At 56.9% G+C, this 57,671-nt stretch carries 52 protein-coding genes and 1 tRNA gene; 25 read left to right on the forward strand and 28 right to left on the reverse strand.

Annotation, left to right across the window (positions count from 1 at the left end; genetic code table 11):
* Positions 1 to 635: 635 nt before the first annotated feature.
* On the forward strand, positions 636 to 1,064 hold the full coding sequence (locus MP439_03715; GenBank protein ID MCI2975168.1) for an SRPBCC domain-containing protein: 429 nt from the start codon (positions 636 to 638) through the stop codon (positions 1,062 to 1,064).
* Positions 1,065 to 1,424: 360 nt separating this feature from the next.
* Here MP439_03715 and MP439_03720 read toward each other — a convergent pair.
* The 3 genes from MP439_03720 to MP439_03730 all read right to left on the reverse strand — a co-directional run bounded on the left by MP439_03720 (position 1,425) and on the right by MP439_03730 (position 3,108).
* Positions 1,425 to 1,501 (reverse strand) — tRNA-Ile (locus MP439_03720).
* An 88-nt stretch (positions 1,502 to 1,589) separates the two neighbouring features.
* A complete protein-coding gene (locus MP439_03725; GenBank protein MCI2975169.1) occupies positions 1,590 to 2,516 on the reverse strand; it encodes a hypothetical protein in 927 nt (308 codons plus the stop codon).
* 52 nt (positions 2,517 to 2,568) lie between these two features.
* Positions 2,569 to 3,108 (reverse strand): RNA polymerase sigma factor, encoded by a 540-nt coding sequence (locus MP439_03730; protein MCI2975170.1) that lies wholly within the window; start codon positions 3,106 to 3,108, stop codon positions 2,569 to 2,571.
* A 339-nt stretch (positions 3,109 to 3,447) separates the two neighbouring features.
* Between MP439_03730 and kdpA the strand changes: the two genes are divergently transcribed.
* The 3 genes from kdpA to MP439_03745 are packed head-to-tail and all read left to right on the forward strand — an operon-like array spanning position 3,448 to position 7,708.
* On the forward strand, positions 3,448 to 5,139 hold the full coding sequence (gene kdpA, locus MP439_03735; protein MCI2975171.1) for a potassium-transporting ATPase subunit KdpA: 1,692 nt from the start codon (positions 3,448 to 3,450) through the stop codon (positions 5,137 to 5,139).
* Positions 5,136 to 7,172 carry a potassium-transporting ATPase subunit KdpB gene (gene kdpB, locus MP439_03740; protein ID MCI2975172.1) on the forward strand — a complete coding sequence of 679 codons (2,037 nt, stop codon included), beginning with the start codon at positions 5,136 to 5,138 and terminating at the stop codon, positions 7,170 to 7,172. The genes kdpA and kdpB overlap by 4 nt, the downstream gene beginning before the upstream one ends.
* Positions 7,172 to 7,708 (forward strand): potassium-transporting ATPase subunit C, encoded by a 537-nt coding sequence (locus tag MP439_03745; GenBank protein MCI2975173.1) that lies wholly within the window; start codon positions 7,172 to 7,174, stop codon positions 7,706 to 7,708. The genes kdpB and MP439_03745 overlap by 1 nt, the downstream gene beginning before the upstream one ends.
* Before the next feature lie 199 nt (positions 7,709 to 7,907).
* Here the strand turns inward: MP439_03745 and MP439_03750 are convergent, their stop codons facing one another.
* Complete coding sequence (locus MP439_03750; GenBank protein MCI2975174.1) at positions 7,908 to 9,089, reverse strand: universal stress protein; 1,182 nt, start codon at positions 9,087 to 9,089, stop codon at positions 7,908 to 7,910.
* A gap of 33 nt (positions 9,090 to 9,122) precedes the next feature.
* Here MP439_03750 and MP439_03755 point away from each other — a divergent pair, with 33 nt between their 5' ends.
* A complete protein-coding gene (locus MP439_03755) occupies positions 9,123 to 10,595 on the forward strand; it encodes an ATP-binding protein (protein MCI2975175.1) in 1,473 nt (490 codons plus the stop codon).
* Positions 10,592 to 11,272, forward strand: coding sequence for a response regulator transcription factor (locus MP439_03760; protein MCI2975176.1), 681 nt, complete (start codon positions 10,592 to 10,594; stop codon positions 11,270 to 11,272). Before MP439_03755 ends, MP439_03760 begins: the two co-directional genes overlap by 4 nt.
* Before the next feature lie 265 nt (positions 11,273 to 11,537).
* On the opposite strand, the gene MP439_03765 is transcribed toward MP439_03760, so the two are convergent.
* The 7 genes from MP439_03765 to dnaA all read right to left on the reverse strand — a co-directional run bounded on the left by MP439_03765 (position 11,538) and on the right by dnaA (position 21,906).
* On the reverse strand, positions 11,538 to 12,335 hold the full coding sequence (locus MP439_03765) for a ferritin-like domain-containing protein (GenBank protein ID MCI2975177.1): 798 nt from the start codon (positions 12,333 to 12,335) through the stop codon (positions 11,538 to 11,540).
* Between the two features lie 198 nt (positions 12,336 to 12,533).
* Positions 12,534 to 13,301: a tyrosine-protein phosphatase gene (locus MP439_03770; GenBank protein MCI2975178.1), complete on the reverse strand. Its 768-nt coding sequence runs from the start codon at positions 13,299 to 13,301 to the stop codon at positions 12,534 to 12,536.
* A 5-nt stretch (positions 13,302 to 13,306) separates the two neighbouring features.
* The gene (gyrA, locus tag MP439_03775; GenBank protein MCI2975179.1) at positions 13,307 to 15,775 is read right to left on the reverse strand and encodes a DNA gyrase subunit A; all 2,469 of its coding nucleotides are present in this window, start codon (positions 15,773 to 15,775) and stop codon (positions 13,307 to 13,309) included.
* 8 nt (positions 15,776 to 15,783) lie between these two features.
* Entirely contained in the window at positions 15,784 to 17,712 is a 1,929-nt protein-coding gene (locus MP439_03780) for a DNA gyrase subunit B (protein ID MCI2975180.1), read from the reverse strand.
* Between the two features lie 388 nt (positions 17,713 to 18,100).
* Positions 18,101 to 19,156, reverse strand: coding sequence for a DNA replication and repair protein RecF (gene recF / locus MP439_03785; protein ID MCI2975181.1), 1,056 nt, complete (start codon positions 19,154 to 19,156; stop codon positions 18,101 to 18,103).
* Positions 19,157 to 19,159: 3 nt separating this feature from the next.
* The gene (dnaN, locus tag MP439_03790; GenBank protein ID MCI2975182.1) at positions 19,160 to 20,266 is read right to left on the reverse strand and encodes a DNA polymerase III subunit beta; all 1,107 of its coding nucleotides are present in this window, start codon (positions 20,264 to 20,266) and stop codon (positions 19,160 to 19,162) included.
* 230 nt (positions 20,267 to 20,496) lie between these two features.
* Positions 20,497 to 21,906 carry a chromosomal replication initiator protein DnaA gene (dnaA, locus tag MP439_03795; GenBank protein ID MCI2975183.1) on the reverse strand — a complete coding sequence of 470 codons (1,410 nt, stop codon included), beginning with the start codon at positions 21,904 to 21,906 and terminating at the stop codon, positions 20,497 to 20,499.
* Between the two features lie 264 nt (positions 21,907 to 22,170).
* Here dnaA and rpmH point away from each other — a divergent pair, with 264 nt between their 5' ends.
* From rpmH to MP439_03830, 7 genes are all read left to right on the forward strand, one after another.
* Complete coding sequence (gene rpmH, locus MP439_03800) at positions 22,171 to 22,305, forward strand: 50S ribosomal protein L34 (protein MCI2975184.1); 135 nt, start codon at positions 22,171 to 22,173, stop codon at positions 22,303 to 22,305.
* A 5-nt stretch (positions 22,306 to 22,310) separates the two neighbouring features.
* Positions 22,311 to 22,676: a ribonuclease P protein component gene (gene rnpA, locus MP439_03805; GenBank protein MCI2975185.1), complete on the forward strand. Its 366-nt coding sequence runs from the start codon at positions 22,311 to 22,313 to the stop codon at positions 22,674 to 22,676.
* A gap of 258 nt (positions 22,677 to 22,934) precedes the next feature.
* Complete coding sequence (locus MP439_03810; GenBank protein ID MCI2975186.1) at positions 22,935 to 23,930, forward strand: YidC/Oxa1 family membrane protein insertase; 996 nt, start codon at positions 22,935 to 22,937, stop codon at positions 23,928 to 23,930.
* A 64-nt stretch (positions 23,931 to 23,994) separates the two neighbouring features.
* The gene (locus tag MP439_03815) at positions 23,995 to 24,858 is read left to right on the forward strand and encodes a Jag N-terminal domain-containing protein (protein ID MCI2975187.1); all 864 of its coding nucleotides are present in this window, start codon (positions 23,995 to 23,997) and stop codon (positions 24,856 to 24,858) included.
* Entirely contained in the window at positions 24,827 to 25,441 is a 615-nt protein-coding gene (locus MP439_03820; protein MCI2975188.1) for a class I SAM-dependent methyltransferase, read from the forward strand. Before MP439_03815 ends, MP439_03820 begins: the two co-directional genes overlap by 32 nt.
* 1,318 nt (positions 25,442 to 26,759) lie before the next feature.
* Entirely contained in the window at positions 26,760 to 27,527 is a 768-nt protein-coding gene (locus MP439_03825) for an AAA family ATPase (protein MCI2975189.1), read from the forward strand.
* Positions 27,520 to 28,413, forward strand: coding sequence for a ParB/RepB/Spo0J family partition protein (locus tag MP439_03830; GenBank protein MCI2975190.1), 894 nt, complete (start codon positions 27,520 to 27,522; stop codon positions 28,411 to 28,413). The genes MP439_03825 and MP439_03830 overlap by 8 nt, the downstream gene beginning before the upstream one ends.
* Before the next feature lie 233 nt (positions 28,414 to 28,646).
* On the opposite strand, the gene MP439_03835 is transcribed toward MP439_03830, so the two are convergent.
* Positions 28,647 to 30,089: a CCA tRNA nucleotidyltransferase gene (locus tag MP439_03835; GenBank protein MCI2975191.1), complete on the reverse strand. Its 1,443-nt coding sequence runs from the start codon at positions 30,087 to 30,089 to the stop codon at positions 28,647 to 28,649.
* A 111-nt stretch (positions 30,090 to 30,200) separates the two neighbouring features.
* Positions 30,201 to 31,238, reverse strand: a complete 1,038-nt coding sequence (locus MP439_03840; protein ID MCI2975192.1) for a histone deacetylase — start codon at positions 31,236 to 31,238, stop codon at positions 30,201 to 30,203.
* A gap of 164 nt (positions 31,239 to 31,402) precedes the next feature.
* Here MP439_03840 and MP439_03845 point away from each other — a divergent pair, with 164 nt between their 5' ends.
* From MP439_03845 to MP439_03880, 8 genes are all read left to right on the forward strand, one after another.
* Positions 31,403 to 32,122, forward strand: a complete 720-nt coding sequence (locus tag MP439_03845) for a GNAT family N-acetyltransferase (protein ID MCI2975193.1) — start codon at positions 31,403 to 31,405, stop codon at positions 32,120 to 32,122.
* A 49-nt stretch (positions 32,123 to 32,171) separates the two neighbouring features.
* On the forward strand, positions 32,172 to 33,947 hold the full coding sequence (locus tag MP439_03850; protein ID MCI2975194.1) for a DUF6049 family protein: 1,776 nt from the start codon (positions 32,172 to 32,174) through the stop codon (positions 33,945 to 33,947).
* Entirely contained in the window at positions 33,944 to 35,545 is a 1,602-nt protein-coding gene (gene murJ, locus MP439_03855) for a murein biosynthesis integral membrane protein MurJ (protein MCI2975195.1), read from the forward strand. The genes MP439_03850 and murJ overlap by 4 nt, the downstream gene beginning before the upstream one ends.
* The gene (locus MP439_03860; GenBank protein ID MCI2975196.1) at positions 35,542 to 36,381 is read left to right on the forward strand and encodes a DegV family protein; all 840 of its coding nucleotides are present in this window, start codon (positions 35,542 to 35,544) and stop codon (positions 36,379 to 36,381) included. The genes murJ and MP439_03860 overlap by 4 nt, the downstream gene beginning before the upstream one ends.
* A 21-nt stretch (positions 36,382 to 36,402) precedes the next feature.
* On the forward strand, positions 36,403 to 36,741 hold the full coding sequence (locus tag MP439_03865) for a hypothetical protein (GenBank protein ID MCI2975197.1): 339 nt from the start codon (positions 36,403 to 36,405) through the stop codon (positions 36,739 to 36,741).
* A 249-nt stretch (positions 36,742 to 36,990) separates the two neighbouring features.
* Positions 36,991 to 37,962 (forward strand): thioredoxin-disulfide reductase, encoded by a 972-nt coding sequence (gene trxB / locus MP439_03870; GenBank protein MCI2975198.1) that lies wholly within the window; start codon positions 36,991 to 36,993, stop codon positions 37,960 to 37,962.
* A 249-nt stretch (positions 37,963 to 38,211) separates the two neighbouring features.
* Positions 38,212 to 38,544, forward strand: a complete 333-nt coding sequence (gene trxA, locus MP439_03875) for a thioredoxin (protein MCI2975199.1) — start codon at positions 38,212 to 38,214, stop codon at positions 38,542 to 38,544.
* A gap of 53 nt (positions 38,545 to 38,597) precedes the next feature.
* Positions 38,598 to 39,515, forward strand: a complete 918-nt coding sequence (locus tag MP439_03880) for a peptidoglycan-binding protein (protein MCI2975200.1) — start codon at positions 38,598 to 38,600, stop codon at positions 39,513 to 39,515.
* A 16-nt stretch (positions 39,516 to 39,531) separates the two neighbouring features.
* On the opposite strand, the gene MP439_03885 is transcribed toward MP439_03880, so the two are convergent.
* Together MP439_03885 and MP439_03890 are read right to left on the reverse strand one after the other, a co-directional pair.
* Positions 39,532 to 40,605 carry an inositol-3-phosphate synthase gene (locus tag MP439_03885; GenBank protein MCI2975201.1) on the reverse strand — a complete coding sequence of 358 codons (1,074 nt, stop codon included), beginning with the start codon at positions 40,603 to 40,605 and terminating at the stop codon, positions 39,532 to 39,534.
* Positions 40,606 to 40,633: 28 nt separating this feature from the next.
* Positions 40,634 to 41,257, reverse strand: a complete 624-nt coding sequence (locus MP439_03890; GenBank protein MCI2975202.1) for a PadR family transcriptional regulator — start codon at positions 41,255 to 41,257, stop codon at positions 40,634 to 40,636.
* A 391-nt stretch (positions 41,258 to 41,648) separates the two neighbouring features.
* Between MP439_03890 and MP439_03895 the strand changes: the two genes are divergently transcribed.
* Positions 41,649 to 43,076, forward strand: a complete 1,428-nt coding sequence (locus MP439_03895; GenBank protein MCI2975203.1) for an amidase — start codon at positions 41,649 to 41,651, stop codon at positions 43,074 to 43,076.
* Between the two features lie 63 nt (positions 43,077 to 43,139).
* Here the strand turns inward: MP439_03895 and MP439_03900 are convergent, their stop codons facing one another.
* A complete protein-coding gene (locus tag MP439_03900) occupies positions 43,140 to 44,783 on the reverse strand; it encodes an amino acid permease (GenBank protein MCI2975204.1) in 1,644 nt (547 codons plus the stop codon).
* Between the two features lie 246 nt (positions 44,784 to 45,029).
* Between MP439_03900 and MP439_03905 the strand changes: the two genes are divergently transcribed.
* Entirely contained in the window at positions 45,030 to 45,896 is an 867-nt protein-coding gene (locus tag MP439_03905; protein MCI2975205.1) for a GNAT family N-acetyltransferase, read from the forward strand.
* Between the two features lie 176 nt (positions 45,897 to 46,072).
* On the opposite strand, the gene MP439_03910 is transcribed toward MP439_03905, so the two are convergent.
* The 9 genes from MP439_03910 to MP439_03950 form a co-directional block, all read right to left on the reverse strand.
* The gene (locus tag MP439_03910) at positions 46,073 to 46,459 is read right to left on the reverse strand and encodes a hypothetical protein (GenBank protein MCI2975206.1); all 387 of its coding nucleotides are present in this window, start codon (positions 46,457 to 46,459) and stop codon (positions 46,073 to 46,075) included.
* A 291-nt stretch (positions 46,460 to 46,750) separates the two neighbouring features.
* A complete protein-coding gene (locus MP439_03915; protein ID MCI2975207.1) occupies positions 46,751 to 47,278 on the reverse strand; it encodes a DinB family protein in 528 nt (175 codons plus the stop codon).
* A gap of 120 nt (positions 47,279 to 47,398) precedes the next feature.
* Entirely contained in the window at positions 47,399 to 48,049 is a 651-nt protein-coding gene (locus MP439_03920; protein ID MCI2975208.1) for a hypothetical protein, read from the reverse strand.
* Between the two features lie 2 nt (positions 48,050 to 48,051).
* On the reverse strand, positions 48,052 to 48,717 hold the full coding sequence (locus tag MP439_03925; GenBank protein MCI2975209.1) for a redoxin domain-containing protein: 666 nt from the start codon (positions 48,715 to 48,717) through the stop codon (positions 48,052 to 48,054).
* Positions 48,714 to 49,289: a hypothetical protein gene (locus MP439_03930; protein ID MCI2975210.1), complete on the reverse strand. Its 576-nt coding sequence runs from the start codon at positions 49,287 to 49,289 to the stop codon at positions 48,714 to 48,716. The genes MP439_03925 and MP439_03930 overlap by 4 nt, the downstream gene beginning before the upstream one ends.
* A 2-nt stretch (positions 49,290 to 49,291) precedes the next feature.
* Entirely contained in the window at positions 49,292 to 49,603 is a 312-nt protein-coding gene (locus tag MP439_03935; protein MCI2975211.1) for a hypothetical protein, read from the reverse strand.
* Between the two features lie 64 nt (positions 49,604 to 49,667).
* Positions 49,668 to 50,678 (reverse strand): M56 family metallopeptidase, encoded by a 1,011-nt coding sequence (locus MP439_03940; GenBank protein MCI2975212.1) that lies wholly within the window; start codon positions 50,676 to 50,678, stop codon positions 49,668 to 49,670.
* On the reverse strand, positions 50,675 to 51,055 hold the full coding sequence (locus tag MP439_03945) for a BlaI/MecI/CopY family transcriptional regulator (protein ID MCI2975213.1): 381 nt from the start codon (positions 51,053 to 51,055) through the stop codon (positions 50,675 to 50,677). Before MP439_03945 ends, MP439_03940 begins: the two co-directional genes overlap by 4 nt.
* A gap of 375 nt (positions 51,056 to 51,430) precedes the next feature.
* Positions 51,431 to 51,904 (reverse strand): MerR family transcriptional regulator, encoded by a 474-nt coding sequence (locus tag MP439_03950; protein ID MCI2975214.1) that lies wholly within the window; start codon positions 51,902 to 51,904, stop codon positions 51,431 to 51,433.
* Positions 51,905 to 52,013: 109 nt separating this feature from the next.
* On the opposite strand from MP439_03950, the gene merA reads away from it, so the two are divergent.
* The gene (merA, locus tag MP439_03955) at positions 52,014 to 53,456 is read left to right on the forward strand and encodes a mercury(II) reductase (GenBank protein ID MCI2975215.1); all 1,443 of its coding nucleotides are present in this window, start codon (positions 52,014 to 52,016) and stop codon (positions 53,454 to 53,456) included.
* 82 nt (positions 53,457 to 53,538) lie between these two features.
* Here the strand turns inward: merA and MP439_03960 are convergent, their stop codons facing one another.
* Entirely contained in the window at positions 53,539 to 54,906 is a 1,368-nt protein-coding gene (locus MP439_03960) for a HAMP domain-containing histidine kinase (protein ID MCI2975216.1), read from the reverse strand.
* Entirely contained in the window at positions 54,903 to 55,604 is a 702-nt protein-coding gene (locus MP439_03965; GenBank protein MCI2975217.1) for a response regulator transcription factor, read from the reverse strand. Before MP439_03965 ends, MP439_03960 begins: the two co-directional genes overlap by 4 nt.
* A gap of 336 nt (positions 55,605 to 55,940) precedes the next feature.
* Between MP439_03965 and MP439_03970 the strand changes: the two genes are divergently transcribed.
* Positions 55,941 to 56,861 (forward strand): DUF5666 domain-containing protein, encoded by a 921-nt coding sequence (locus MP439_03970; protein MCI2975218.1) that lies wholly within the window; start codon positions 55,941 to 55,943, stop codon positions 56,859 to 56,861.
* 166 nt (positions 56,862 to 57,027) lie between these two features.
* Here MP439_03970 and MP439_03975 read toward each other — a convergent pair whose 3' ends face one another.
* Positions 57,028 to 57,537: a methylated-DNA--[protein]-cysteine S-methyltransferase gene (locus MP439_03975; protein ID MCI2975219.1), complete on the reverse strand. Its 510-nt coding sequence runs from the start codon at positions 57,535 to 57,537 to the stop codon at positions 57,028 to 57,030.
* Positions 57,538 to 57,671: the final 134 nt, after the last annotated feature.

A 57,671-nucleotide genomic window follows, 5' to 3' on the forward strand; every position in this document is an offset into this window, starting at 1 on the left:
CAACGCAAGTTGGACCTAGGAGGTGGTCAAGCATCGACTTGGGCTCGTTCTGTCCCTGTGGAGAGGGCAGAACACTCACAGGCGGCTGGAGAGCGACAACACAAGAGGTGCAGGTAAATGTAGATGTATTTTGGAGCGGGTGCCCCAAAAGCGGCGACACCTGCGCCGACGGCGAGTCCGCCGGAGCTGAGGAGGCAGCAGCGTGAACCCCGTGCGCGCCGATACCGCGACGACCTACCCGGTGTGTCGGAACCCGTTCGGGCGTCTCGGGCGCCAGCGCTCCTGCTCGAGCGTGTGCCGGCAGACAGCTCGGCGATCCAAGCGAGTCGCCCCAGCCGAGCCGGTCGTCTCGCGCTCCGAGGTCGTCTACGCCTGCCCGAGCTGCGAGGCCTGCTACCTCGGAGAGCAAAGATGCGAGGCCTGCAACACGTGGTGTCGCAGGTTCGGGCCGGGCGCGGAGTGCCCGTGCTGCGGGAAGCCGGTCTCGATTGTCGACCTGTTGAGCCCCGACCAACTCGCCCCGACCATGCCTGCCACGACAAAGCTGAGGAGGTGACCAGCCGAAGTTGATGCCGCCTCAAAAATCTCATCCACAACTCTTGACCATTTCTCCCGCTCAGAGTACTCTGGCACCTGTGCGTGTCTCCAAATCCAGCATCCATATCGAGGCATCTCGCGAGACGGTGTGGTCAGTCGTCACCGAGCCCACCTACGTTAAGCAGTGGCAGTACGGCAGCCACCTGCAGACCGACTGGAGCGTCGGCTCCCAGATCCGCTTCATCAGCGAGTGGCAGGGCCAGACTTTCGAGCAGTGGGGTACCGTCCTCCACGTCGACGCCCCGAACCGCCTCGCCTATTCGCTGTTCGCTCCCCGGCCCGATCTGGAGGACAAGCCGGAGAACTACTTCACGATGACCTACATCCTCGATGGCGACGAAGGTGCCACCACCACCTTGACGATCCTCCAAGAGGATCCACGGCCCGGAGCGGACGACACCGGTGAGGAGGAGGACAACCCGGTGTTGGCGGCACTGAAGACCCTCGCCGAATCAGTCGGGAAGTAGACAACACTTGAGTCGGGCGTCCTCTTCTCGATCATCTGCAGCGGCAACCTTCGTAACCAGAAAGAGAGGCGACGTGCCTCCAAGGACAACTACACCGTGGAGTACGCGTAGCTCATCGCCACGGATCGGGCCACGTCAGCTTCAAACAACCATGGAGTTCTGGGCACCAGCCTCATGCTCCGCCGATCAGATAGCGTTCCTCTACTCCAGGAGTACTGCACCCGAGTTTTCAAGGAGAGTGGCTGAACCAGCCTGGGGTGGGAACCACCGTTGAACCGACAAGCAGGCAAACCGAGTCATAGATACGCACGAACGATCAACCGCGATAACCCAGAACACCACGCCTGCACTGGATTCATCTGGTGGGGCTACCTGGACTCGAACCAGGGACCTCAGCATTATCAGTGCTGCGCTCTAACCAACTGAGCTATAGCCCCAGAGACATCCACTTTAACAGCCCCATGACCGTTAGCGAGCCGATCTCGCGGCTCGGGTACAACTTTGTTGATTCGATAGCCGTTGGGGCTACTTGGCGGGGATGCCTGCGGAGACGATACCTCCGCCACCGCCATCTCCACCCGTCCCAGACGAGCCGCCACCGGTCTGATCCCCAGAGTTCGATGGCAGACTTGTGGTTGAGGTGGAACCACTGTTCGTACTCGGATTCGTGGTTGAATTCAGCCCAAATCCTGGAACGCTCGGACTAACGGTTGAGGTGCCGAGGATCTTCGAACAGAACTGTGGCACCGTCAACCCCTGATTTAGCGCACTTTCGGCTAGGCGCATAAATTTTGTCGACTTCTGCAGCTTACGGAGCGCTTCCGTGGAGCTCTTTGACACCGCCTGCGCTTGGCTGGAGGCGTCTTGGTAGGAGACGCACAGTCCACGGTAACTTGCGGGTACCGCGGAACCCGTCAAACCTGGGGCTATCGTGGCTCCCTGTCCTTGGTTGTTGCCGTCACGGTTACCATTGCCTTGTTTGCTTGTTCCACCCCCACTGACAGCCGTAGAAGTCTGGCCCGACGCTGGGGTATTCGAGCCGGTAGTCGAGGAGCTGGAGGCCTTTGATCCTGTACCTGTCGACCTGGCACTCTTTGAATCTCTTGACCCGCTTGTTGGTTGCGCTTTTGTCGGCGTGGCGGCTTGTCTTCGCACCACGTGGGTGGTCGGGTGCTCCAAGGTATGCGTTAAGGCGACCGTAAACCCACCACCGACCACGACAAAGGCTGCAGCTGCCGCCACAATTTTCAGTGGAGTGAATCGAGACAGTACCCGTTGCCGTTGTGCCTGGCGGCCCAGAATCTCCCGCCTAAACGCCGCAACGTCGACATCCTCTCTGGCGAGCTCTGCGGCGGTCGGTGCGGACCGAGCGGTGCGAATGACTTTAGCGAGTCGACCTGTTCCCAAGGGGTCGCCACCCCCCAAAATGCTCTCGATTTCGTCTGGGTCCACCAGTCTTACACTCCTTGCTCCAACAGGTATAACGCAAGTCCTACCCTGTATGTTACGCTTTATCCTCGAGACTTTCGGCTATTTTGACCAGTGCCCGATGTTGAATGACACGTACCGAGGCTTCTGTCTTACCGACAAGTATCCCGACCTCCTTCGCACTCAGTCCACCGAGGACTCGCAACAGCACAATCTCCGCCTGTTCCTCAGTAAGTCCCTCCACCAGAGCAGCGACCGCCTCATCAATCTCGAGTTGGGCCGACGAGGTTGCCAAAGTCTGATCCTCGACGTCTAACTCGGTGGTTACCTGTGGTCGCACCGCCTGCCGCCGGTAGAGATCAATCATTCGACGCCGGGCTGTTGCGAATATCCATGCACGGAAGGCGACTTCATCACCGACAAACGTCGGTAGGCCTTTCACAATGGTTACCCACACCTCTGACGCAACGTCCTCCGCGTCCCCAGCGAGCCGGGTACGCAAGAATCGCAGGAGGTTGGAGTGGTAGGCACGGTACAAAGCACGGAAGGCGATCTCGTCACCACGTTGGGCCCGATGAAGAATCTCTGGAAAGTCTTCAACTCCAAACTGACTCACTGGACTCCTCGACACCATCGCGGGCACAAAGCCTCTGCTTCGCATCCTGGAACGACTCTACCGGGCTACTCCACGGCACGCGCCCGCTTTGTGTAATCATGCGTCCTCGGCCTCTAGCGACCCCAAACATACGCAATGCCTGCAAGGACGAGCCAAGGTCGCGATCTCACTCATCGGTGATGGAGGGATGAAGATACCGATCTGCCATGCCGCGATATCAATATTCGTTGACGTCTCTGGGCGCGGGCATCAACAACGCCTCAATATCCCATGGATGGTTGGTTGGTCCAAAACAAGCATTTCTAGGCTGGGCTCGCTTCAAAGTAAATGGGAGTTGCCGTGGCGTTTGTTATCGAAATTGTCCTCCTTGTGGTAGTCCTTGGCCTCATCTGGAGATACCTTGGTTCCTACCTCACCGCCGTTTTCGAGGGGAGGGTTCACTTCCTCGACTGGATCGAGAAGCCTTTACTCTGTCTACTCGGTATTAAACCTGGAGCGGAGCAGAGTTGGCGCCGTTACCTGAGGTCATTGCTGACCTTCTCCTTCGTCTCACTCATCATCACGTATCTTCTGTTAGTACTCCAGGGACATTTACCATTGAATCCCCAGCATCTCGCCGATGTCACACCTGCCCTAGCTTTTAACACAGCAGTCTCATTCCTCACCAACACCAACTGGCAAAACTATGCCGGCGGTACGACGATGTCCTACCTTTCACAGATGGTGGCACTTGCGACCCAGAACTTCGTATCGGCCGCGGTGGGTCTCGCTGTGGCAATCGCGGTGATTCGCGGCTTCGCTCGCAAGCGCTCGAACACCCTCGGAAACTTCTGGATCGATACAATACGGGGTATTTTCTACGTACTTCTGCCTATCTCGATTGTGATGACACTCGTCTTTGTCTGGCAGGGTTCCCCGCAGACGCTCCTTGGCCCCATCCACATCCACGACGCCTTAAACAGCTTCCACCAAACGATCCTACGCGGACCGGTTGCATCCCAGGAGGTAATCAAGCAGCTCGGCACCAACGGTGGTGGCTTCTTCAATGCCAACGCGGCACACCCATATGAGAACCCGACCGGCTTAACTAATTTCCTTGAGATCGTCCTCATTCTCTGCATCCCAGTCGCGCTGACCTATACCTTCGGCAAAATGGTTGGCAACATCAAGGAAGGAGTCGCCGTCCTTATGGTGATGGTTATCCTCTTTGCCGGAACCTTTGCCTTCACCCTAGCTGCAGAAAAGGGTGGCAATCCTGCGATACGAGCAGCGGGTATCACTGGCACCCGTGGGAACATGGTTGGCAAGGAGTCACGCTTTGGCGTCGACAACTCTGTGCTCTTCAACGTAACCTCTACCCAAACCTCGACCGGCTCGGTTGATTCGTCCAATGACTCCTATACCCCGATCGGTGGACTCGGAATGATGGCAGGCATGATGTACGGAGAGGTCTCACCAGGCGGTATTGGAAGTGGGATGTACACCATACTCATCTTCGCAATCCTCACGGTCTTTATCGCTGGATTGATGGTGGGAAGAACCCCTGAGTATGTTCGAAAGAAAATCCAACGAACGGAGATAATTTGGGCTTCCATTGGAGTACTCGTCATGCCCATAACCGTTTTGGTTCTTACCGCCATTACGGTCGCTATTCCAGACGGACGAGCCGCTGTACTCAACCATGGACCTCATGGCTTCTCTGAGATCCTCTACGCCTTTACTTCGCAAGCTAATAACAATGGGTCAGCTTTCGCAGGACTCTCAACCAATACAGCCTATTTCAACATTACCGGGGCTATCGCCATGCTCATCGGCCGCTTTGGCGTCATTGTGCCGGTCATGGCGCTGGCGGGATCGCTTGGCGCCAAGGAGGAGGTGCCAGTTACTGCCGGCACCTTCTTAACCGCTACACCGATGTTCACTGGTCTACTCGTTGGTATCATCCTGCTGGTTGGAGCCCTCAACTTCTTCCCAGCGGTAGCTCTTGGTCCAGTCGCCGAAGCAGTTCTTCACGGGAGGTTCTTCTCATGACCGCAGGTACTCGCACAAAGGGGGTCGCAGGGTCTAAGTCGCTCTTTGACACCGAAATTCTCTCTACCGCCATCAAGGCCTCTTTTGTGAAACTTGACCCGCGGGTGCAGGTTCGCAATCCAGTGATGTTCGTCGTCTACATTGGCACCATCGTCACGCTTGTGGCCTCGATCATCCACTCGTCACTGTTCTCATGGATGGTTACTGTTGTGCTCGCCTTCACCGTTTTGTTCGCCAACTTTGCCGAGGCGATGGCCGAAGGGCGAGGGAAGGCTCAGGCTGACACCCTGCGAAGAACCCGTACCGAGACCGAGGCCCGTCGACTCAAGAACGACGGGGACGAAGAGCTTGTGGCGGCGAATCAACTCTTAGCCGGCGACCTTGTCGTCTGCGAGGCAAGCGACATCATCCCCTCCGATGGCGAAATCGTAGAGGGTGTTGCGTCGGTGGATGAGTCGGCGATCACCGGCGAATCCGCGCCGGTGATTCGCGAAGCAGGCGGTGATCGCTCCTCTGTCACCGGTGGAACTCAGGTGCTATCCGACCGGATTGTGATCAAGATCACCGCGACGCCGGGAAACTCGTTTCTCGATCGAATGATATCCCTTGTTGAGGGGGCCGACCGAAAGAAGACTCCGAACGAAGTCGCGCTCTCGATTCTGCTGATCGCCTTGACAGTGATCTTCGTCCCGGTCGTGGTGAGCCTCGAGTATTTTGCCCACTTTGCCCACACAGGAATTGCTATCGTCACACTCGTCGCACTACTGGTCTGCCTGATCCCGACCACCATCGGCGCACTCCTCTCCGCCATCGGCATCGCTGGAATGGATCGCATGGTTCAAAAGAATGTGCTCGCCATGTCAGGCAGAGCGGTCGAAGCAGCTGGCGATGTGTCGACGCTGCTACTCGACAAGACGGGAACCATCACTTTTGGCAACCGGATGGCGTCTCGGTTCCTCCCTGTTGGAGGCACCACTGCCGAGGAGATGGCACGAGTTGCTCGTCTTGCATCATTGGCAGATGAGACGCCAGAGGGTCGCTCGATCGTCGTCCTTGCCAAGAACGAGTACGGAATTCGCGACAACGACGCCACTGGCTACGAGTTTGTACCGTTTTCAGCCACGACCAGGATGTCAGGCGTCGACATCGGTGACAGCCAAATCCGAAAGGGGGCGACCGAGGCCGTCAAACGGTGGGTTCTCGAGCAAGGCGGTGAGGTGCCCATAGAGATCGACAACATCACCAAAGAGGTCGCGAATGCAGGCTCTACGCCACTCGTGGTTGCCAAAGACAAACAGGTGCTAGGGGTTGTTGAACTCAAAGACGTCGTCAAGCCCGGCATCAAGGAGCGATTTGCGGAGTTACGCCGAATGGGTATTCGTACCGTGATGATCACCGGTGATAACCCGCTGACCGCTGCTGCCATCGCCTCTGAGGCTGGGGTTGACGACTATCTCGCCGAGGCTACGCCGGAGCGAAAACTCGAGCTCATCAAAGAGGAACAGGAGGGTGGCAAGCTCGTTGCCATGACGGGAGACGGGACCAACGACGCCCCAGCGCTTGCCCAAGCCGATGTTGGTGTCGCGATGAACTCAGGTACCGTCGCCGCCAAGGAGGCTGGCAACATGGTGGATCTCGACTCCAGTCCAACCAAGCTGATCGAGATCGTCGAGGTAGGCAAACAGCTTCTCATCACCCGAGGGGCTCTCACCACCTTCTCGATCGCCAACGACCTGGCCAAGTACTTTGCGATCATTCCCGCACTTTTCATTACCGCCTATCCGCAACTCAAGGTGCTCAATGTCATGGGTCTCCACTCCCCCATCACCGCAATTCTCTCGGCGGTCATCTTCAACGCACTCATCATTATCGTCTTAATTCCTCTGGCATTGCGTGGGGTCAAATTCAGACCAGCCGCTGCCGGGGAGATTATCAGACGCAACGTATTCATCTATGGGGTTGGCGGGGTGATCCTACCCTTCATCGGGATCAAACTCATCGACATCATCTTGACCGTAACGAGGTTGTACTAATGCTGACGCAGATTCGCCGCTCGATTGTCTTGGCCATCTTCTTTGCCGTCGTCCTTGGACTCGGCTACCCATTGCTAGAGACTGGCCTCGCCAATGTCTTCTTTCCAAGCCAGGCTCAGGGTTCGATCACCGCCTATGGCTCGACTGAGATCGGCCAGCATTGGACCGGAACACGGTGGTTTCATGGTCGTCCCGACACCGACAACGACACCGTCACCGGAGGCACCAATCTCGGTCCACGATCGAAGCAACTCCTGGACAATACCAAATCGCTCGTGGCCTTTTGGCACACACACGGTGTCGACCCCACCCAGGAGCTCGTCACCACCTCAGGCAGCGAAGTGGACCCAGACATCTCACCACGAAGCGCTTTGGTTCAAATTCCGATGATCACCCGGTCAACTGGCGTTGGGGCCCAACAACTGAGGCACTTGATACAGGCGCAAACCGTCGGTCCTCAATACGGGATCTTTGGCGACCGATACGTCAACGTTCTCAAACTCAATGAAGCACTCGCGTTGATCGAGAAACACTGACAACGATGATCCCTCAATGAGCAGGTCGTTGCTGCACCACAACGTGACTGCCCGCAACGCTCCTCCCCTGCAACGATCGGCTCATCACTTAGCAACGGGTTCCTGGAACGACGCCCGGGCGCCGATCGTGCCGATCACTGCCATCCTTGGTCAGCACGAGCCATCCCTACAGGACAGGATCTGTCGGGCGAGTCCGCATTCAGTTATCGTCCATGTCGGACACCCCCGGATCGTAGTCCCGAATACCGATCACATGCACATCGATACCCATGGGGCCAACCTTTCGAAGTACTTGGTTCACGATCGAACCTTTGAGAAGCTCTTCTCGTCTCGATCGCTTCGAGGCGCCAAGAACAATCTGGGTGATTTGGTGCTCGAAGGCCGTCTCTACCATGATGTCTACGATCTTCGTTCCGTGTTTTTCCAGGAAGATCACACCAAGGTCGTGGCTCAACTTTCTGAGCGATTCAATCTCACAAGCTTGGTGTTCGGAGATATCTGTGTCTGGCGTGATGAGCAACGACCGCAAGTCCGCCTTGGAGCGAAGCGCCATCCGCGCAGCCCTACGCAACACCCTGGGTGTCTCCGGTGAAAGACTCAGCCCAACAAGGTATCGCTCCCTGGTCTCGAAAACTTTTTTTCCATGCCTACTAGCAAACGATGCGATCAGTTCTTCGTCGGTCTCATCGGCGACGTAGCGGAGCGCCAGTTCACGGAGCGCTGTGAGGTTTTGGGTTGTGAAGAAGTTGTCCAAGGCGGCCTGGATTTTTGGTTGGGGATAGATGTTGCCGTGCAGCATTCTTCGTCGCAACTGTTGAGGGGAGGAGTCGATCAGTTCGAGCTGATCAGCTTGGCGGACCACCCAATCTGGCACTCGCTCAGCGATCCTGACACCGAGCATCTCCTCGACAGCTCCAGCGATGCTTTCGATGTGTTGGACATTCAGGGTCGCAATCACATCAATGCCGGCACCCAGGAGATCCAACACGTCCTCGTAGCGCTTCTCGTGGGGTCCAGAGCCCGGAATGTTGGTGTGAGCGAGTTCATCGACCAACACAACCTCGGGGTGACGCGCCAGCACCGCAGCGGTGTCCATCTCGGCGAACTGATGACCTTGGTAGTCGACGACCTTCTGAGTTATTACCGGTATCTCACGGATCAACTCTTGGGTGTGAGCACGACCGTGGGTCTCCACAAGGCCGATCACGACGTCAGTACCTCGTTGCAATCGACGCCAGCCCTCGTCCAACATCGCACAGGTCTTACCCACACCGGCCATCGCACCCAGGTAAATTCGAAAGCGACCCGCCGCCTCGACATCACCGCCAAACGACGAATCGAGCCCGCCGTTAGTTCCTTTGGTACCAGCAGCCGACGTCATGGATCCCTATACTAGGGGACGGTGGGAGCAGTGATGCGCACAGCTAGATTACGAGCAAGCCGATCATCGGCTTTTGGGGCTGGACTCAGCGTCATCCTCATTGGGATATTTTCAATCGCTCTCATCCCTTTGCGCGCCCATATACCACCAGCCTCCATCGCTCTCATCCTTGTGGTTCCATTGGTTGCGAGCATCGCTGCTGGAGGTATTGCTGCCGGTGTTGTCGCCACCATTCTCGGTTTTGGTGCTTATGACCTATTCTTTATTCCCCCGTACAACACGCTAGCGGTAGGTACCGCATCGAACTGGATCCCGTTGGCGGTTTACGTCCTCGTAGGGTTCGTCACCGTGCTGATCGACCGACGCTTTCGACTCCAACGCGAACGCGCGATCTACCATGCACAGATTCTCGAACGACTCGCTGCCTTACCTGCGGCGTTGATCAGCGAGCATGAGGTTGAAGAGATTTGGCAAACCACCACTGAACAGATCGCTAGGCTTGTCGACCTACAAGGAGCGATGGTGTTGCGAGCGGACAACCAGCTGCTTCGGCCAGCCAATGTTGTTGGCGACCCACAGCTGGGGTCCGCGATCGCCGCTGCCTTTGTCGGCACCAATGGAGTGGCAAAGATCGGTGAGGCTAGGGTTGAAGGATTCTGTGTTCGTTCATTCGCACTCACAACTCCAGCAAATAATTTCGGGTTGCTCATCGTCTGGAACGATCACTTTCCCGCGGTGTTGGTGCGAGCGCTCGAGGTTGCTGCGAGCCAAATCTCGGCCGCACTCGAACGGACCCAACTCCAAGAGACCCGCATCAAACTCAACACCCTGCAACAGATCGATGGCTGGCGTGCCTCACTCTTGCGGACCGTCTCTCATGATCTATTGACACCCCTCGCAGGAATCAAAACAGCGACCACCACGCTGGCCGACTTTGGGGATCAGCTCGAGGAGATCGAACAAGACCAGCTCTTTGAGACTATGTTGAGTCAAATCGATCGCTCTATCCAACTGGTCGGTGATCTCTTGAACGTCACGCGAATCGAGGCTGGCGCCTTTGAACTACAGTATCAAGAGGTTGACCTTGTATCGGTGGTGAGACAGGTGGCAACTGGTATCGACTTTCTCTCGGTTGGATCAAGACTCGACCTCGTGTTTTCCGAAGGCCTATCACCAATCAAGGCTGACCCTGGTTTATTGCGCGAGGTAATCTGGAATCTTCTCGACAACGCCGTGCGTCACTCCCCCATAGGTGCACCGGTACAGGTGATTCTCGAGACCAACTCGGACACGGCTAGCATCCAGGTGCGTGACTCAGGACAACTCGAAGGGGGTGCCGATGAGCTGCAACTCTTCGACTGGTTCCATGCCGTTGGCAACAGTGGTCGAAGCGGCCTTGGTTTGGCGATCGCCCGCTCCTTTGTTGAGGCTCATCACGGGCGGTTGACCGTCTCGCCAAGCCCAGTCGGGACAATCTTTACCGTGGAATTACCATTATCGCAATGAGTTCGATACTCATCATCGACGACGATCCAGCCCTGTCCCGCGTACTTCGGATCGGCTTGACGGCGGCCGGCTACGATGTGACCGTCGAGCTTAGAGGTCTCGACGGACTCGCGCGCGTCATCCAAGATCGCCCTGATCTCTTGGTGGTCGACCTAGGTCTACCCGATGTCGATGGCGTCGGGCTCGTGGCTGAGCTGCGCCGTTACCACAAAAAAGGACTCGTCGTTCTCTCCGCCGCAGGCGACGAACAAACCAAAATCAAGGCCCTTGACCGCGGAGCTGACGATTACGTGACCAAACCCTTTGGCCTCGGCGAGTTCGAGGCTCGGCTCCGCGCTCTGGAACGCAGGATAGAGCCGTTGACCCCAACGCAATCACTACTGGAAGCTGCACCCAACCTGACAATCGATCTGGCAAGGCGCGTTGTTCTTTGCGTAGACCAAGGAGAGATCCGTCTAACACCGCGCGAGTTCGACCTGCTCCGCTTTCTCGTGCAAAATCGTAATCGGCTCTGCACCCACCAACTGCTCCTCACCAACGTCTGGGGACCCGGATACGATGATCCCCACCATGTTCGCGTTTACGTTAACCGCCTACGACGCAAACTTGGACCCGCGAGTCAGTACCTTCGCTCCCGGGCAAGTATGGGTTACATCTGGGACGATGGCAAGCCCTAACGCTATGGTGAACGTGCGCAATTGTCGAACGCTGCTAAGACACAACGACGCCAACAGCACTGTCGGTTTACCAACCCTAACCCGTGCCGATTACCCGTCATGCTGGTTTAGCGTCTCCCTGGCAATACCGAGATGAAGCCAGGTATGAAAACTGTAGGTGCCTTGCCGGTACGCTTCATTTGCGCTCGCAATCCGAATGCAGCGTCGCTTCCGATCGTCACGACTGTGCCGCATGAGCCGTGGTACTGTCCTTGGGAAACTGGTATTACTTGGCGACAGCCAACGAACCCTTACGTGCCGCATCCGTGAGGAGCGTAAGATTGGACAATCCCGGAAGGCGAGAGAACTTGCGGTCAACGCGTTCGGCTGCCATAAGCCCATCCTCATCAGAGAACAGGTAGTGTGCCATGTGAGAGACTTCGCTGTCTGGTACAACACCACTGCCAACCGGAGCCCAAAACTTTGTCAAGGCAAAGCGAGCAAGACGTTGTGCGCGTCGATTGCCCTCTAGTCGCCGACGAGCCTCACGTTCATAGAAATCGAGATGACGACCCTCCTGTTTCATGATTCGGCGAACCAATTCACTCAACACTGGGTGCTCGGCCTTGGTAATCATGCGTGAGTACGCAGCCTGCGCCGTCAGTTCGTTGATCGCTCCCCAGCACATCTGAATCGCCACAAAATCATCAGCGATAAGCGAACCGATGTTGAAGGTCAACAGGCGGATCTCGTCCAGCCATTTGCGCTCCCGTCGAAGACTCTGTGCCGAGGCCTTCGCTCCGGGCTCCTGGTGCAATTCGAGCACCTTCCCAAGCATTTCACCATGCCAAAACTCCTCGTAGTTCCAACAGGCGAGGAAAGCGGTCACATCGGGGTCCCGATGTGCACTCGTCGCGAGAATTTCCCGGAGATAGCAGATCGTGTGGCTCTCGACGTCGCACATATACCGGAGACACCGGAGTATCTCTGGTGCAAGTGGCTTCGTCACAAAGGCATCGAAGTCGATTCCTTCGATATCTACTCGAGCCGATCGACCGATGATTGAACGACTGGATACTGCCATAGTAGTTCTTCGCTCCCCAACACTAAGCCGGATGTCATCAGCACCTGGTGATGCCTACCGAGGTTACATCACACCATACCTGACCGCTGAGCCCATCTTATCTTGTACGATTCCATCAACCGTAACGGATGCATTGACAGCTTGAATGCGTCGCTGATGTGATCGTCCTTCGATGTCAATGGTAGCCAGCGGCAGCCCTCAGACTACAGCCTCTAGTAGGATCCCCCGAATCGAATCAAGCTCTTCATGGGTGACATCAAGACCAAGAAGCCAAGCCTCAATCGATCCGGATCGCGCTCGAAGGTTCGAGAGCAAGCGAAGAATAGTTTGAGGATTAGCCGTGAAGAGGATTGAGGGGACGTCATTCATGACCGCTCGTTCTTCGGGGTGCTGTTGAGCTAATCGGTCCATCCACTCCTGTGTCGCTCGATCAGTCAGTTGATAATCGCTGGCTATCGTCGCATCAGGAACACCAAGCATCGCCAAGAGGAGCGCGCTGAGAACCCCAGTCCTATCCTTTCCAGCAACGCAATGGAAAACGAGTGGATAGCGTTGCGGGCAGGCAAAGATGTGAAAGGCTTGAGCGATCGCGCTCGATCCCCTGTCGAGTAGGTACTGATATCTCGAATCCAGATACGCTTGATCGTCGACACCAACTCCACGCACTCCGATGACGTCTTCGACCAGGGGTAGGTGATAGTAGTCAACCTGATGAGGGTAACGATCGACAGGAAAGTAACCACGGCGCTTAACCTCTTCGTCACTGCGAAGATCGATCACGGTTCGAAGGCCAAGAGGGGTCAGACGCGCAATATCGTCACGAGCGAGTTGCGCTAGATCATCCGATCGATAAATCATCGCTTGACGCAGTCTCTGTCCGTTTTGGGTGCGGTAACCGCCCAGGTCCCGAAAGTTCAGAGGCCCATCAAGCGGTACTCGTGGATCGGATGGTTGTGCGCTCCTCACAAGGCCTATCCTTGGGGAATCTGTTCTTCCGACTCGGTATCTTGCACGACACCGACAGACGAGATCACCTCAGAGCCTTGCAGGGTCATCAGTTTCACACCGGTCGCGATCTTGCCTTGCGCCGAGATCGATTTCGCTCGAACTCGAATGGTTTGTCCGTTCGAACTTACGATGATGAGTTGTTCATCACGAGAGACGAATTCAGCAGCAACCAAATGACCTTTCTGTGGTGTGAGCTTCATGCCATGGACACCGGCGCCGCCTCGTCGCTGGGTCGAAAAGAATCGCGGACTGATGCGCTTACCGTAGCCAAGTGAGGTCACGAGCACGACTTCTTGGTCGTCGTCGAGCATATCACCGCCGATTACCCGGTCGTTGGGCCGAAGACGCATCGCCTTCACGCCAGCAGTAGCTCGTCCAGTAGAGCGCACGTCATCGATAGAGAACCGGATCACCATTCCATCCTTGGAAAAGATCATGGCCTCCCGGCCAGCTTGCGCGGTTGCGACCTTGACCAGCCGATCCCCTTCCCGCAAGTCAATCGCGATAAGGCCGTCGCGACGAGAGCGGGCGTACTCCGGCATTGGGGTGCGCTTAATCATCCCCTCTTCGGTGATGAAGACGAGGTCGGTCTCTTCGGGGAAGTCCTTGGTCCCCATAACCGCCGCGATCGTCTCACCCTCTTGCAAGGGGATCAGATTGACCATCGCGGTACCCCGAGCACTTCGCTCCAGTCTCGGCAATTCGTATCCACGCAGTTGGTAGACCTTACCACGAGACGAGAAGATCAGAATCTTTGACAGCATTGATGAGGGGATGAGGTGGCTAATGCCATCCTCCTCCTTGACCTTGGCCCCGACGACACCACGACCTCCACGATTCTGTGCTCGAAACGACGCATCTGGCACCGCTTTGATATATCCCGAACGAGAGATCATCACCACGAGACTCTCGTCCTCGATCAGATCCTCGGCTGAGAACTCACCAGGGTCAATGACGAACTGTGAGCGCCTTGGTTGCTCGTAGGGCCGTGAGGCCTCGATCAGTTCTTCCTTGACGATGCTATCGAGCCTGACTCGATCGGCCAAGATCGCCTCGAGCTCAGCGATCGAAAGGTGCAACTGCGCCGACTCCTCCTCTAATTCGGATCGACCAAGACGGGTCAATCGGCCCAGCGTCATGTCGAGGATGTGATTCGCCTGGAGTTCCGAGAAGTCGAACGGGGAGGCCATCAGCGCTTCTCGAGCCTCGCGTCGATCAGCCGACTCGCGAATGGCACGGATGACAGCATCGAGCTGGTCGATGCATCGGAGCAATCCATCAACAATGTGGAGGCGCTCTTGCGCTTTGCGTAAACGATACTCAGAGCGTCGAGTAACGACCTCTCGCTGGTGCTCGATGTAGACCTGGATGGCCTGCAACAAGTTGAGTGTTCGAGGGACGCCATCGACGATCGCCAGCATGTTGATGGCAAAACTCGACTGCAATGGTGTCAGTTTGTAGAGGTTGTTGAGTACGACATTCGCATTTGCGTCGCGCTTAAGCTCGATCACGAATCGACTCTCGCGACCCGATGAGTAGTTCTGCACATCCGATATACCATCGATGAGCTTGTCTTCGACGAGCTTCTTGATGCGCTCAGCGATCTGCTCGAACGATGTCTGAAACGGGATGTCTGTGACTACGATCTGCGAACGGTTCTTAATCTCTTCGATCTCCGCAACGGCACGCAATCGTACCGATCCTCGACCGGTTCGATAGGCGGCGACGATTCCCTCTCGACCAAGGATCTGGCCACCCGTTGGAAAGTCGGGCCCTGGGACGATCGAGAGAAGATCATCGACCACGGCCTCTGGGTGATCGATCACATACACCACGGCCTTGACGACCTCAGCAAGGTTGTGCGATGGTATCTGGGTCGCCATCCCAACGGCGATTCCTTGAGACCCATTGACGAGGAGATTCGGAAATCTCGCCGGCAACACCGATGGCTCCACCGACTGCGAGTCATAGTTGGGAATGAAGTCGACCGTCTCTTCATCGATACTGGCCAGCATCTCTAGCGCAATCGGAGCCAACCGGCACTCGGTGTAACGAGAAGCGGCTGGCCCTGTGGATGGATCAGGAGCCCCAAAATTGCCGTGTCCATCGATCAAGGGGTGGAGTAAGGAAAAGTCCTGTACCATCCTGGCGAGTGCATCATAGATTGCCGCATCACCATGTGGGTGAAACTTCCCCATCACGTCACCGACAACCTTGGCACACTTGACGTGTGGTCGATCCGGCCGATAGCCGTTATCGAACATCGAGTAGAGAATTCGCCGGTGGACCGGCTTGAGTCCATCTCGTGCATCCGGTAACGCTCGTGAGATAATCACCGACATCGAGTACTCAAGGAAGGAGCGTTCCATCTCCTCCTGGAGCTCGACGAGCTGGACCTGTGATGACTCTACACCTTCTGAATCTTCTGGCATACTGCTCCCTAAAAGTCTAAGAACCGCACATCGTCAGCGTTCTCCTGGATGAAACGCCGGCGCAACTCAACATCATCACCCATGAGCACTGAACACACTTCATCGGCAATACTCGCCTGCTCGACCGTGACCTTAAGCAGTGAACGGTGTTCACGTGCCATTGTCGTCACATTCAACTCGTCGAAGTCCATCTCGCCTAGACCTTTGAGGCGGAGGAATGGTTGTTTGTGATTTGGTCTCCCTGTGAGAAACAGTTGACGCTCCACCTCGTTCTTGATGTAGGTCTTCTCGGTTCCAATCAGCGTCGAGTACAGGGGTGGTTGCGCAGCATACACCATCCCCTCCTCCACCAAGGGCCGCATCTGCCGAAAGAAGAAGGTGAGCAAGAGTGTCCGAATGTGTGATCCGTCAGGGTCTGCATCAGCGAGAATAATGATTTTGTGATATCGAGCCTTCTTGATATCGAACTCGTCACCGACCCCTGCACCGATGGCTGCGATTAGTGACTGAATCTCCTGATTACCGAGCATCTTGTCAACACGGGCACGCTCAACGTTGAGAATCTTTCCGCGAATCGGAAGGATTGCCTGCGTCTTTGGATCTCTTCCTTTAATAGCTGTACCACCAGCTGAATTACCTTCAACGATGAACAACTCCGACTCCTTTGGATCCTTTGAGGTGCAGTCCGTCAGCTTCCCGGGCAGTCCGGCCCCCTCGAGTCCTGACTTTCGCCGTGTCAGATCGCGCGCTTGTCTGGCTGCTGCTCGAGCCCGTGCAGCGAGAATGGCCTTCTGGACGATGGCGCCAGCCTCTCGCGGGTTCTCCTCGAACCACTCCGCCATCTTCTCGTTGGTAACCTTCTCAACCATCGAACGAATCGATACGTTGCCGAGTTTTGTCTTGGTCTGACCCTCAAACTGAGGATTAGTGAGTCGAACTGAAACGATGGCAGTAACACCCTCGCGAATGTCTTCGCCAGCCAGATTGTCTTCTTTTTCTTTGAGGAGATTTTTCGCCCTGGCGTACTTGTTGACAACTTGCGTCAGAGCCTTTTTCAACCCCTCAGTATGGGTTCCGCCCTCTTCAGTCGAGATCCCGTTGGCATATGAGTGAATCGCCTCGTAATAACCGGTATTCCAGGAAAAGGCTACCTCCACCTCTTGCTCGTCCTCAGTCGCTGCGTAGTAACCAATCTTCTTAAAGAGCGGGTCTTTCGGAGTGTTGAGGTGGGAGACGAAGTCGACGATACCACCGTCGTACTTGAGTACGACATCGGCTGGATCCTTGCCAACGCGCTCGTCGCGAAAGCGCACCTCGACTCCCCTGTTCAAGAAGGCGATAATCTGCAGACGCTCGACGATACGGTGAGCCTGAAATTCCACTTCGTCGAAGATGGTGGCATCCGGCCAGAAGGTCACGGCGGTACCTCGCCGACCTCGTTTGGCTGGACCCATATCTTTGAGGGGAGCGGTTGGCCTACCTCCATCCGTAAACTCCATCTCAAAGTGACGACCATCGCGGTCAATTTCGAGGAGCAGTCGCGAAGACAACGCATTCACAACCGACACGCCCACCCCGTGCAAGCCCCCACTGACCTTGTAACCACTCGAACCGAACTTGCCACCGGCGTTGAGCTGCGTGAGCGCCACCTCAGCTGCAGACTTCGTTGGATCCGAGGGGTGTGCGTCTGTCGGAATACCCCGGCCATCATCGATGACTCGACAACCGCCATCCGCAAGAAGAGTTACATCGATCTTTGTGCACTGGCCAGCCATAGCCTCATCGACGGAGTTGTCAACTACCTCCCACACAAGGTGATGAAGGCCACTAGGTCCTGTCGACCCAATATACATGCCGGGACGCTTCCGCACATGCTCCAACCCCTCAAGGACGATTATATCCTTTGCCGTGTAGTCGGAGCTCGCCGTATCACTCACCCGATCACCTCACTCCTTCAGTCATGCACCACAGTCCATTCACGAACAATCGATCGAATTCAGTCTAATCGGTCAAGGTACTTCCTTGGTCTTTCCGGATGCAACAATGCGTAGCTCTCCCACCATACCTTCGGCCTCGAGTGCTAACTTCAGTTGCATCGCTCGTAACTTCACCGCTGGAATGATCTCTCGGTCTGTCACGACGACTATCCCTGATCTCTTGGTTGAGGTAACGTTAATCATGGGTGCAATATCTGGACCAAATAGCCGCTCTACTACACGATGAATGCAGACCTCTTTATCTTGATCAATGGACTCGATTCCGTCGACTAGATTAGCGATAATATTACGGAGTATCACCGGTTCTCGATGTTGAACATCAACATACCTATTGAGATACAATTCGCCCACCACTCACCTCAACTACAGACCATTCAATAGCTGAATCTGTAGCCTCTGTACTGGTAGCTATCGTCTGATATTGGCCAATCATTCTCACTAATCTCGCCGCCCTATCCCGATCGAACTCTGAGAAGACGTCATCAAGAATCAGGAGAGGAGACTCCTTGATCTCCTCCTTGATAAACTGGGCACTTCCAACCCGGAGCGCTATCGCGAGTGAGCGAACCTGACCTTGTGAAGCCGTCGACTTTGCTGGTAATCCGTTGAGTTCTATACTAAAATCATCTCGATGAAATCCTACACTTGTAGACCCTCTTCGAATATCATCTGATCGAGCTTCGATCAACTCTTTCAATGGATCATCTTTCCAACTTGGCTCGTATCGGAGATCTATTTTTTCATTAGTATTCGTTACTCCATTATTAAAATCCTGCACGGATGTACGTAATTTTCCCAAGAGTTCAGCTCGTGCTTCACTGATAACAATCGATGATCGTGCAAGTTCCTCATCAAACACATCCAGGGTTACAAAATCAATATTTGTCGAACGTATCAGATTTTGTCGCTGCTTTAATAGACGCGAAGCCCGGTTGATCATGCGCTGTATGAGAGGGTTGCAACGCACGAGGATACCATCGAGATACTCTCGTCTAACGCTTGGTAACCCTGTGATGATATCTCGATCCTCCGGAACAAAAGTGACAACAGGATATTGTGCATTCAATTGGGTCATTCGGACGTTTTGCTCATCGATCTGCATGCGCTCACGACGTAAAGGACTGGTAGTAATCACGATGCAATGCTCGACTCCATCGCGACGCTCTGCCCGAACAGCGGTTCTCCAGTACGGAGCTCCCTTCTGGAGCACCGTGCCGGTATCTGACGTTCGAAAGGACCGCCCGTTCAACCCGACGCACACGGCCTCTGCAAGACTCGTCTTTCCAGCCCCGTTTTGACCTACCAGGAGCGTTTTGTCACCGAACTCGAGCTCAGCTTCTCTGATGTTACGAAACCCCTCGAGCTGTAATGAACGGACCTTCACCAGCTACTTTTGCACGATAGGCATTAAAAGGTAGACAAAGGATCGCGAATCAGAGTTCGTGATGCAAGCTGCTCGATTGGATTCGAGAAACTCAAAGCGCACCACCTCTGACTCTACCGCATCGATACCCTCTGCCAAGAGATCCGGATCGAAGCTGATCGAGAATTCTTCGTCTGAGAAGTTGACGTCGATCACTTCATGAACTTGACCAATCTGCGGGATCTTGACGCTCAGCTCACATGAGGTACCGGTCATCGTCATTCGTAACATCGAAGAGTTTCTCGCCTCTCTCGCCATTCTACGCAACGTCCGTAAAGCTGACACCAACTGGGACCGATCTGCCAACATGACACGTGAATAGGAGACTTCAACGAGACGTCGGTAGTCACGGAAGGGTTCATCTATCAGTCGGGTGGCCAACGTGGTTGATCCGACGGAGAAGACGGCTTCACGAGCTCCAATCTTCACACTCAACAGCTGATCGGCACCTAACGTACCGAGAATGCGTTCGATCTCGCGGACCGCTCGGGTGGGGATAACTACCTCACCGGTCTCAGCCTCTCTCAACATATTGATACCCGCGATATCGCGAAGAGCGAGTCGAATGCCATCAGTGGCAACCAACCGCAGCCCTTCGAGCGACGAAGCGAACAACATGCCTGAGTAGATCAGGTCACGCGTATCGTCCTTGCTTGCAGCGATGGCCACCTGAGCGATACCGTTGGCCAACTCAGCCGACGGCACCGTAACCGACGGTAGATCTTCCACGCCAAGCGGTGGAACTTCAAACTCGTTGAGAAGGTTCAGCGATACCTCAGCACGACCTGAGCGAAACGAAACGATGGCTTCTTCCACCACAATCTCGACGCGATCACCTGGTAGCGATTTCATCAGGTCGACCGCCAACGCTGCTGGCGTGGTGAATCGAGTATCAGCTCCATCAACTGGAACAGTGGACCGTATTGAGAGATCGCTCTCGCGGCCCTCGACCTCGAGTAACCCTGCAACCACAGTCCACCGCAAGCCGGTGATCGACCCTCGTGAGCTCAATGCTCGGGATGCGTTGGTGAGAGCGTCGGCTAGAGGTGCGCGATCGCAGATGAAATGCACAGGTCATCCTTTCTTATAGGTATAGATCTAATAGTAGTAATAAGGGCTCTGGACTGTGGATGGTTGCGTAAAACTGCAGCTAAAGGGGCATATTGTTATTCACTGAGGGTGGATCAGTATCCACAGGGCTGGGGAGAATGCTAGTACTGATCGATGTACGGAGGGGTTTGACCCCATGAGGTGTTGATAACCGGTGTGCGGTCCACATGCTATCCACAGTCTTATGCACCTTACTTGGTTGGATCACGTAACAACTTGAAAAGTTGATCAACCTGCTCAAAGGTCTCAACTGATGTCTGCATCACACTTTGGACTTTCTGTACGGCGTGGATCACGGTGGTGTGGTCACGACCACCAAACTCTCGACCGATCTCTGGGTAGCTCAGCTCTGTCAGTTCTCGCATGATATACATCGCGATCTGGCGAGCCATGGCGATCGGGCGTTTTCGTGATTGAGCCAGGAGCTCAGTCGGTGTCGTGTTGAAGAAGTTTGCAGTGACGGTAATGATTTCTCGTGGATCTCGAGGTTTGAGTCGTTGCGAACTCGTGATGAGGTCAGAAAGGATCATTTGCGCCAGATCAAGGGTGACGGGTACTTGGTTGAGACTTGAATACGCCGAGAGTCGAGTGAGTGCACCTTCGAGTTCACGTATATTGTCGGTGATGTTGGTCGCGATGAGCTCGATCACAGAGGTATCCATCGAAAATCCGGAGTCCTCCGCTTTACGTTGCAGGATCGCGGATCGAGTCTCTAAGTCGGGAGGTTGGACATCGGTGATGAGTCCCATAGCGAATCGGCTTCTGAGCCGGGCTTCAAGAGTAGCGATGGCCTTTGGTGATCGGTCTGAGGTGAGCACGATCTGCTTCTGGGCGCCATAGAGGTAGTTGAAGGTATGAAAGAACTCCTCTTGAATCGCCTCCTTGTTCTGGAGGAATTGAATATCGTCAACTAAGAGAACATCGCATTCACGGTACCTGGCCTTAAAGTCAGAGGTTTTGTTACGTTGGATGGCGTCGACAAATTCGTTCAAGAAGGTCTCTGTTGAGACGTACTTAACATATTTGTCTCGGTAGTTTTGGCGAACATAGTTACCAATGGCGTGGAGCAGATGGGTCTTGCCGAGCCCGGCACCGCCATGGATGAAGAGTGGATTGTACGAGGCAGCAGGTGTCTCTGCCACCGCCAACGCGGCGGCGTGGGCAAACCGGTTTGATGATCCGATAACAAACGCTTCAAAGGTGTAGCGAGCATCGAAGCTGGTAGAGAGTCGCGACTTCGCGCTAGCTGGTCGGCTAGGGCCCAAATCGAAGCCAAACAAGTCAGCCTCCTCTGGACGCTTCTTGTCGGATGCGTTCGCGTCTGGCACCTCGGTCGCCCAGGTAATCTTCTCGTTGGCTCGAACCTGGATGCGGACAGGGACCGGATGACCGATAGCTTCAGAAAAGAGCGATCCGAGCACCTCCCGATACTTGGTCTCGAGGCGCTCCTTGGCGAGTGGGGATGGGGTAGCCAGAACCACCTCGTCGGTCGTGATGGTCACTGGCGTAATCGAGATAAACCAGGTCTTCCACGCTGCTTCACCAACGTGTTCGCGAAAACGCTCTGAGATGTTGGCCCATAGACCCTCGTGCTCAGACAAGTGGCCCTCCTCCCTTATCCACAGACTTGTCACCTTGTGGATATGAACCTGTGGAAAACTATTGCTGTCCAGAGTAACGAACCATCATAGAGGTATTTTGAGGCGCTGTTTGGCGGTTCTCTGATTTTCCTGTTGTAGGGCTGGCGACACGAACGAGCTGCGTTCATGAGACCTGAGACCTTGATCGTGACGTTGGGAGTAAAGACGCTATGCTATACGGGTTGAGTGGGCTGTTCCAGGTTGGACAGCGGTAAGGGAGTTATTGTGAAGAGAACGTTCCAGCCGAATAATCGGCGTCGGTCTAGGAAGCATGGGTTTCGGCATCGGATGGCGACAAGAGCCGGTCGTGCCATTATCAGGGCTCGCCGTAGTAAAGGAAGAGCGCGTCTTTCCGCGTAGCACTGGTGGAGTTCAAGTCGCTGCGCACACGGGAAGAGTTCGATCGTGTTTTTCGAGAGGGACGTCGGTGGCGTGGCGACTACGTAAATGTGGTTTTCGTGCGCAATGAAGGTGATCCTCTCGTTGATGAGGTGATGACAAAGATTGGCATCGCGGTGTCGAGACGCTATGGGAATGCGGTGCAGCGTAACACGTTCCGGCGTCGGTTACGAGAGGTTGTTCGCTCCAGTGGTTTGCCAAGCGGATCCTACTTTTTCAGTCCTCGTCGTGGATGGGATGAGACCACCTTTGCAGGTTTGAAAAGTGACATCACTAGGCTGTGTGTTGAAGGACTCGGCCACGGTTTGAAGAAGGTGACGAATGAGCGATAAGGAGCTCTCACCCCTAGGGGTCCTCTTGGTAAAACTTATCGAAGGTTACCAGGTTGTACGGCGCGGGAGACCATCTCCTTGCCGCTATACACCGAGCTGCTCCGAGTACGCTAAGGAGGCTATTGAGGAGCACGGCTCTATCACGGGAACGTGGTTGGGAGTGCGGAGGGTTCTTCGTTGTAATCCGTTCGGCTCAAGTGGATACGATCCCGTCCCTCCAGGGAAACATGTACCCAAGCATGGGAGAGAAGTAAGATAATGAACATACTCGGCGATATCCTCCGTCCGATCTATGACCTGTTAGCAGGCATCATCACGTTCTGGTACGCACTGGTGCCTAGTTATGGCATAGCGATCTCATTGCTGACGGTGACCGTGATGGTGGCCATTTCGCCGCTCACCATTAAGAGCACAAAGTCGATGCTCCAGATGCAAGCGATCCAGCCGAAGATCAAGGAGCTTCAGAAGCAGTTCAAGGGAGATCGCCAGGGGTTGGCCGAGGCCCAGCAGGCGCTCTTCAAGGAGAACAAAGTCTCGCCAGCTGGTGGCTGTCTCCCGATGCTCCTGCAGTTCCCGCTCCTGATCGTCATGTACGATGTCATTCGGGGACTGACCAACACCGTCAAGACGGCCCATGGAGTCGTAGCTTCGCCAAAGTACATCATTCACTCAAGTCTGCTGTATAAGCATTTGGTTATTGACCATGGGACTATGAAGTTCCTGGGAATCAACTTAGACTTGACCGCGCTCCACCTTCACCTGGGCTTCTTTGACTCGCTCCCGTATTACTTATTGGTCATCGTATCGGTCGCACTGCAGTACCTACAGATCAAGCAGATCACTGGAAAGAACCCAACAGCTGCGGCTGCGAACCCGATGGCCTCTAAAACCCAACAGATCTCCACCCTGGTGTTTGGTTTTATCTATCTCGACATCCCTGCAGGTGTAGTCGTTTACTTCCTCGTCTCCGGTATCTTTAGGGTGGTCCAGCAAGAGCTCATGTGGAGGCACGATCCCACATTGCGTTCCCACTCTGTGGAGGCGCGACGCAAGGCTGCCGATGCGAAGCAGAATCAGATCATTGAGGCTAAGGAGATTGTGCGCCGCCCATCGCCGTCAAAGAATTTGCTACGCCGTTTGCTCCCTGGGACCACCCCAGCCCTCTCAACGGACAACAATGCGAGCCCGCTGGACCCGCCGAAACCACGTCCGCCGCGAGACAATCGTTCAAATAAGAAGAAAAAGCGTCGCTAGTTCCCAGACTAGCTGATAACGGGTGACAAGGCCCACAAATAAAGACAAGGAGCTAACTGCTGCAATGGAGTGGATAGAGACCACTGGTAAAGATCTTGACGAGGCCAAGGAACTCGCACTGGAACACCTTGGTGTTGAGGAGAGCGATATTGAGTTCGAGGTTTTGGATGAGGGTCGAGCAAGTTTTCTTGGATTCGGCAAGAAGTCAGCCCGGATTCGGGCCCGCCTCCGACCGTCGTTTCCTAATCCGAAGCGGGAACGCAAGCCACGTCGGCCACGTACCACGACATCCGAGACCGACAATGAGAAAGCCGAGAAGCCAAAGACCGAGAGGTCACGATCTGAGAAGCCAAAGGAGCCAAGGAAAGTGGAGTCAGAGGAGAATAGCAGCTCAAAGGTCGAGCGCACCGAGGTTAGCCGAGTAGAGCTGGCCAATGCGGCTCAGGAGTTCCTGGCTGGACTCATGCACGAGTTTGGCTTGTCGGGTGAGGTAACAGTTACTCATCTCGACGAAGATTCGATGGAGTTAGAGATCAACGGAGAGGGACTTGGATCCCTCGTCGGTCCGCGCGGTAGCGTTCTAACCGCTGTGCAAGAGGTTACTCGCTCGGTCGTTCAGACTCGAGCTGGCGAGGGTGCCGGACGCGTAGGGGTTGATATCGCAGGGTATCGGATGAAGCGCCGAGAAGCGCTAGAGAAGTTCGCTCGCGACCAGGCTGAGAAGGTACGGCTGTCCGGCGAGAAGCTCGTTTTTGAAGAGATGATGGCTCCTGACCGCAAGATCATCCATGATACGGTGGCTGAGATTGACGGTGTGAGCACGCGATCCGAGGGTGAGGAGCCACATCGCTACGTCGTGATGTTCAAGGATGACTCATCTACCCAGGAAGTCGACAGTGACGGAGAGCCTGCAGCAATCGATTCGTAAGGCCCATGATTGGGGTTTCATCGGTGGAGACCTTGATCAACATCTGAAGCATTCGTCGGCCTTCGCTGATGCTCTGCAACACCTAGAGATGACGAGTCAATCTGGTGTCGACTTGGGTAGTGGCGGAGGCCTTCCTAGCCTCGTTCTTTTGGAGCGGTTCCCAGAACTGCGTTTGTGTCTCGTTGAAGTCATGGCTAAACGAGCGGCTTTCTTGCGCGATGCGGTCAGTGTTATGCAAGTCAGCGAGCGGGCCGATGTCGTTGTCCGCCGAGCTGAGGAGTTGGCTCATGACACTCGGTATCGCGAACAGTTCTCCTTTGTAACTGCTCGTAGTTTTGCTGGACCAGGAATCACAGCCGAGGTCGCAGCAGGCTATGTAGCCTTGGATGGTTTTGTGGTGGTGTCGGAGCCGCCTGACTCAGCCGGTGAACGCTGGTCGGCAGAGGGACTTGGTCGAATTGGTCTCGAGTTGGTTGAGATCAGACGGGATACCTTTGGTCTGGCCATTCTTAGAAAATTCAAGCATTGTGGTCCGCGTTACCCCCGCCTCGCTGGTAAGGCCTGGAAGCAACCATTGTTCTAGGCGCGCGCCTTTTTCGGCCGTCAGTACTTGGGCACTGAGCGGTCGCAACCGAGTTTACACTCGCTACCCTGTGACCCCTTTGCGTTCGATGGCTGATCCGTCGTGGATAGTGTACGAGACTGCTGATAGCGCTCAATTGATGGTTCTTTGGTTTAACACTCCCCCACTATTGGTTGTTGTGTCGTGCGAGGTCCCCATTGGGGCCAGGGGTGGCAAAAAGTTTCGATAGCAATGGTGGTCCCTTTGTTCTATCGACTGAATGAGTCGTCTTGGGTGTGAATGGTCGTCTATGGTTTACGATGGTTCCTTCGGCGTAGGATACATGTGGTCCCCGTGCTAGTCGAGTGGTGCCCGCTTCTGAGGTGTCAACGCTGGTTGTCATCAGAGTTGCTTGGGGAGTGGTGTGCTTGGGCCGCGAGTCATGGATCCATGTTCTCCCTTGCCCGCTGGCAGGAGGTGCCATAGTGGGTAGGAGGTCGAGTGGAGTTTGTCACCAAGCAAGACTTCGTCAAGCGCACACGGTTCATTTCACATATTCGCTTTGTGGTGGAGGAAGTGGCGTGGGAAGGATGAGTCTGTGACTCCACGGTGATCTCGTTGCGTTTGAAAGGTTGGAATCACTGTTGCGACCCTGACCGGACTGCTTGTGCTGAGACGCTGGAAGGTTTCGCGACAAGGGGCTCGTGGCGATTGTTCCGATTGAATGCTACCGGTTTGTTTGGGGAGGGCCCACTGGTACGGGTTCGTGCTGAGGAATTGTGTTGGTGATGTACGAGGGAAGCATTGCAGGAGCGTTGTTGTGCCACAAGCGATGTGTTCTCGTTGTGGGGGCTGAAGGTTACGGGTCGTATCTGCCCATGTAATTGTTCGGCAAGGCCTATCCAGTCCCATGGGTCCCCTATTCGTCCTGGCAGTCGATGTGGCTATGGAGCCCAACTGCATCGGTAGAGTTTCATTGGTCGCGTGCGGAATCGGCGCGGCGTGAGATGACGAAGATGGATTCGGGTCATTACTCTCGCTATCACATTCAGTTGCTCTGTGTCCCCCGCCTGGATTCCGGTCGGCTTCGTGGAGGCGTCGGCCTCCTGCTCCTCCTGGTGCAGTGGTTATGGTGCTGGCTAGACCAGTTGGAGAATGTTGCTGGTTCTTGGGTTTGTGCCGTTCTGGATATCAGTCGATTGCGTGGAGTGCCGCTCGTGCTAGAGTGATTTCAACGGCTGCACGCTGAAGGTTTCACGTGAAACATGACGGAAGGTTCGAGACGGTGTTCCACGTGAAACATGGGTTCAGCAGTGAAAGAACCTGAAGGGACGTGATAGTGGAGCAGGGCGCAAGAGTCATCGCATTGGCGAATCAAAAGGGTGGCGTTGGAAAGACGACGACGGCGGTCAACCTATCTGCTTCATTGGCTGAGTTGGGTCACCGTGTTTTGGTCCTCGATCTTGACCCGCAGGGAAATGCCACAACAGGCCTAGGGGTGAGCCCTCGGGAGTTGGAGCACTCCGTCTACGACGTGTTGATGAAGGATGAGCCCATCGAGAACGTCATCGAAGCTACCATCGTGGCCAATCTGTTTCTTTGCCCGGCCACCATCGACCTGGCAGGTGCTGAGATTGAATTGGTCTCGGCTTTCTCCCGTGAGCTGCGATTACGTCGTGCACTAGACGGGATTCGGGCGGATTTCGACTATGTGATTATCGACTGTCCCCCATCGTTGGGCCTGTTGACTATCAATGCTCTTTCCGCAGCGGATACAGTGATGGTCCCGATCCAGTGTGAGTATTATGCGCTCGAAGGACTTTCTCAGCTTTTCCGGAATGTTGGACTGATCCAGGCTTCGCTGAATCCGGAACTCAGTATCGATTACGTGGTGATGACCATGTATGACGCACGCACCAACCTTGCCGAACAGGTTGTTCGTGAGGTGCGTGAATATTGTGGGGATACGGTCTGCAAGACAATCATCCCACGTACCGTTCGTCTATCGGAGGCCCCCTCCTTTGGCAAGCCTATCACGGTGTTCGATCCGGGTTCGCGAGGGGCGATCGCCTATCGACATTTAGCAAGGGAGGTAGCCAATGGCTAGGCAGTCTGGTCTCGGGAAGGGGTTGGGTGCCCTCATTCCGGTCGCGAACGACCGATATGCGGAAGGGCTACAGGAGATCCCTATCGGTCTGGTCCACGCGAATCGATACCAGCCGCGGAAACGGTTCAGTGAAGAGGGTCTGTCGGCATTGGCGGCCTCGATCAGTGAACTCGGTGTGCTCCAGCCGATTCTGGTTCGGAGACAGGATGACGGATTTGAGTTGGTAGCTGGGGAACGGCGTTGGCAGGCTGCACAGCGGGCTGGGTTAACGGCTATACCAGCGCTTATCCAGGAGCGTGACGACCTCGGTTCGTTGCAGGTGGCGGTTGTTGAGAATCTTCATCGGGAGGATCTCAATGCTCTGGAGGAGGCGGCGGCATACCGACAGTTGATTGACGATTTTGGTTTGACGCATGAGGCGGTTGCACAAAGGGTTGGTAAGAGCCGGGTGGCCGTATCAAATACTCTGCGATTGTTGCAACTCCCAGCCTCGGTGCAGCGTGCGCTTATTGAGGGCACGCTTTCCGCGGGGCATGCGCGAGCGTTGTTGGGATCGCCAGATCGGAAGCTTCAGGAGCGATTGGCTGAGAGGATCATCGCCGAGGGGTTGAGCGTGCGAGAGGCCGAGGAGTTGGTGCGCCAGACGGTGTCGCCGGTGTCGGGGGCCAATGACGTACAGCGGGAGGAGCCAGCGGATGGGGCTGCTCCCAAACCTCGTCCGGCTGTGGTGGTTGAGGTCGAGGGGTTGCTATCTGAGTCGTTGCTGACCTCGGTGTCGATCGATCTCAAGAAGGGTGGTTCAGGCAGTATCAGACTGGATTTTGCGGATCTGAACGACTTGCATCGAATCGCTTCTTCGATCGTCGACCCCGGGTTCGAGTCTTAAGTGAAGGTTATATCGAGGTTAAGGGTGAAGTTTGTACACAGCTGTGCATAAGGTTGTGGATGAACGGTGTGTTCCCCAGGTACGTTCGAAGCGATCCGGTCTGCAGCGCCCCTACCTGGGGTAATGCGACGGCGAAATGGGTTCACTGTAGCGCCCGGGTTCGTGTGGCCGTTCAGCCAAGGCTGTGGATCGATTGTTGTGATGTTGTTGCGGGGCGTTCTTAGGGGTTGTCGCTAGCGACGGTCAGGTCTCTTTAGGGGCGAGTGTTTGCGTATGTGGCTTTGTTCTTCGGCTCGGGGTTGGCTCGCCCACCAGTGGAGAAGTCGCTCGATCGCGACCTCAGTTGGCAGCGGTCCTTCATCAAGTTCGGTTTCGAGGAGAAAGGCGAGAGCCTTGCCAACGGTGGGGGAGGGGCCGACGTTGAGAAGCTTCATGATATCGTCGCCGTTGAGGCTGGGTCGTAGCGCAGCCGCTGCATCGGCCGCCTGAAGGTCGATGACGCGTTGCCTGAAGTCCGCCATCCGTTGTGCCATAGCCGCGAGCTTGTGCTGGTTGCGGGTGGTGGCGTCGCAGAGGGTCAGTTCATTTAGATCTTCATAGAGTTCACCAGCATCTCGCACGTAGCGACGTACGGCCGAGTCGGACCAGCCGGCTTCGTAGCCATGAAAGCGCAGATGCAATGCGACGAGCTTAGTGACGTCTTGGATGAGGTCTTTGGGGTAGCGGAGGTCAGTGAGGATGGTTGTCGCCATGCGAGCCCCAACGACGTCGTGGAAGTGGAAGGTGACACCTTCTGGACCGAACTGACGGGTCTTGGGTTTTGCAATATCGTGGAGTAGGGCGGCCAGTCGTAGTCGGAGGCGTGGGGAACATTTGCGGACCACGGCGATGGTGTGGGCTAGGACGTCTTTGTGGTGGTGCACCGGGTCCTGCTCGAGGCGCAACGCGGCGAGCGCCGGGAGAAAGTTATTCGCGAGGGGCGTTTCGACTAAGAATTGGAGGCCGGCTGATGGGTCATCAAGGGTCAACAGCCGGTTGAGCTCATCGCGAATTCGTTCGCGCGAAAGGATCGAAAGCCGTGAAGCGAACTGGCCAACGGCTGCGATTAGGCCTGGCTCTGGCTCCAGGTCGAAGCGCGCGATGAACCGAGCGGCGCGAAGCATGCGAAGGGGGTCCTCAACAAACGAGACCTCGGGTGAGACGGGTGTCCTGAGTTGCTTGGCGACGAGGTCGCTCACCCCGTCGTACGGGTCGATGAGGACTGGCTCTGCGGTCGTCAGTTCCAGAGCCATGGCGTTGATGGTAAAGTCGCGACGAGCAAGATCCTCAGCCAGCGATCCAGAAAAGTCCACTGTTGGCTTGCGGCTTGTGTTGGCGTAGACATCACGACGATGTGTGGTGATCTCGAGCTTGAGTTCACCAAAGGAACAGGCAATGGTGCCAAAGCGCTCGCCTGCACGGTTGACAGAGTGGATGAGACCTTCGAGCACGGCGATGATATCGCTGGGCAGCGCGTCGGTGGTCAGGTCAATATCGGTGATCTCGCTGGGGCTGAAGCCAAGCATGAGATCACGTACGACACCACCGACGATGTAGAGGCGGAGGTTGTGCTGGTGAAAACGCTCGGCAACTGGCTGCAGTTGGCTGATGATGGGTTGAAAACGGTCGGGGATCACCTCGGGTACCTATTTCTGCTCTAGCTAACGGACTGCCCTATCCTACCTCGCCTGGATTCAGCCGAGCTGATACCGGCCCGTGCGACGATAGTGGTTGCAAGCCAGTAACGCCTAGTTTGTTGGTGGCGATGCGATGCCTTGTGATTCAAGAGCTCCTCTTCGCATTCGGTCGAGCGTGTTTACCAGATCGGTTTCGATGGTGCCCGCAGGTTCAAAGGGATCGGGACGGCGTCCGAGGTCGAGCATGGCCTCGAACATGGCGATGGCCGACTCGGCCAAGGCGTTGAGGTCGTAGCCGCCTTCAAGAAAGGCGATCGTTCTTCCTTTGGGCACGTATTGGAGTGCCCAGGCAGTCAGGTGATAAAAGTCGTCGGCGCGGTAACCGAGATCGGTGAGTGGATCGGCTCGATGGCCATCGAAGCCAGCAGAGATCAAGAGCCACGTTGGGTTGAAGGCCGCAATGGTGGGGGAGGCGATCACGTCAAGGGCTGCAAGAGCCGTCTGCCCCGATGTCCGTGGGGGAAGAGGGATGTTGACCGTGAGGCCCGCCGCGTCGTTTGACCCTAGTTCGAAGACCTTTCCGGTGCCTGGGTAGAGGGGATGTTGATGCGTTGAGACGTAGAGCACTGATGCATTCGCGTAGAAGATGTCTTGCGTGCCGTTGCCATGATGGGCATCAAAGTCGATGATGAGAACACGCTCGCCCTGTTCGACCAGCTGTTGGGCGGCGATGGCGATGTTGTTGAAGACGCAAAACCCCATCGAGGTATCCGCCGTCGCGTGGTGGCCAGGTGGCCTAACTGCAACGAACGCCGAATCCGCCTCTCCCTGTCGGAGGCGATCGATGGCGTTGAGCCCGGCGCCAGCCGCCAGTAGAGCGACATCGTAGGATTGATATCCCACGTGGGTATCAGCATCGATTGGTCCACCACCCATCAGGCAGAGCTGACGGATTTCAGCAACGTGGGCTGGGTCGTGGACCCTGATGATTGACTCGGTGCTGGCAGGCGAGGGTTGAAAGCGAACGATGCCATCGTGGAATCGGTCGACAACTGAGGTGATCACCTCGAGTCGGCTGGCTGACTCAGGGTGAAAGAGACCGGGATCATGTTCGAGGTATTCGGGATGGGTGCCGAACAATACGGTCATGCCCTTATGCTACCGTGACTCTGGCTACTCGCGGTTCCCTACCTCTATCTCCGGCTGATTGGCGCCGTCTGAGTGTCTGGGATCACTCTGTGTTATTCAGCTATTAGTGTTTGACTAAAGAGCTCAGGTGTACGGGCTATGCAGGAAAGGACCGTTGACGCTAGTTGGCTGCGCTAAGAAGTGTCGGTGGCATCCAAGTTCGGTATTCACCGTGGTATGGAAATTCAGGAGCCGTATTGGTTGCGGTTCCGCCACACGTTTGGGTGCGAGATCCCGAGATCCTCTTCCGAGCGATGGCGCTAGGCCAGGAGATGGGCTACTCGAGGTTCTTGGTTCAGGCGACCGGATCTACCCAGAAGGCTGTCCTTGCCTCTGCGGGCATGCGCGAAGTGGATCGACTGCATGTGCTCTTTCGGCGAAGTGCGCTCAGTCTCCCTCAGGTTCCGGCCTCCGCTGGCATAGCCCGGATTCATCGGGCGAGTCAGCTCCACGTCGACGAGGTGATCCGCGTTGACAATGCATGTTTTGAGCCGTTTTGGGCCATGAATCAACTAGCACTTGCTGAGGCGGTCGCAGCGACACCCCGGAGTCGGTTTAGGGTGGTGACCGTAGGCGATTCTGACGAGGTAGCGGGCTACGCTATTTTTGGCCTAGGTGGTGGCGAGGGTTATCTCCAAAGGATCGCGGTGGATCCTCGCTGGCAAGGCCGTGGGTTTGCCACACGACTGATCGTTGACGGCCTGCGATGGGCGAAGAGGTGGAGAACACGGCGAGTTGGAGTCAACACACAACAGCGTAACGAGAATGCTCTCAAGCTCTACCTCAAACTCGACTTCGACCTCCAGCCGGAGGGTATCTCGATTTTTGAGCCATCTGTCTCTTAGGGTTATCGTCGCACTCGTTCTCGTCCCTTTGGTCTCAGTGGTGCTAGTCATGCCTGGACACGAGCGACTCGCTGCCTACAAGGATAGGATCACCCTGACGCAAGCGCCCGGGGTGGTGAGTGGATCCGGACCCCTCTCGATCGATTTTCGTTTTTCGGGCACCACCAACAACGCAGAAGCCTTTCTTGTGGTCTATCCGAGCACCTCATCACGCTCACAACTGCGTCAAACCCTCCACCAAGGTCCCGGTGGCTCACCACTGGCACTCTCTCGGCCGATGCCGTTGGCTAACATACGTGGGTCCGGCGGCGGTTATCGTCTGCGCTCACCTATCTTCTCTGATATCTCCTGCGGCGCTGACTGTGCTGGCGTCTACCCAGTCGAACTCCGTATCGCCAATAGTCAAACCGGTGTCACCGTGAGCCAAGTCATTCTTGGTATACCTTTTTTCCCATCAGGTGACGCAGCAACCACTCCACTCGGTGTTGCCGCAGTCCTTCATGTCGAACTACCTGCGTCTGCTAAGACCGTCGACCCGGCGTTGGTGAACCTCTCGAGTTCACCAGCTGCGGCCAGCATCTCGGTCGGAGGCAGGCTCGGTACGTCGATCGCGGATCAGATCCGGTATGCCAAGCTCGTTGGCCCCTCGACTTTACATCAGCGCATCCTCTCACCCTATGCTTCCTCCCAGGCGGGCTGCGCGAATCCTCAATTCTCTTCGCTTATCGGTTTTGGTGCCCGCCTCGGGTTATCAGCACAGGTCAATGGGACCGACACTGGCGCGGCGGTCTTTGACACGGTGCCGAGCCGAGCCGAGTTGGGTGCCTTGCATCGACAAAGGGTGAGCGTCGCAGTGGTACCAGACACGGTGCTTGGTAAACTCGCTTCGGTGCTCTCGGTGTCAGATCCAGCGCACGTGCGAACCATGGGTCTCACGTTGTTGGGGTCGAGCCAACAGCTGAGCACTGAGTTGGCGAACGCGACCACGCCGGACGGATACCAGCGCTTGTTGGCCGACCTTGCCCAATTCTATTTTCAGGCCCCTGCCCAAAATGGACGAGTGGCGACGATGGGTGTCAACGTTACGACACCCCAACAGCTCCAATCTCTGGTGGCGGTTCTCGATCGCCTCCATAGCACCTCGCTTTTTCAACTCGAGACGCTTAGTCAAGCAGCGAATTTGCCGAGCAGCCAGATCGCTGAGTCCGATCTCAGTCTCGCCACGTCATCACCCCACTGCCCGACCGTGAATCGATCACTGCGATCAGCGTTGAATCGCCTCAGTGGATTGACTTCGGCTGACACTGGATCGCATAGTCCGCTCAATGGTTTGATCGGACTAGCACAGCTTGCGACCGGTCGAGAGCCAACGCTCGGTCGGCAAGCTGCTGTGTCACTCGAAGAGCAGGAACGAAGACTGCTCGCCAACGTGCAGTTGGTGGGATCGAGGACGATTACCTTGACCTCTCATAGCGTGTCAGTGCCGCTGACCTTGTCGTCAACATTGCCCTTCCCGATCAGTGTGAAGATGTCGATTCACTCATCTGAGATCGCGTTTCCCAAGGGCTCCACACGGAGTCTCTCTCTGAAGCGGGGGACCCAAACCGTTGCCCTCCCGGTCGTCGTCAAGGCTCTTGGAACCTTCGCGGCGTCGGCGGTCGTCGCAGCGCCCAATGGCAACGTGTTGTTGAGCACCACGCTGACGGTGCATTCAACCGGCTTTTCGACCGTTGGCATCGTCTTGACCGTTGGGGCAGCATTGGTCTTGATCTCCTGGTGGGTGCGTACCGCGCGACGGCACCACAAAAAGCCGAGGGATGTGTGATCAAGCAACTCAAACGACTACTTTTTGGCACTCGTGAGTCGGCGAGCCAGAATGCGGCCCTGCTCGCGGCCGGGACGCTGACCTCGCGGCTGACGGGTCTGATCAGACTGGTTGTACTCGCTGTGGTGCTCGGTGTCCGTCCGCTCGCAGATGCCTACAACCTTGGCAACAATACGCCCAACATGCTCTACGATCTGTTGTTGGGTGGGGTGATCTCGGCGACGTTGCTGCCAGTCCTCTCTGCGCGCTTTAGCGTTGCAGGGCGTCGACTGGGCAACAGGAGCCAAGCTACGATTCTGACCTTGGGCGTTGCGGCGTTGTTGATCGCGACGGTCATTTTCGAACTCCTTGCCCCGGTGATCATCAGTCTCTACACCATCGCCAATCACCATGGTTATGCTCCGGCCCAACGAGAGCTCGCTGTGGAGCTGTTGCGCTTGTTTGCACCCCAACTGTTTTTCTACGGCGCAATCTCGCTCTTTACAGCGGTGTTGAATCTGCGAGGCAACTTTGCCTCGGCAGCCTTTGCCCCAATCGCCAACAACGTCGTCGCGGTGTTGTCACTCGTGCTCTTTGCTGCCCTCTATCCAGGCGCAAATCTCAACGTGGTGCTGGCTCACTCGGGGGCCGCCTTGATCCTTGGACTCGGTTCGACCGCTGGGGTGGCGGCGCAAATGTTGGTACTGTTGCCAGTCCTCTTCCGTCTGGGAATCGAGTTTCGCCCATCATTCTCGGTGCGAGATCCAGCGGTCAAAGAGATGTTCTCACTCTCGTCTTGGACGGTTGGTTTCGTCATCGCCAACCAAGTAGCGGTCTTTGTCGTGCTCGCGATCGCTGATCCGCGACCTGGCTTTGTTAGTGCCTACAATTACGCCTACCTGTTCTTCCAGCTCCCGTATGCGATCGTCTCCCTCTCGATCATGACGGCGCTCCAGCCGAGGCTCGCTCGCCTCTGGGCAACCAACGATCGGTTGGGGTACGCTACGAACCTGACTCGCGCCTTGCGTGCCAGCGTCGCGATTACCTTGCCGCTGGCGGCGGTGATGTTGGTCGGTGCACCGGTTGGGCTGGATCTTGTGTTGCGCTACGGGGCGGTCGGGCTTTCTGGTGTGCACCTGACCGCTGAGGCCCTCCAGGGCTTTGCCGTCGGACTCCCTGGTTTTGCCCTGTTTCTTTCGATTGTCCAGGGCCTACAGGCGACACGGAATGCCCGAGTCGTGTTCATGCTCTATGTCGTGGAAAACGGTCTCAATATCGTGCTCGCCTTTGTGCTGGTCGGTCACTACGGTGTCGAAGGGTTGACCCTAGCGCTATCGATCGCCTACACGGTTGCCGCACTGCTTGGCCTCGTAATCCTGGCTCGCATGCACGCGTTGCGGGCCCCTGGGGACCTGCTCCGTGTCTGGGGGCGTCTCGGGTTGCTTGGAGCGATCGCAGCGGTCGTGCTCTGGAGGTTGTTGCCGTCGATCGATGGTCCAAGGAGCCTCGGATTTGTGTTCCAAACCGTGGGCTCACTACTGATCGCTGCGGGAATCTTTGTGGTGCTCAACGCGCTGGCAGCTAGACTGACCCGCCAAAGAAGGGAGCTGCAGCGATGAGTGTGGCGGTTGTTGTGGATTCGGCGTCAGATCTGCCCAATGAGCTTGCAGACGCCTTGGATATCCGTCGTGTGCCGCTGACTATCAGTCTCGATGGTGTCGACCACAAGGATGGTACCGAGCTCTCGCGAGAGCGCTTCTGGGAGCTGGTTCGCACGGCTGAGGAGCTCCCGAAGACCTCGGCCCCTTCGCCCGCCGAATTCGATGCCGCCTTTAGCGAGGCGTTGGATGCTGGTGCTAGTCACGTGATGTGTTTCACCATGACCCGGGATCTCTCGGCCACGTACCAGTCGGCGGTGACAGCCGCGAGCGCCTTTTCCCATCGCGTTTCGGTGCTCGATACCCGAACGTTGACCATCGGTGAAGGGCTTGTCGCGATTGGGGTAGCACGCGCAGCCCAAGACGGAGCGTCACCGGATACGTGCCAGGCACTCGGTGCTTCGTTGATCGAACGAATCCGAACCTTTGGCACGCTTGACACCCTCGACAATCTTCGTAAGGGCGGCAGAATCGGGGCCGCTAGTGCTCTGCTGGGCACGCTGATGTCGTTTAAGCCCTTGATCGAGGTACGTGATGGCGCCATCTTGGCGGCGGGCCGGGTTCGTACTCGCAAGACGGCGCTCACCGCGCTCCTGGAGAAGTTCGAGGGTAATGGCCCGTACCAGCAAGTTGGACTCGTCCATGCGATGGCCCCGGACCTCGATGAGGCCTTGACGCGGGTCAAGGTGGTGACGGGCGTCGACGATGTCATCGTCACGGTGATGGGTGCTACGATCGGAACACACGCGGGACCAGGAGCTCTCGGCATTTCGGTGGTCAAAGGCGAAGTAAGCTAAACGCATAAGGAGGGAATCCAGATGGGTGAACGACACGGTGAAACCGAGGCGCAACGCGACCTCGCGTCACGCGCAACGGAGTGGGTCGACGAGATCACGAAGTTTCTCCAGAATAAGGCCGTCTCCCCGTTATTCTGGTTGGCTCGAGCCATCATTTTCGGCCTCGTTGGCATTGTCTTGGTGATCGTCGCTGCGGTGTTGACCGTCGATGCGTTGGTGAAACTGCTCGACGCCTATCTCTTTGCCGGGCGCGTCTGGATCACCTACTTCGTCATCGGTGGTCTCGCGTTGGTGGCGTCGATCTTCGCTTGGCGCAAGATGGGTCGTTACCGGTTCCACCCGCAACAAGCGTCGACCTAAGCGGGGCTCAGTGCTATCGACCTCGACAGTCGGGTGGGAATCAGTTGTTGTGGCGATGGGTTGTACAGGTATCAAAGGAAGAGCATGCATGCTGAAGGTAACGCAGGCTGATCGCTAGGGCTGTCGTCAACTCAACACGAGCGTCACGCCGAGCCCAAGCATCACGGCGAGGCCAAACGTCACGGCGAGCCCAAGCATCACGGCGAGGCCAAGCATCACGCAGAGGTATAGAGGAGAACGAGTTCAACGATGACCGAAGATGCCAAGGTAGTTATTATCGGATCCGGGCCGGCCGGACTTACGTCAGCGATCTATGCTGCACGGGCTGACCTTAGCCCTGTTGTTCTCGAAGGAGAGCCCTCGTCGACCTCGGACCAGCCGGGTGGCCAGCTGATGTTGACCACCGAGATCGAGAACTTTCCGGGATTCGTCGATGGGATCCTCGGTCCCGAGTTGATGGCGAATTTTCGTGCTCAGGCCGAACGCTTTGGTGCCCGGATGCATGGCGCGAAGGCGTCTCGTATCGATTTCTCCGGCCCACAGCCTTTGATCTGGGCGTCGGATTCTTCGTCGGACGAACCGACCTACCGTGCTGACGCCGTAATCATCGCCACCGGTGCCCGTTCGATCATGCTTGGAATCGATGACGAGCTTCGACTGGTGGGTCATGGAGTGTCGACGTGTGCGACCTGCGATGGCTTCTTCTTCCGCGGACATCACATCGCGGTTGTTGGCGGTGGTGACTCTGCGCTGGAGGAGGCGCTGTTCCTGACCAAGTTCGCCGAGTCGGTGACCATTATCCATCGGCGTGATCAACTTCGAGCCTCGAAGATCATGCAGGATCGGGCGATGGCCAACCCGAAGATTAGGTTCCTTTGGAATCGACAAGTGGTGGAGCTCCATGAGGAGGGTGGTTCCCTCCGAGGCGTCACGCTCCAAGATACGACCGGCGAGGGTCGCGAACGACACGATTTCACCGGTCTTTTCGTTGCCATTGGCCATGCCCCGAACACCGACGTGTTCAAAGGTGAACTTGAGATGGACGATCTTGGTTACATCATTACTCAACCTGGGTCGACGGCGACGAGTGTTCGTGGCGTTTTTGCGGCTGGTGACGTGCAGGATCACCTCTATCGTCAGGCGATCACTGCAGCTGGGTCGGGCTGCCAGGCGGCACTCGACGTAGAGCACTACTTGGCAAGCCGCGAGTCTTCCAAGTAGCCGATTGACTAGACTGGTAATAGTTGTGAACGCAACTACTGATATGCAACGATCCGGCGGGTAACGGTCGACATGGTTTCTCGCAGGCCGGTCGAGTTAGCTAGGCTTGGCCAACGTTGCAAGACTGACGAATTTGCCATACCAGTAAGTCTGGGCCAGTAAGTTTGGGATAATGACTTTGGGTAGAGTTGCATTTGGACAAGATAGCGAGATTCATGGGAATTATGGATTTCGGGAATGGAGTGAGAAATGAGCGTAGAGATCATTGAACTAAACGATCAGAACTTCGATGAGCGGATCAAAGCGGCGACGACCCCGGTACTAGTAGACTTCTGGGCAGAGTGGTGTGGACCGTGCAAGATGATTGCTCCAATTCTCGAGGAGATCGCCGAGGACAAGGGCGGAGAGCTGACGATTGGGAAGTTGAACGTCGACAACGCTCTTGGAGTGGCTCGGAAGTTCGAGATCATGAGCATTCCGACCCTGATGCTGTTCCGCGATGGCGAGCCAGTCAAGAGGATCGTGGGAGCGATGTCGAAGAAGGCATTGCTCAAGGAACTGGATCCGGCGCTCGCTGGTTGAACCCCCCAGCGAGGATCGATCCTTCGAACTCTGAGGCGAGCCTGGCTGATGTCGTGGCTCGGCTCGAGAAATTGGGCTTTGGCCCAACCACTGGGTCGGCTGGCCTCACAGAGGCCATTGAGGCCTTTCAACTGTCTCGGGGCATCCCCGAGACGGGGGAGTGCGATCAAATTACCTGGAGGAGCCTCGTAGAGGCCGGTTTTGCCTTTGGGGATCGAGTCCTCTATTTCCGTAATCCGAGCTTCCGTGGCGACGATGTTGCCTGGCTTCAGGAGCGGCTCGGCAACCTCGGTTTTGATCCTGGGCGTGTCGACGGTATCTTTGGACCTCGCACCAGAGACGCACTCCAAGATTTCCAATCGAATGTTGCGCTGCCCGCCGACGGTATCTGTGGTGGGGCAACCGTCGATGAGTTGCGCCGGGTGTTTGGGCGATCGAGCGAACACATTCACGGAGTTCGCGAACGCCAGCGTCTTCGCGTGCGGAAAAAGCCGCTGAGTGAGGCGTCCGTTGCCGTTTTTGGTTCATTACTCCTCGAGCAGCAATCAGAGTTGCTTGCCCAGCGCCTCCGAACACGAGGGGCTAGAGCGGTGGCCATTAATGATGGTGATCAGTCGCGACTCGCCACGACCGCCAACACTAGGCAGTTGGACCTGGTAACCTATTTCGATTTCTCGACCTTTGGCGTGCAGGTGGCCTACTATTCGGGTTTTCGTTACACGTCACCCGCTGGCATGCTCTTGGCAGAGATTGTTTCAGATGCACTTGAGCATCTTGGCCTGCCCATCCCAGTCAGCACGCGCGGAATGACGTTACCGATTCTTCGGGAGACCAGAATGCCAGCCGTATCTATCGCCATCGACCACCCCCACCACTGGCTGATCCTGGGACCAGAAGTGGTCGAGGCGGTCGCAGGCGCGATCGAACGTTTTCTCGTCGACCCGGAGCCAGAGGCACAGGCGACAATTTAGCTCGTCGACGGACTAGCTAGGCGCGAGGACGCGCGTACTCGTTCACCATCTCTTGGGCAACGCCATCTCGGAACTGCTGCGGTGGCGACTTCATGAAGTACGCGGATGGTCCGAGCAGTGGACCACCTTCACCACGGTCGAGGGCGATCTTGGCACAGCGGACGGCATCGATGATGACACCAGCGCTGTTGGGGGAGTCCCAGACCTCGAGCTTGAGTTCGATATTCAATGGGACATCCCCAAAGTTGCGACCTTCGAGTCGAATGTAGGCCCATTTGCGGTCTTCAAGCCATGGAACATGATCGGATGGCCCGATGTGCACGTCGTTGGCCTCGATGCCATGATCGATCTGACTGGTGACCGATTGAGTCTTGGAGATCTTCTTAGACTCAAGGCGCTCGCGCTCGAGCATGTTCTTAAAGTCCATGTTCCCACCGACGTTGAGCTGATAGGTGCGGTCGATGACGAGCCCACGGTCTTCGAAAAGACGAGCAAGCGTGCGATGTACGATCGTGGCACCGACCTGGCTCTTGATGTCGTCGCCGACGATCGGAACCCCGGCGGCGGTGAACTTGGCGGCCCACTCGGGATCGGAGGCGATGAAGACGGGAATTGCGTTTACGAAGGCGACCTTGGCATCAAGGCAGGCCTGTGCATAGAACTTCTGCGCCTTCTCAGAACCCACCGGTAGATAGGCGACGAGAACGTCGGCCCGTGCCGCCTTCAGTGCCTCGACGACATCGACTGGCTCGAGTGGAGATTCCTCGATGGATTCGCGATAGTACTTGCCGAGGCCATCAAAGGTTGGCCCTCGCTGGACCGTCACCTGGCTTTCGGGGACATCAGCGAACTTGATGGTGTTGTTGCGCCCAGCGAAGATCGCCTTGGAGAGGTCGACCCCAACCTTGGTGGCATCAACGTCGAAGGCCGCGACAAACTCGAGGTCGCTGACGTGATAGTCACCGAGCTGCACATGCATGAGACCCGGAACCTCATCGTCGGGACTTGCGTCTCGGTAATAGTGGACTCCCTGAATTAACGAGCTAGCGCAGTTACCGACGCCGGCGATCGCGACACGTACTTTTGACATCGTTCTCCCCATTTCCTTTCTCTGTTGCTTACCGCGAGAGCGTCTGGTGCTCTCGAAGACTTTTAAGTTCTCGCTCGATCCACTGCTGCTCGGCATCGAGTCGATACTCGAGCCCTTGTCGTACTTGACGAAGGCCTGGTGAGGCGGTGGTGACCTGGCGTAGATCGCGAATTCGTTCGTTGATGCGGCTGAGCCGTCGCTCGAGGAGTGAGAGGCGTTCGTCCTCATCGAGGCGAGCGCTAAAGGCCAACGCGAACCAGAAGGCACGATCATCGTCGATGTCGATGTTGCGGAGCATGATATCGAGTGCCTCTTGGCCGGCTTGGGTGATGGTATAAACCTTGCGGTTGCGGTGCCCAAGGGCTGGTTGATCGGCGTTCTGGAGTAGCGCGAACTCGGCCGCGAGCGCTCCGGACAGCTGGCGTGGATCGAATCGAGTTCTCTGACTCGAGCCGGTTGCAGAGCCAATGAATCCACGGCGTTCAAGTTTTGCCAGTGCTGGATAGAGCGATCCCCATGACATGGTCATGATGGCCCCGAATGCGGTATCGATGCGGCGCTTGAGTTCGTATCCATGCATACGCTCCTCAGCAAGAAGACCGAGGAGGACCAGCTCGGTTGCTGATCCGTTGGAGTACGAGGCGGTGGGCATTCACATCAGTATAGCAGATGATTGTAATAAGCCAATATAGCGACTCGTTATATAGGTAGGGGAGCTAGAAGGTTTGGCCGGCCTAGCGAGTCACTCCCACCCGGACCCAAGCGGTTGGTAAACGTTACGCGGAGGAGATTGAGAATCGGTGCTCCATATCGGAGGCCTGTGATGGGAGGTGAGGTACAGCGTCAGTTGACCGGGTATGCGCCGACGCTCGAAGAATGTCGAGTGTTTGGATCGGGTCCAGTTGTAGCTTCCAACCCAGCACACACGTGGTAGCAGTGGCTGATCGACAGCACCTGATGAGACTCAATCTGGCACGGTCAGCGCCCAGATCGAGGTGTATCGGCGCCCTGACGCAAATGAGTGACGATGCTAGGCTTAAGCCATGTCTCGACTCTTTTCCCAGCTGCCAACCGCAAGCGAGCTTGGCGCACTCATCCGATCTCGTCAAGTCTCACCAACCGAGGTTCTGATCGACACGGTCGAACGAATCGAGGCCCACAACCCGGCGGTGAACGCGGTCATCTGGTCCGATTTTGAGGACGCGAAGCGTCGTGCTAACGCGCTCGAACAGCGCTTGGTGCGCTCAAACGATGAAGAACTCCCGACGTTCTTTGGCGTACCTCTCCCGATTAAGGACCTCACGGAGGTTAAGGGCTGGCCTGCGACCTATGGTTCGCTCGCCGTCTCTGATGCACCCAAGGACGAGAGTGAGTTGGTCGTCGAGGCGTTTGAGCGAGCGGGGATGTTGCTCGTTGGGCGTACCAATGCCCCAGAATTTGGCCCGATCCCGGTGACCGAGAATGTTCGCTACGGCGTGACTCGTAATCCTTGGAACCTCGACCTGACCCCGGGTGGCTCCAGCGGAGGTGCAGCGGCCGCGGTAGCTAGTGAGATGTTCGCTATTGCCCATGGCAATGACGGCGGTGGCTCCATTCGCATCCCCGCCTCGTGCTGTGGGTTGGTGGGTCTCAAGGTCGCTCGTGGCCGGGTGCCTTCTCGAAATTTCTCGTGGGAGGGTGGTTCGGTAGAGGGCGTGCTCACCCGAGATGTTCGAGACACAGCGCTTGCACTCGATAGGATCGCAGGCCCAGATCGAGCGCAGTGGTACAACGCGCCGGCACCCGATCAACCCTTCGCAACGGCGTTGAGTATAGAGCCGACACACCTACGAGTGGCGATGGTCACAAAGGCCCCCTTTGATCTTCCCGTCGACGAGGAGTGCCTGCGCGCAGTCACGCTGACTGCAACCACGCTCGAGGCGCTTGGGCATGAGATTGTTCCCATGGAGCTTCCAAAGGTGGATGACTTTCTCGTTCCCTTCCTCAACGTCGTCAACACCGGCCTCGCCGGTTATCGAGATGTCGACTGGAGTCGTACCGACGGCCACATTCAACGCAATCGCGAGGCTGCACTCGCGGTATCGAGCCTCGATTACGTGCGATCGGTCGGGGAGCTCCAACGATGGACCCGTGGCTTTGTGAGCCGATGGGGCAGCGAGTTTGATATTCTCTTGACGCCGACGATGTCGATCCTGCCTCCCCGCGCCGGTGCGGTACTCGAAGAGCTACACGCCTCCTCGGAGACATCGAGCTCCTCGTTGACGGTGTTGCAGATGGCCGTGTTCACCTCAGCCTTTAACATGACTGGGCAGCCCGCCATCTCCTTGCCGGTTCATGTAACCGATAGCGGTGTTCCGGTTGGGGTACAGCTCGTGTCAGGGCCCTGGGACGAGATGACGTTGCTTTCGCTATCCGCCCAGGTCGAAACCGCCGTCGGCTGGGCACAGCGTCCACGACCACCGATGGTGTGAGTACGCAACTCCTGGATCAAACCTTCCGTGTAAGAGGATCCTCTGCTGCGAACGCAAGAGTGCTCAATCGCTGGTGACGGCGTCGCCACTGTTGCCCGAGGCGGCGTCGCTGTTGTTGGCGGCTGCGTCGGCCTTTCGGTCGGCGTCGGCCGCGCGGATCGCATGATGGGGTCGCCCAAAGACGAAGTAGAGCGCACCGATGACGATGATGATGAAGTCGACGAGGATAGTCAACCAGTCGAAGTTGAACAGGGCCCCACGAGGCGAGGTTAGCCCGGTTGGTGCGACGATGTTGACGATCATCCCGACGCCATAGATCAGTCCAAGCACCGCGACCAGATAACCCCAGTTGCCGAGCTGGAACGAGCCTTCTGGCTTCCAGCCGCGGAAGCGGGCGATGAGGTAAGCCAAGACCACCATCTGGAACGAGATGTAGATGCCTGAGACACCAAAGCTCACGAGGGCCGTCAGGGCGTTGACGTGCGCCGGGTAGACAATGAAGCCGATGTGGATTGGCTTTGACGGTGTGAAGTGAACCAGGAACGAGAGCAGCTCGGGGATGACGGCAGCAAGCAGAATGGCAGCAACCGGAGTTTTGCGCCGCGGCGAGATTCGACGCAGGACACGATGACCTGGAACCGCCCGATCCCTGGCGTAGGAAAACACGAGACGAGCGCCTGCCCCCTGGACCGCGAGGCCACAAGAGAAGAAGGCGAAACAGATGACAAAGAGGATGAGATCTTGAAAGAACTTGGCTGAAATCGCGCTTTGAAGGATCCCCGGAACCCCCTGGGTTGCGGCCATAGCAAATCCCTTTGGACCGGCAGGTATCGCGAGGCTCAATGCGCCGACGAGAATCATCGAGACGATGCCGCCGAACACCAAGGCAGAGATCATCGCACGAGGAACATGACGCGAGGCGTTGACGACCTCCTCGGCGACGTCGCCGGCACTTTCAAAGCCGTAAAAGATGTAGACCGGTCCGAGCACGGCAATGAGCGCCGCTCCAGCCCACCAGTTGCCGTTGAAGTTCACACCCAAGGGACTGGTCTTGAGGTGGGTGGTTCCCTGGGTGGTAAAGAGATAGCCGAGTGAATGATGAGTGGCAAAGGCGAGGAGGACGATAGCGAGTCCTACCGTGCCGAGCACCTCGAACCAGGTGCCAACGCGCGATATCGAGCCGAGAAAGCGGACACCATAGACGTTAAAGAGCGTCTGTCCTACGAGGTAGAGCGTCGAGATCAGGAGAATGGTGTTGGGCGATGATCCATTGAGATGGGTGCCAAAGAGGTTGTTGACCAGGTCTGCAAAGTATCCCGGTACCCCGGTATCGACTGAGGCGACGGTGATGATGAGGGCCCATCCGTACATCCATCCAACCCACCAGCCATAGCCGGTACCCATGAGCCGCTTGCTCCACTGAAACAGTGCACCAGCGATCGGATAGCTCGAGCCGAGCTCGCCGAAGATCAGGGCGACAAAGAGTTGGCCAATGACCACGATTGGGATAAGCCAGATAAAGGCTGGCCCGGCGGTCCCGAGGCTGAGCGCGTACAGCGAGTAGATCCCAACCACTGGTGATAGATAGCAAAAGGCCACCGAGAAGTTCTCAAAGAGTGTCATCACCCTCGACAGCTCTTGGCGATAGCCCAACTCTGCGAGACGAGCCTCGTCGGATTGTGGTGTCTGACCTTTGTTGGTGTCCATCTCTCCCCCCCAGAGCTCGGTCCTCGTTTCTCACTCTAACGTGCTCATGAGAGAAATGTGATCAGAATTTCAAATTTCTGCAATGATAGTGACGCTCGTGTGCGTCGGATGTGACGGATACGAGGCGGACAGTGAGTATCCTCCTTGGGGCGGACGACGGCGTTGCCGGTGAGGCTCATCGCTTTGATCGAGTCGAAGACTTCGCTCGCAGTGGCTATCGGTTGATGGGTTGGCTAGGGTAGTCCCATGGTTGGCGAACGTGGGATTTGTGATCGTGTAGGTGGCGTCGCCCACGTGTCGGCTTCTCGCGCCCTACTGGTTCGCATTGAAGACTACTTCGATCAGTTACCCCGCACCGAGGCCGATGTCGAGGCCGTCGGTCCGTTGAACCTCGTGATCAGCCGCACCCCGTTTCACTACCCTGCGCGCCCAGCTGCTGGCGGAGCCCGTCGTATCCGCACCCGCCAACTTCGTCGACTTGAGCGTTCTTGTGTCGATCACCGCCTGCCCATTGAGCTTGAATGGATCGCGGAGCTCAACCCAGAGCTAGAACAGGTTGTGGTTAGGTCAGGCTGGACCGTGACGAGTCACCCGCTACTCATCGTGACCCGTGATCAGCTTGTGCCGCGGCCAAGAAGCCAGCAGGTCCGGGTCGTTGATCCTCATGAACCCGCACTCCTTGCTTGTCGTGCGGTCATTGAGGTTGCGTTTAGTAGGTCAGTGTCGACGACGGCGGGCACGCGCGAGCGAGATCGTTTACTGGATGCGATCGACAACGAACTCGCAGCCTATGTGAGGAGAAGAGCCCGCGCAGGTGACACCGTGACCGGTGCAGTTGTGGCTAAAGATCGTGGCGTACTTGCGGGAGGCTCCTATCGTCGGGTTGGTGTCATGGCTGAGGTGGTCGGTGTTGGAACACTCCCTGCCTACCGTCGACAGGGCCATGGCCTCGACGTGGTAAGCCTGCTGTGCGACCATGCCTTCGAGCGAGGTACCGAGGAGGTACTGCTGACGGCTTGGAGCCAGTCGGTGGCCGAGCTCTATGGCAAGCTCGGCTTTGTCCGGGTTGGAACTGCCATGGTAGCACAGCTACAAGCACCAGGCGATGGGTGAACGATGCTTTGGGATTTGTGTCGGCCGCGGCGAGATGCAACGGTCGGTGCCACACCAGACCTCCTGCCGACGAACCTGGCAGGGGGTTGGTGGACGGTTGGCGAGCGCGCCAAGCAGCGTCCCGAGATCCTGTTTCGACCTCAGACCGCAGCTCAATGCGAAACCGCAGCTACACCCTAGGCCATGGCTTCGATCTGCTTGAGGATTTTGTTCTCGACCTCCACAGTCCAGGCCATCTCGGCGATGTCAACTGGCAGAAAGAGATCTGAGATGAGCAGCGTCTCTACGGCGGTTACGACAAGATCTTTCTTCCAATCACCAACGCCGATGGTCAGTGTGGCGTCGTCAGCCGGACCCGTGAGTGAGAGGATGAGGGCGCGCTGTGCCGAGATGATCTCGCTCAAAAATCCGCCCTTCTTGGCCTGGAAGACATAACCTTTGGTCGCGTCACCGGCGCTTTCGACGGTGAACCCATCACTCTTGAGGAACTCCTCGATCTTGTTTGCAAAGCTGTCGAGATCTACTTGCTTGCCTTTGAATGAAACGGACTTCTTGCCAGCCATTGGATATGCTCCTTTGTTCGGTTGGTTGTTGACCCTCCTTGTGGATGATCACCCCTACCTTGTCATAATTTCTCTTAGATTTCAACCCAGCACCTTCAGGGTTAGGTTATGACGTGGCTTCGAGACCGATCAGATCGCACGGCTGATCTCATAGTCACGGTCTGCACAGTCTCGTGCTGGCGGAGTTGGCAACTCTGTTGGACAAGCAGATCTCACGAGAGGTTGGTGCCAACAATCAATCGTGTGTGGCGTGCTCGACAGCGCTGTTCGTGGGTGGACTCAATGGGGACGTTAACAGCCGACGGCACCGTCGATCAGCTCACGGATGAGGTCTGCGTGGCCGTTATGGCGCGCATACTCCTCGATGAGGTGGGTGAGGATCCAGCGTAACGTGACGAGATCACCGTTAAGAGGACTGCTACCAGTATCGTCGAGTGAGGCTGGTGCCATACGATCGTCGGCGAGGCGGCACTGCTCGTGAAAGATTGCGAGGTCGTGTGCAAAGGTTGATGCTTCGGCTTCGTCAAAATCGGCATCCGGGGAAGCTTCACTGCAAAAGATCCCCTCATCGCGTGGTGAACCGGTAAAGACGATGCTGGTCCAGTAATGTTCGACCTCACTGAGATGGCGAACTAAGCCATGAAGCGAGAGTGAGGATGTCGGGATGGGACGTAGGTTGCACCGGGTGTCGTCGAGGCCCTCGCATTTGAGTTCTAGGGTCATGCGGTGATAGTGAAGCCAGCCCTCCAACATCTCACGCTCATTGGCTCCATACGATGGTTCGCTTCGCCTTGGGTCGATGAGGTCGTTGCTAGCCATGGCTTTCACCCCCAGTGATAGATCCGAGCACCATGCTAATCGACTAAAGGCCAACAAGATGAGGTGACGCGTGATCGGCGCTGAGACGTGTACGAGTTCGGCAAAGCCACGATGGGTTCGTTACAGTTTTGCCGCCGCCTTGAGGAGCTGGTTCATGGTCGAAACCGGGGCGGTGTTCTGATACGTGATGACGCCGTCTCGGTTTACGAGGAGGTAGTAGTCGGGAATCCCGGCCGGATCATAGCGACGACTCAGCCCTGAGCTCGCAAGCCCAAAGGTCCACTGTCGATTCCGAAATGACGTCTGGGCGGCACTCCTGGCAAAGGCTAGCAGACTGGCATCGGCTCCTTTTGCTGGCCCAAAGTCTCCCCAAAGCCCGAGGGCAAGTACGGAAACATGATCACGACCGAGAATAGGTAATTCTCGAGCAACGGCCGGGATACTGATCGCGCAGCTCGCACAGCCTCCGGCGATAAACCACACCATGATGGCATGACCGCGGTAGCTGCGCAACGCTACCGGTTGGTGAGCGAGGTTCATGAAGGTTCCATGCATAATGGAGGCGGCGCTCGGTTCATAGCTATCTGAGACGGTTACGCTCCGGTTATGGGTCAGCGTCGCCGTCAGCGAGGTTGCCTGCCTGCCTTTTGCGAGCTGGAGGCCGCCGATGATGGTCACGATGACGACCGCGAGCGTCAATCCGAGAATCAGGATGCGTCGCTTTGGCCTGGCGTGTCGGTTCATCGGGTCAACAGCTGGTGCTCGGGTCATCCTTAGACTCCCTTCACTGCCTTTAGGAGTTGGGGCATGGTAGCCGACGGTGAGCTGTTGATGTAGGTGATCTTGCCCTCACGGTTGATGAGATAGTAGATATCGAGGTAACCAACCGGGTCATAGGCCTTTGAGAGTCCAAATGATGAGACTCCAAAGGTCCAGTCGGGGTTGTGAAGTTCAGAGCCAGCAAGCGCCGTGGCAAAAGTCGACATGCTGGGGCCGGTTGACCCGAGGTCGTGGTACAGTTCGATCTCCTTGACCTTGACGCCAGCGGCTGCAAGGGTTGCCAGGTTCTTGGCCATCACCTTGGTTCCGGCTTGACACGATGAGCACCAGGTGGAGACGAACCACAAAAGGGTTGGGCTTCCCTTGGTGGACGCGACGGTTTCGTGCTGGCCGCTCAGGGTTGTAAAGGTTCCGTTTGGAGTGGCTGATCCGACGGAGGGCAGCGGGTCAGCGGCACTTTGAGCCGTTGATTGTGGCGGCGTGCTCTGGCCATGGTGAAGGTTGGTTAACCCAACGGCTGCGAGGATGACAGCAACGACAGCGGCCCCGAGGCCGACGAAGAGACGAAGCTGGCGATTGTGCTGGCGTTGCTGATAGCGCTGTGCTCGTCTCGATGGCGGCTTTGCTCGATTTGGGGCTTCATTGGTTGGTTTGTTCACTGGTGTACCTCCGAGATTGATGATTGCTGGTCGGTGACTGCGGCATCCGGGGCCGGAAGACGACAGGATGCACAACAGAAGCGATGGGCGGACCACCAGAGAGAGATGAGCAAGATAGCAAGGCTCACCCCGAGAAACAGCGTCTCTTGGGTCGCAAAGAAGTGTTGGATGCCTCCGGTGGCGTTGTAGAGACCGAGGGAGGAGAAGCCGACAAAGGCCAGCAAGGTGGGGATGATCGGTGTGCAGCAAAGGAAACTGGGAACCAAGCTCGCAACGAAGGCAATACCAGTGAGCGAGGTTGACCCAGCTGAGACGACATCGCGCATGGCGCTCACTTGCACCATCACGACCAGACCCATGGCGGTCCCAAGAACGATGCTCCATCCTACGATGTAGGGGTCGAGATACGTCCAGTTTGAGAAGGCGATCTGTTGGGTGAAGTCAAAGGGTAGGAGCAACGAGTAGGCGAGCGCGAAGACCGTCGCGAGGCCAATCCACCCGAAGCGCCGACCGGGGCTTTTGACTACAAAGGCGATCGTGTCGCGAATCTGAATGATCTGACGTGTGAGCATGCTTACCAACCGGTCCGTTGGGTCTTTGGTGCCTGGAAAAGAGGAGTAGTGGTGGCATCGTGTACCGAGTGTGTGAGGCAAGCATGTGTGCCACAGTCGTTACGCCTCTTCTTCCTAGTGCGCCAACCGACAAGAACAGCCAATGCGATGAGGCCTAGGCCGACCCCGCCGAGCCAGGTAGCGCCAACGACTCCGAGGGCACCAACGATCAGCGGTCCTGCGCAACAAACGATAGGGGCGATGGCGCAAAGACCGACATAGCCCCATCCGGAGTGCTCTTCCTTGATCGCTGCTTGGTTCGATCGTTTCGACATTTGTGACACCCGCCTCTGCCAATGGGGTTGATTACCCACAATGATACTACGTAAATGTAGTAGTTCATGCAGTACGAGCGGATTTCGTGAAGCTCCAAGGTGCAGCCAGACGCCGCCAGCCCAGCACACCAAGGACCAGCGAGAGTACCAAAGCACAGCTGAACAGGGATGGGGAAAGAATTTGGTTGGCAGTGAGGACACAGGAGGCGAGGGCGACCAGGGTCGAGGGTGCGATAACCGCGGCTCCCATCGCCAAGAGTTGTCCCCCAGGTGTTGGCGTCGGTTCCTGGAGGCGTCGGATGCGATAGCGCACGTCGTCGGGGGCTCCGAAATGCGCGTCCGCGAGTCTTGCTTGTCGAGTGACGACTTTGGCAAGCGCGGTCATGATGACGGGAGCACCGATGATCCGTCGAGCTTCATGGTCGGCGGCAACCTCAAGCTCTCGTCGCAGGCCATTCCAGGCATTGCGAACCGGTGGAATGAACCAGTAGAGTGCAGCGATTCCTGAGGCGAGCTCTAGCAAGCGGGTGTGACCAAGACGCAGGTGTGCAGCTTCGTGTTCGAAGACGGCTTGGCGCTCTTGGTCACTCAAGAGCGCAAGGGTCCCTGTGGTCACCAGCGCTCGCGGATGCACCAGGCCGGCTGAGACGGCGTGGATGTCGTTGGAGCTGACGATGGCTACACCGCTGCCGAGTGGGGAGGAGTAGTGGCCGATCACCGTCATCTGCGCCAGATCGAGAGTCGCGTCTCGACGCCTTTGGTGCCCGATGAGCGCAACCCCAATCGGAATGATGACAGCGGCCGCGAGGAGATACCCACTCAAATCCCAGGGGGCGGCCCCGAGCCCGAGGGCACAGCCAAAGTCGGTGAGCTTGCGGTGGGCGGTGAGATCCACAACCGAACCAACCGAACACAGAACCCAGGCAGCTGGTACGATCGCCCATCCAAGGAGCGACACGACAAAGCCGGTAGCGATCGCCTCGGGCGCGTTGATGATGCGGCCGAGGCGTGTGAGTGCACTCGGCAAGATGGCCAAGACCCCAACCGCGATCGGACCTATGAGGAGCAGCGTCATGATTCTTGCTGCCTTTCGATCAGCGCAGCGAGTTCGCCAAGGAGTGCCTCGTCGTGGATCTCGTCAACGAAGTACATCAGGACCCGACGTGGGTCCTGCGAAGCTGACAGGAGTCGGTCGATTTCCTTGGCTGCGAGTCGGTCGATGCCCCCGATCACCGAGTAGCGGTGGACGCCATCATCGTTCGTGCGATGGACCAAGCCCTTCGCGACCAGGCGGTTCAAGATAGTCATGATGGTGGTGTAGGCGCGCCGTGGTTCGCTGAGTCCATCATGGACCTCGCGTCCGGTCAGCGGGCGTTGCTCTTTGAGCAGCACCTCCATCACGCGCTCCTCGAGTTGACCAACCTTGGTGCCTGCGATCATCGTCCGTTTCATCGGCCTAGCCTTCCGCTTCTTGTCCACTCGTGTCCAGTTGGTGGGCGTGTTCTCGTCGCCCTACCTCAATGTCGCAGCTGTAGGCCCGGTCCCCACCGTGAGTACAGCATCGCCAATGCATCTTCGTCGATGGGGGCAATCTCTCGGTCAATCTGGCAACACGAGGACTCTATGACATGAGCTGCCCGTCGGAGTGATCCTTCGCGCTGTGCCTACCAACCGTGCTCACCAACCGTGCTCACCAACCGTGCTCACCAACCGTGTCTACTAATAATGTGTAGTATAGCGTTGTCGGCGATGGCAATGATGGACACGCTTTTCTCTTTGTGCAGCCTTAGGCGTCTTGACGTCGTCAGCCGATCGGACTCGATGTGGTCACTGAGACACCATTGTGTGGATCAGACGCGAACGCGCTGTTCGCTCGCGGTGCTTGGTCGCCTCGGTTTGCGCCAACGCCGTGGGTATGAGGTGACAAACATTACCGGGTGGACAGTCGTCGACGTTGAGCTGCTCGGCGCGCGCAATCAATTCTCTCAGGGTCGCTAGTGCCTCGTTGAGCTTGGCGATCTTTTCTTGGTATTCGAGTGCACGCCCATTGAGCAGTGTAAGGACGTGTTGGCAGGGGACGACGCCAGCTCTGCGGTAGGCGAGGATTTCACGGATCTCCTTCAGTGAGAGTCCAGCTGATTGACTCGCCTTGACAAAGTTGATCTGCGCGATCGCCTCATCGGGGTAGTCGCGGTAACCCTCTGGAGTCCGAGCCGGCGGCGAAAGCACGCCGATCTCTTCGTAGTAGCGGAGTGTCTTAACGGGTACGTGAGTGACCTTGGCAATCTGACCGATTCTCATCAATCACAGTCTAGATGAACCGTCCAGCCAACTGGAGGGTTTTTACGCTGAGGGTTTGATGGTTCGACACATCTGTCCCAGAGGTGTCGATGAAGAAGGAGGAAGTCAGATGAATTCGACAGACCAAGGATCAATCGTTTGTGATCTTGCGGTGATTGGGTCGGGTAGCGCTGCCTTCGCGACGGCGATTCGAGCGGTTGGCCTCAAGGCAACGGTCGTGCTCATCGAGGAGAACTCGATTGGGGGTACCTGCGTGAACGTCGGTTGTGTGCCCTCCAAGGCGTTGCTTGCAGCCGCCGAGGCCCGTTACCGTGCGATGGATCAGCCGTTCCCCGGCATTCACACCGCGGCTGGTCCTGTCGCGATGGATGAGCTGATCGAGGGCAAGCGAGCACTCGTTGACCAGTTGCGGCGAGACAAATATGAGGACCTCGCAGCGGCCTATGGCTTTACGGTCATCCACGGCCGAGCCCAGTTTGTTGAGTCAGGGGCTCTCATGGTCAACTTCGAGGACGCCCGAGGAGTGCGCGAGCGCGAAGTGGTGGCGACCAAGATCGTGATCGCCACCGGGGCGACTCCCACGGTCCCGCCCATTTTAGGCCTTGATGCTGTCCCGTTTCTCACGTCGACGACCGCGATGGAGCTCCAAGCCGTGCCGGAGCACCTGCTGGTGATTGGAGCGAACGCGGTCGGTTTAGAGCAGGCCCAGCTCTTTGCCCACCTTGGCGCATCGGTGACCATTCTCGAGGCTCGTGATCGGATTGCACCGTTCGAGGAGCCCGAGATATCGGCAGCACTCGCCAAGATCCTTGGCGACGAGGGCATTGCGGTGGTAACGGCGGCGACGATAACCCAGATCAACAGCCACCAGGGCAGGATCACTCTCACATATGAGCGAGGGGCCTCGGCGCACGAGCTCGAAGGCGATGCATTGCTGGTGGCGACGGGACGTCGACCAAACACCCAGAAGCTAGGGCTGGCACACGTTGGCGTTGAAGTCGGGACTCAGGGAGAGGTGATTGTCGATGAGCAACTGCAAACGACCAATCCACGGATTTGGGCCGCAGGTGACGTGACGGGTGCCCCCCAGTTTGTCTACGTCGCCGGTCTCCACGGTACGATCGTGGCCGACAATGCTTTGCTCGATGCCGGACGCAGCATCGACTATCGCACGTTGCCGAGAGTGACCTTCACCGCGCCGCAGATCGCGTCGGTCGGTTTGACCGACGAGGGAGCTGTTGCGGCTGGGTATCGGTGTGACTGTCGGGTAGTCGAACTCAGTGCCGTAGCTCGTGCGCTCGTGAATCGCGACACGAGGGGCCTCGTGAAAATTGTGGCTGACCAGGCGACCAACAAGGTGTTAGGCATTCATCTGCTCGCCGACGGCGCTGGGGATGCCATCCTCGCCGGGGTCTATGCACTCGAGGCTAACTTTACGGTCGAACAACTCGCGACGACTTGGGCTCCCTATCTCACGATGGCCGAGGCGATTCGTCTCGGGGCGCAGTCGTTCACCCGCGATGTTGGCATGCTTTCTTGCTGCGCCTCCTGATCGGTTGAGTTCGAGACTCCCACCTCAATGCCAACCTCGGTCAGGTTGGCGGTTAGTGGCTCAGTATGTCCGAGGTGTGTGCTCAACGCTGCGTCGAAAACGTCACGCCAATGGTGACCGCGTTGCCCAAGGCCGTGTCGGTGTTGTAGACGTACGTGGTGCCACCGATCTTGGTGATCACCTCGCGCACGATTGCGAGGCCCAAACCAGATCCATCGATGGCTCTCGACGCTGGGGTGCGATAGAAGCGCTCAAAAATTCGGTCGCGATCGACATCCGAGATTGGGTCAGCGAGGTTCGTCACCTCGAGGTTGGTTGGCGTCAGTGTGATCGTGATGGTCGAACCAGACGGTGAGAATTTGATGGCGTTATCGAGTAAATTGCTAACGACTTGATCGATCGCTCGCTTTGAGGCCTGGATGACAACTGGCACCGGAGGCGAAGCGTACGCCATTTCCCTATTCGAGCGTGTCCTAAACCGATCGACTAGCTCCATGACGGTGGCTCCAACGTCGAGCGCGCTGGTGACCTCATTGGGTTGTTCGGTCAGAACCAGATCGACGAGCTCGCTCACGAGGTTGGTGAGCTCTCGGGTCTCGGTGTCGAGATCGGCTAAGATTCGGGCTCGATCGTTGGCGGCAAGCGCGTCGTAGCGTCCCAACAGGTCGATATTGGTTCTGAGCGAGGTCAGTGGCGTGCGAAGCTCGTGAGAGGCGTTCTGGATGAGTCGACGTTGCTGGGCCTCGGAGTCACGAACTGCCCCAAGCGCGCGCTCAAAGGCGCGTGCCAAGACCCCAACCTCATCGCTTCGTTGCGCCTGGGAATGAAGTGAGGAATCGGTGTCGGGCGTCAATGTGGTGATGGTGTTCGCGAGGCGAAGAATCGGTCGGCTGATGGCGGTGGCGATTGCCAAGCCCAGAAGGGCGGCCGCGAGCGCTGCGCCTACGACCAGTAGGCCAAAGCGGATCCTGAGCACCCCAAGCGAGGTGAGCACATCGTTGATGTTGCGCGCGACCACGAGAGCTCCTCGTCGCCCAAGGCTGTTCGTGAGCACCCGGTAGGTGGTCGATCCGACGTGCTGTGTCCCGAGCCATCGGGTCGCCAATCCACGTGCGATTGCGACATCATGATACGATGTTGTCAACTTCTGAGCGCCTGTGACGAGCGTGATGACGCCATCTGGCTTGATAACTTCGACGATGACACCGGGTAAGAGACCATGATCGTGGGCGGGTCCGTCAAGGAGAATGGGTGGCGTCGGCGCGAACGATGTTCGTGGCCGCAATAGCGCTGGGTGCGAACGTAGTGTCACCGCGGTCTCTCGCAGCGACAGATCGACGGAGGCCATCAGCTGGTGGGTGGTCGTGGTGTAGGACAAGATGGCAACAACGAACCCGGTGGCAGTCGCGAGTGCAGCGAGCACGATGGCAAGACGAGTCCTAAGTTTCACGGTTGAACCAGGACGTAACCGACACCTCGAACCGTCTTGAGTAGTTTCGTCTCTCCTGGAAGCTCGAGCTTGCGGCGCAGATACCCGATGTAGACGGCCAGGTTCTTGGACTCTGAGCCAAAGTCGTAACCCCAAATGCGGTCGTAGATCAGGCCGTGGGTCAGGACTCGACCAGCATTTTCAGCAAGGAGTAGTAGCAGGTCAAACTCGGTCTTGGTCAGTTCAAGCTCGCGTTGACCTCGAAAGGCTCGCCGCCCCAGCTCGTCGAGAGAGAGGTCCCCGACGACGATCCATGATCCATTACTCGTTGGTGACGTCCGCCTCAACAAGGCTCGAACACGTGCAAACAGTTCGTCAAGAGCAAACGGTTTTGTGAGATAGTCGTCGGCGCCGGCGTCAAGCCCCAGCACGCGGTCATTGACCTCTGTTCGGGCCGTCAACAAGAGGATTGGAGTGGTGTTCGCGGCGTTGCGTAGGCGTCGGCAAACGGTAACGCCATCGGCCCTTGGCATCATGACGTCGAAGATGAAAAGATCGAAAGCTTGTTGTTCGATGGCCTCAAGCGCCTCGTAGCCATCGCTGACCGCGACGACGCGATACCCCTCGAGCTCGAGGGCCAAGCGCGTCGAATCCCGTGTTGCACGATCATCCTCGGCTATCAGGATGCTGGCTGGCTGTTCTTGAGTGCGGTACACCATCTCGTGATAGTAGTCCAACGACGAGTTTGATAAGAGACATGTGAGGCGTTTACTCCTAGTTCGCTGATGTCTTACCTTCTTCTTACCGGATTGAGACGGTCTTCTTGCATTAGCCGATCAGACTGCGTTGCGTGGTGGCTGTATTGGTGTTAAGGGAGCAGATGAGGAAACGACCAAAGGACCAGGTGTTTGTGTCAGTCGCCAAGCTATGGGCTAAATTGGAACCTTGCAGTGTCCAACCCTGTAAGAGTTGACCGCTCTTGGTGTCTGCTTCGGTCTCACCGGTTTTCTACCACCTAGGAGTAGTTCGAGCTACGTTTGAAAAGGAGATTACGGATGAACGTGAAAAAACTGGTTCTGGCGCGCAAGGGTATCGTGGTCGGGGTCACCGCAGGTGGCGCTCTTGCCCTGATAGCGGTCGGGGTCGTCGCTGCAGGGGGCCCGAGTAACACCAGCGGTCAAGTGGCAGCGAACCTACCAACGGCGGTGACGACCGCCAACCACTCAAAGGTTGGCCGACATCATCACGCCCTTCATAGGCGAGGTACCGAAGGCAAGGTGACCGACATCACCGCGCAGACGCTCACGATTAAAACTGCTCGTAACGTCACCATGAGCTATGGCTTGACGAGCACTACGGTCTATCGAGAAGCTGGCAGTTCGATCAGTTCCTCCGCGATAACCGATGGCGATGTCGTGCTCGTCAGGACGGCGCGGTCATCGACGGTTGCCACGATGGTTCGGGTGGTCCCACCATTAGTCGCGGGTGACATCACGGGCATCAATGGATCAACGATCACCATCGCCAATCAATTTGGATTGGTACGAACGATCGATACTAGCCCATCAACGACCTATAGTGAGGCGAAAATGTCGATCCAAGAAGGCGCGCTCGCGGTTGGTGATCATATCATCGCCGTGGGAACCGTCACAGCTAATGGTGAGGTGCTGGATGCTTCGAGGATCGTGCTCAGCCCTGCGACCTACGCTGGCACGGTGACTTCGGTGACCTCGGGTGCTATTACCCTTCGGCGATTCGATGGATTGACGGTGACGATCGACACTGGATCTGGGACGACCTATCGAATGGGCAAGTCCACAGCTACTGCGTCAGCGGTGAGCGTGGGAGAGCGGATTGTCGTTCGTGGGACGGTAAGCAATTCAGGCACGATGGATGCCATTAGTGTTTGGATCCTTCGAACTCATGCCCATTCGCAGTCTACGAACAGTGCCCAAGCGTCACCCGCGGTTGTGTAGTGACGTAGTGTCGTTGGGCCCCTATCAATCAAAACGGCAAGGTCTGGTCCCACTCGATCCTGATACCATGCGCTGCGTGTCGTCGGCGAGAGGCATCGAGCGGGTTGGCCAGAAGCGAAGGTCGAAGCTGATGGCCGACGGGTTGAGTGCGCAAAGACCTTGAGGCTTAGCGGACCGCCTGTTCGTGGGAGAGCAGGATCTTCTTTCGCTCCAACCCACTGGAGTAACCAGTCAGTGAGCCGTTGGACCCGATCACCCGGTGACAGGGGATCACGATAGGGATTGGATTGGCGCCAATAGCGCCCCCAACCGCCCGCGAGGCATTCGGACGACCTATGGAGCGAGCGACCGCTCCATAGGTCGTCGTCGTTGCGAAGCCAATGCGCCCAAGGGATTTCCACACGGCCATTTGAAAACCACTTCCGATGGCAAGTGTAGGGAGATTGAAGCGCTTTAACTTGCCTGCAAAGTAAGCATCGAGCTGCCGTGCCGCCTCGGTCAGCAGGGGTGCTGCTCCGATCGTCGACGGGGGAGTTTCGCTTCTGTCAACAAAGTCAATCCCCATCAAATACTGGTCGTCACCTGTGAGTCGAATCGGGCCCAGCGGCGAGTCGATGACCAAGCTCGAAACCGTAGTTTTGGCTGCGATGGCTGTCTCGTATGGCGTTTCCTTCATGCCCATCACTCCGTTTGTATCCTCAGGAGCTGCGACTATTCCGGCTGCTTTCGGTAGCCGTCAGAGGCGTTGGCTCAAGGTCGTACATCTAAATTATGGAACGAGCAGAATCCCTCGTCGATGTCATCCTATTT

The organism is Ferrimicrobium sp. (assembly GCA_022690815.1).
Classification (GTDB): domain Bacteria; phylum Actinomycetota; class Acidimicrobiia; order Acidimicrobiales; family Acidimicrobiaceae; genus Ferrimicrobium.

Bases quoted from the DNA above. Each gene is read 5' to 3' on its own strand.
- kdpB (MCI2975172.1), top strand. From the start codon at position 5,136: ATGACCGCAGGTACTCGCACAAAGGGGGTCGCAGGGTCTAAGTCGCTC.
- MP439_03745 (MCI2975173.1), top strand. From the start codon at position 7,172: ATGCTGACGCAGATTCGCCGCTCGATTGTCTTGGCCATCTTCTTTGCC.
- MP439_03750 (MCI2975174.1), bottom strand. From the start codon at position 9,089: ATGACGTCGGCTGCTGGTACCAAAGGAACTAACGGCGGGCTCGATTCG.
- MP439_03755 (MCI2975175.1), top strand. From the start codon at position 9,123: ATGCGCACAGCTAGATTACGAGCAAGCCGATCATCGGCTTTTGGGGCT.
- MP439_03760 (MCI2975176.1), top strand. From the start codon at position 10,592: ATGAGTTCGATACTCATCATCGACGACGATCCAGCCCTGTCCCGCGTA.
- MP439_03765 (MCI2975177.1), bottom strand. From the start codon at position 12,335: ATGGCAGTATCCAGTCGTTCAATCATCGGTCGATCGGCTCGAGTAGAT.
- gyrA (MCI2975179.1), bottom strand. From the start codon at position 15,775: ATGCCAGAAGATTCAGAAGGTGTAGAGTCATCACAGGTCCAGCTCGTC.
- MP439_03810 (MCI2975186.1), top strand. From the start codon at position 22,935: ATGAACATACTCGGCGATATCCTCCGTCCGATCTATGACCTGTTAGCA.
- MP439_03815 (MCI2975187.1), top strand. From the start codon at position 23,995: ATGGAGTGGATAGAGACCACTGGTAAAGATCTTGACGAGGCCAAGGAA.
- MP439_03830 (MCI2975190.1), top strand. From the start codon at position 27,520: ATGGCTAGGCAGTCTGGTCTCGGGAAGGGGTTGGGTGCCCTCATTCCG.
- MP439_03840 (MCI2975192.1), bottom strand. From the start codon at position 31,238: ATGACCGTATTGTTCGGCACCCATCCCGAATACCTCGAACATGATCCC.
- MP439_03850 (MCI2975194.1), top strand. From the start codon at position 32,172: ATGCCTGGACACGAGCGACTCGCTGCCTACAAGGATAGGATCACCCTG.
- MP439_03860 (MCI2975196.1), top strand. From the start codon at position 35,542: ATGAGTGTGGCGGTTGTTGTGGATTCGGCGTCAGATCTGCCCAATGAG.
- MP439_03865 (MCI2975197.1), top strand. From the start codon at position 36,403: ATGGGTGAACGACACGGTGAAACCGAGGCGCAACGCGACCTCGCGTCA.
- trxB (MCI2975198.1), top strand. From the start codon at position 36,991: ATGACCGAAGATGCCAAGGTAGTTATTATCGGATCCGGGCCGGCCGGA.
- trxA (MCI2975199.1), top strand. From the start codon at position 38,212: ATGAGCGTAGAGATCATTGAACTAAACGATCAGAACTTCGATGAGCGG.
- MP439_03885 (MCI2975201.1), bottom strand. From the start codon at position 40,605: ATGTCAAAAGTACGTGTCGCGATCGCCGGCGTCGGTAACTGCGCTAGC.
- MP439_03890 (MCI2975202.1), bottom strand. From the start codon at position 41,257: ATGCCCACCGCCTCGTACTCCAACGGATCAGCAACCGAGCTGGTCCTC.
- MP439_03895 (MCI2975203.1), top strand. From the start codon at position 41,649: ATGTCTCGACTCTTTTCCCAGCTGCCAACCGCAAGCGAGCTTGGCGCA.
- MP439_03900 (MCI2975204.1), bottom strand. From the start codon at position 44,783: ATGGACACCAACAAAGGTCAGACACCACAATCCGACGAGGCTCGTCTC.
- MP439_03905 (MCI2975205.1), top strand. From the start codon at position 45,030: ATGGTTGGCGAACGTGGGATTTGTGATCGTGTAGGTGGCGTCGCCCAC.
- MP439_03910 (MCI2975206.1), bottom strand. From the start codon at position 46,459: ATGGCTGGCAAGAAGTCCGTTTCATTCAAAGGCAAGCAAGTAGATCTC.
- MP439_03915 (MCI2975207.1), bottom strand. From the start codon at position 47,278: ATGGCTAGCAACGACCTCATCGACCCAAGGCGAAGCGAACCATCGTAT.
- MP439_03920 (MCI2975208.1), bottom strand. From the start codon at position 48,049: ATGACCCGAGCACCAGCTGTTGACCCGATGAACCGACACGCCAGGCCA.
- MP439_03930 (MCI2975210.1), bottom strand. From the start codon at position 49,289: ATGCTCACACGTCAGATCATTCAGATTCGCGACACGATCGCCTTTGTA.
- MP439_03935 (MCI2975211.1), bottom strand. From the start codon at position 49,603: ATGTCGAAACGATCGAACCAAGCAGCGATCAAGGAAGAGCACTCCGGA.
- MP439_03940 (MCI2975212.1), bottom strand. From the start codon at position 50,678: ATGACGCTGCTCCTCATAGGTCCGATCGCGGTTGGGGTCTTGGCCATC.
- MP439_03945 (MCI2975213.1), bottom strand. From the start codon at position 51,055: ATGAAACGGACGATGATCGCAGGCACCAAGGTTGGTCAACTCGAGGAG.
- MP439_03950 (MCI2975214.1), bottom strand. From the start codon at position 51,904: ATGAGAATCGGTCAGATTGCCAAGGTCACTCACGTACCCGTTAAGACA.
- merA (MCI2975215.1), top strand. From the start codon at position 52,014: ATGAATTCGACAGACCAAGGATCAATCGTTTGTGATCTTGCGGTGATT.
- MP439_03965 (MCI2975217.1), bottom strand. From the start codon at position 55,604: ATGGTGTACCGCACTCAAGAACAGCCAGCCAGCATCCTGATAGCCGAG.
- MP439_03970 (MCI2975218.1), top strand. From the start codon at position 55,941: ATGAACGTGAAAAAACTGGTTCTGGCGCGCAAGGGTATCGTGGTCGGG.
- MP439_03975 (MCI2975219.1), bottom strand. From the start codon at position 57,537: ATGAAGGAAACGCCATACGAGACAGCCATCGCAGCCAAAACTACGGTT.